The 57,379-nt window shown below is 72.0% G+C and carries 54 protein-coding genes (1 of these 54 cut by a window edge); 42 read left to right on the forward strand and 12 right to left on the reverse strand.

The window, feature by feature from the left end; genetic code table 11:
* Positions 1–121: 121 nt before the first annotated feature.
* The gene (gene aroC, locus AB0A95_RS25805) at positions 122–1,300 is read left to right on the forward strand and encodes a chorismate synthase (RefSeq protein WP_357558334.1); all 1,179 of its coding nucleotides are present in this window, start codon (positions 122–124) and stop codon (positions 1,298–1,300) included.
* The gene (locus AB0A95_RS25810; RefSeq protein ID WP_357558335.1) at positions 1,300–1,803 is read left to right on the forward strand and encodes a shikimate kinase; all 504 of its coding nucleotides are present in this window, start codon (positions 1,300–1,302) and stop codon (positions 1,801–1,803) included. The genes aroC and AB0A95_RS25810 overlap by 1 nt, the downstream gene beginning before the upstream one ends.
* Before the next feature lie 28 nt (positions 1,804–1,831).
* On the opposite strand, the gene AB0A95_RS25815 is transcribed toward AB0A95_RS25810, so the two are convergent.
* On the reverse strand, positions 1,832–2,560 hold the full coding sequence (locus tag AB0A95_RS25815; protein WP_357558336.1) for an alpha/beta hydrolase: 729 nt from the start codon (positions 2,558–2,560) through the stop codon (positions 1,832–1,834).
* A gap of 79 nt (positions 2,561–2,639) precedes the next feature.
* On the opposite strand from AB0A95_RS25815, the gene AB0A95_RS25820 reads away from it, so the two are divergent.
* The 5 genes from AB0A95_RS25820 to nusB all read left to right on the forward strand — a co-directional run bounded on the left by AB0A95_RS25820 (position 2,640) and on the right by nusB (position 6,523).
* Positions 2,640–3,638 (forward strand): YafY family protein, encoded by a 999-nt coding sequence (locus AB0A95_RS25820; protein WP_357558337.1) that lies wholly within the window; start codon positions 2,640–2,642, stop codon positions 3,636–3,638.
* A 10-nt stretch (positions 3,639–3,648) separates the two neighbouring features.
* Positions 3,649–4,728 (forward strand): 3-dehydroquinate synthase, encoded by a 1,080-nt coding sequence (gene aroB / locus AB0A95_RS25825; protein WP_357558338.1) that lies wholly within the window; start codon positions 3,649–3,651, stop codon positions 4,726–4,728.
* Positions 4,725–5,162 carry a type II 3-dehydroquinate dehydratase gene (gene aroQ / locus AB0A95_RS25830; RefSeq protein WP_357558339.1) on the forward strand — a complete coding sequence of 146 codons (438 nt, stop codon included), beginning with the start codon at positions 4,725–4,727 and terminating at the stop codon, positions 5,160–5,162. The genes aroB and aroQ overlap by 4 nt, the downstream gene beginning before the upstream one ends.
* 369 nt (positions 5,163–5,531) lie before the next feature.
* The gene (gene efp, locus AB0A95_RS25835) at positions 5,532–6,089 is read left to right on the forward strand and encodes an elongation factor P (protein ID WP_210793018.1); all 558 of its coding nucleotides are present in this window, start codon (positions 5,532–5,534) and stop codon (positions 6,087–6,089) included.
* Between the two features lie 23 nt (positions 6,090–6,112).
* Complete coding sequence (gene nusB, locus AB0A95_RS25840; RefSeq protein ID WP_184188983.1) at positions 6,113–6,523, forward strand: transcription antitermination factor NusB; 411 nt, start codon at positions 6,113–6,115, stop codon at positions 6,521–6,523.
* Between the two features lie 75 nt (positions 6,524–6,598).
* Here the strand turns inward: nusB and AB0A95_RS25845 are convergent, their stop codons facing one another.
* The gene (locus AB0A95_RS25845) at positions 6,599–7,087 is read right to left on the reverse strand and encodes a transcriptional regulator (protein WP_007458348.1); all 489 of its coding nucleotides are present in this window, start codon (positions 7,085–7,087) and stop codon (positions 6,599–6,601) included.
* Positions 7,088–7,375: 288 nt separating this feature from the next.
* On the opposite strand from AB0A95_RS25845, the gene pyrR reads away from it, so the two are divergent.
* The 15 genes from pyrR (at position 7,376) to AB0A95_RS25920 (ending at position 25,360) form a co-directional block, all read left to right on the forward strand.
* A complete protein-coding gene (pyrR, locus tag AB0A95_RS25850; RefSeq protein WP_357558340.1) occupies positions 7,376–7,960 on the forward strand; it encodes a bifunctional pyr operon transcriptional regulator/uracil phosphoribosyltransferase PyrR in 585 nt (194 codons plus the stop codon).
* On the forward strand, positions 7,957–8,883 hold the full coding sequence (locus AB0A95_RS25855) for an aspartate carbamoyltransferase catalytic subunit (protein WP_357558341.1): 927 nt from the start codon (positions 7,957–7,959) through the stop codon (positions 8,881–8,883). Before pyrR ends, AB0A95_RS25855 begins: the two co-directional genes overlap by 4 nt.
* On the forward strand, positions 8,880–10,157 hold the full coding sequence (locus tag AB0A95_RS25860; protein ID WP_357558342.1) for a dihydroorotase: 1,278 nt from the start codon (positions 8,880–8,882) through the stop codon (positions 10,155–10,157). The genes AB0A95_RS25855 and AB0A95_RS25860 overlap by 4 nt, the downstream gene beginning before the upstream one ends.
* Positions 10,157–11,302: a glutamine-hydrolyzing carbamoyl-phosphate synthase small subunit gene (gene carA, locus AB0A95_RS25865; protein WP_357558343.1), complete on the forward strand. Its 1,146-nt coding sequence runs from the start codon at positions 10,157–10,159 to the stop codon at positions 11,300–11,302. The genes AB0A95_RS25860 and carA overlap by 1 nt, the downstream gene beginning before the upstream one ends.
* Positions 11,295–14,642: a carbamoyl-phosphate synthase large subunit gene (gene carB, locus AB0A95_RS25870; protein ID WP_357558344.1), complete on the forward strand. Its 3,348-nt coding sequence runs from the start codon at positions 11,295–11,297 to the stop codon at positions 14,640–14,642. The genes carA and carB overlap by 8 nt, the downstream gene beginning before the upstream one ends.
* Positions 14,643–14,748: 106 nt before the next feature.
* On the forward strand, positions 14,749–15,792 hold the full coding sequence (locus AB0A95_RS25875) for a quinone-dependent dihydroorotate dehydrogenase (protein ID WP_357558345.1): 1,044 nt from the start codon (positions 14,749–14,751) through the stop codon (positions 15,790–15,792).
* Between the two features lie 294 nt (positions 15,793–16,086).
* On the forward strand, positions 16,087–17,361 hold the full coding sequence (locus tag AB0A95_RS25880; RefSeq protein WP_357558346.1) for an adenosylmethionine--8-amino-7-oxononanoate transaminase: 1,275 nt from the start codon (positions 16,087–16,089) through the stop codon (positions 17,359–17,361).
* 64 nt (positions 17,362–17,425) lie between these two features.
* A complete protein-coding gene (gene pyrF / locus AB0A95_RS25885; protein WP_357558347.1) occupies positions 17,426–18,262 on the forward strand; it encodes an orotidine-5'-phosphate decarboxylase in 837 nt (278 codons plus the stop codon).
* A gap of 178 nt (positions 18,263–18,440) precedes the next feature.
* On the forward strand, positions 18,441–18,758 hold the full coding sequence (gene mihF, locus AB0A95_RS25890) for an integration host factor, actinobacterial type (protein WP_030335662.1): 318 nt from the start codon (positions 18,441–18,443) through the stop codon (positions 18,756–18,758).
* Positions 18,759–18,783: 25 nt separating this feature from the next.
* Entirely contained in the window at positions 18,784–19,320 is a 537-nt protein-coding gene (locus tag AB0A95_RS25895) for a guanylate kinase (RefSeq protein WP_357558348.1), read from the forward strand.
* Positions 19,321–19,381: 61 nt separating this feature from the next.
* Positions 19,382–19,645 carry a DNA-directed RNA polymerase subunit omega gene (gene rpoZ, locus AB0A95_RS25900; RefSeq protein ID WP_007075826.1) on the forward strand — a complete coding sequence of 88 codons (264 nt, stop codon included), beginning with the start codon at positions 19,382–19,384 and terminating at the stop codon, positions 19,643–19,645.
* 14 nt (positions 19,646–19,659) lie between these two features.
* Entirely contained in the window at positions 19,660–20,871 is a 1,212-nt protein-coding gene (gene coaBC / locus AB0A95_RS25905; protein WP_357558349.1) for a bifunctional phosphopantothenoylcysteine decarboxylase/phosphopantothenate--cysteine ligase CoaBC, read from the forward strand.
* An 87-nt stretch (positions 20,872–20,958) separates the two neighbouring features.
* Complete coding sequence (gene metK / locus AB0A95_RS25910; RefSeq protein ID WP_357558350.1) at positions 20,959–22,152, forward strand: methionine adenosyltransferase; 1,194 nt, start codon at positions 20,959–20,961, stop codon at positions 22,150–22,152.
* Positions 22,149–24,122 carry a primosomal protein N' gene (locus AB0A95_RS25915; RefSeq protein WP_357558398.1) on the forward strand — a complete coding sequence of 658 codons (1,974 nt, stop codon included), beginning with the start codon at positions 22,149–22,151 and terminating at the stop codon, positions 24,120–24,122. Before metK ends, AB0A95_RS25915 begins: the two co-directional genes overlap by 4 nt.
* Positions 24,123–24,376: 254 nt before the next feature.
* Entirely contained in the window at positions 24,377–25,360 is a 984-nt protein-coding gene (locus tag AB0A95_RS25920; RefSeq protein ID WP_357558351.1) for an AAA family ATPase, read from the forward strand.
* 94 nt (positions 25,361–25,454) lie between these two features.
* Here the strand turns inward: AB0A95_RS25920 and AB0A95_RS25925 are convergent, their stop codons facing one another.
* Complete coding sequence (locus AB0A95_RS25925; RefSeq protein ID WP_357558352.1) at positions 25,455–26,735, reverse strand: hypothetical protein; 1,281 nt, start codon at positions 26,733–26,735, stop codon at positions 25,455–25,457.
* Positions 26,736–26,977: 242 nt separating this feature from the next.
* Here AB0A95_RS25925 and AB0A95_RS25930 point away from each other — a divergent pair, with 242 nt between their 5' ends.
* The 4 genes from AB0A95_RS25930 to AB0A95_RS25945 all read left to right on the forward strand — a co-directional run bounded on the left by AB0A95_RS25930 (position 26,978) and on the right by AB0A95_RS25945 (position 32,551).
* Complete coding sequence (locus AB0A95_RS25930; protein WP_357558353.1) at positions 26,978–29,452, forward strand: tetratricopeptide repeat protein; 2,475 nt, start codon at positions 26,978–26,980, stop codon at positions 29,450–29,452.
* Positions 29,453–29,628: 176 nt separating this feature from the next.
* On the forward strand, positions 29,629–30,186 hold the full coding sequence (def, locus tag AB0A95_RS25935; RefSeq protein ID WP_357558354.1) for a peptide deformylase: 558 nt from the start codon (positions 29,629–29,631) through the stop codon (positions 30,184–30,186).
* A gap of 5 nt (positions 30,187–30,191) precedes the next feature.
* Entirely contained in the window at positions 30,192–31,118 is a 927-nt protein-coding gene (gene fmt / locus AB0A95_RS25940; protein ID WP_357558355.1) for a methionyl-tRNA formyltransferase, read from the forward strand.
* Positions 31,115–32,551 carry a transcription antitermination factor NusB gene (locus tag AB0A95_RS25945; RefSeq protein WP_357558356.1) on the forward strand — a complete coding sequence of 479 codons (1,437 nt, stop codon included), beginning with the start codon at positions 31,115–31,117 and terminating at the stop codon, positions 32,549–32,551. The genes fmt and AB0A95_RS25945 overlap by 4 nt, the downstream gene beginning before the upstream one ends.
* Positions 32,552–32,599: 48 nt before the next feature.
* Here AB0A95_RS25945 and AB0A95_RS25950 read toward each other — a convergent pair whose 3' ends face one another.
* Complete coding sequence (locus AB0A95_RS25950; protein WP_357558357.1) at positions 32,600–33,490, reverse strand: septum formation family protein; 891 nt, start codon at positions 33,488–33,490, stop codon at positions 32,600–32,602.
* 102 nt (positions 33,491–33,592) lie between these two features.
* Complete coding sequence (locus tag AB0A95_RS25955; RefSeq protein WP_357558358.1) at positions 33,593–34,483, reverse strand: septum formation family protein; 891 nt, start codon at positions 34,481–34,483, stop codon at positions 33,593–33,595.
* A 254-nt stretch (positions 34,484–34,737) separates the two neighbouring features.
* On the opposite strand from AB0A95_RS25955, the gene rpe reads away from it, so the two are divergent.
* From rpe to ribH, 7 genes are all read left to right on the forward strand, one after another.
* Positions 34,738–35,418: a ribulose-phosphate 3-epimerase gene (gene rpe / locus AB0A95_RS25960; RefSeq protein WP_357558359.1), complete on the forward strand. Its 681-nt coding sequence runs from the start codon at positions 34,738–34,740 to the stop codon at positions 35,416–35,418.
* A 1-nt stretch (position 35,419) separates the two neighbouring features.
* Entirely contained in the window at positions 35,420–36,376 is a 957-nt protein-coding gene (locus tag AB0A95_RS25965) for a response regulator (RefSeq protein ID WP_357558360.1), read from the forward strand.
* Between the two features lie 441 nt (positions 36,377–36,817).
* Positions 36,818–37,879, forward strand: coding sequence for a bifunctional diaminohydroxyphosphoribosylaminopyrimidine deaminase/5-amino-6-(5-phosphoribosylamino)uracil reductase RibD (gene ribD, locus AB0A95_RS25970; protein ID WP_357558361.1), 1,062 nt, complete (start codon positions 36,818–36,820; stop codon positions 37,877–37,879).
* Between the two features lies 1 nt (position 37,880).
* On the forward strand, positions 37,881–38,525 hold the full coding sequence (locus tag AB0A95_RS25975; RefSeq protein WP_357558362.1) for a riboflavin synthase: 645 nt from the start codon (positions 37,881–37,883) through the stop codon (positions 38,523–38,525).
* Positions 38,525–39,214 (forward strand): nicotinamide riboside transporter PnuC, encoded by a 690-nt coding sequence (gene pnuC, locus AB0A95_RS25980; RefSeq protein ID WP_357558363.1) that lies wholly within the window; start codon positions 38,525–38,527, stop codon positions 39,212–39,214. The genes AB0A95_RS25975 and pnuC overlap by 1 nt, the downstream gene beginning before the upstream one ends.
* Before the next feature lie 156 nt (positions 39,215–39,370).
* Positions 39,371–40,636 carry a bifunctional 3,4-dihydroxy-2-butanone-4-phosphate synthase/GTP cyclohydrolase II gene (locus tag AB0A95_RS25985; protein ID WP_357558364.1) on the forward strand — a complete coding sequence of 422 codons (1,266 nt, stop codon included), beginning with the start codon at positions 39,371–39,373 and terminating at the stop codon, positions 40,634–40,636.
* Between the two features lie 2 nt (positions 40,637–40,638).
* Complete coding sequence (ribH, locus tag AB0A95_RS25990; RefSeq protein WP_357558399.1) at positions 40,639–41,139, forward strand: 6,7-dimethyl-8-ribityllumazine synthase; 501 nt, start codon at positions 40,639–40,641, stop codon at positions 41,137–41,139.
* A 70-nt stretch (positions 41,140–41,209) separates the two neighbouring features.
* Here ribH and AB0A95_RS25995 read toward each other — a convergent pair whose 3' ends face one another.
* From AB0A95_RS25995 to AB0A95_RS26005, 3 genes are read right to left on the reverse strand one after another with little or no spacing between them, the layout of a single operon-like run.
* On the reverse strand, positions 41,210–41,953 hold the full coding sequence (locus tag AB0A95_RS25995; protein ID WP_357558365.1) for an amino acid ABC transporter ATP-binding protein: 744 nt from the start codon (positions 41,951–41,953) through the stop codon (positions 41,210–41,212).
* A gap of 2 nt (positions 41,954–41,955) precedes the next feature.
* The gene (locus AB0A95_RS26000) at positions 41,956–42,801 is read right to left on the reverse strand and encodes an amino acid ABC transporter permease (RefSeq protein WP_357558366.1); all 846 of its coding nucleotides are present in this window, start codon (positions 42,799–42,801) and stop codon (positions 41,956–41,958) included.
* Positions 42,798–43,658, reverse strand: a complete 861-nt coding sequence (locus tag AB0A95_RS26005) for an ABC transporter substrate-binding protein (RefSeq protein ID WP_357558367.1) — start codon at positions 43,656–43,658, stop codon at positions 42,798–42,800. Before AB0A95_RS26005 ends, AB0A95_RS26000 begins: the two co-directional genes overlap by 4 nt.
* Positions 43,659–43,793: 135 nt before the next feature.
* On the opposite strand from AB0A95_RS26005, the gene AB0A95_RS26010 reads away from it, so the two are divergent.
* The 9 genes from AB0A95_RS26010 to pheT all read left to right on the forward strand — a co-directional run bounded on the left by AB0A95_RS26010 (position 43,794) and on the right by pheT (position 52,194).
* Positions 43,794–44,057 (forward strand): phosphoribosyl-ATP diphosphatase, encoded by a 264-nt coding sequence (locus AB0A95_RS26010; protein ID WP_357558368.1) that lies wholly within the window; start codon positions 43,794–43,796, stop codon positions 44,055–44,057.
* A gap of 49 nt (positions 44,058–44,106) precedes the next feature.
* Entirely contained in the window at positions 44,107–44,952 is an 846-nt protein-coding gene (gene hisG / locus AB0A95_RS26015) for an ATP phosphoribosyltransferase (protein ID WP_357558369.1), read from the forward strand.
* A gap of 213 nt (positions 44,953–45,165) precedes the next feature.
* Entirely contained in the window at positions 45,166–45,639 is a 474-nt protein-coding gene (locus tag AB0A95_RS26020) for a PH domain-containing protein (RefSeq protein ID WP_357558370.1), read from the forward strand.
* A gap of 509 nt (positions 45,640–46,148) precedes the next feature.
* Complete coding sequence (infC, locus tag AB0A95_RS26025; RefSeq protein WP_357558371.1) at positions 46,149–46,799, forward strand: translation initiation factor IF-3; 651 nt, start codon at positions 46,149–46,151, stop codon at positions 46,797–46,799.
* 20 nt (positions 46,800–46,819) lie between these two features.
* Positions 46,820–47,014 carry a 50S ribosomal protein L35 gene (gene rpmI / locus AB0A95_RS26030; RefSeq protein ID WP_110566082.1) on the forward strand — a complete coding sequence of 65 codons (195 nt, stop codon included), beginning with the start codon at positions 46,820–46,822 and terminating at the stop codon, positions 47,012–47,014.
* Positions 47,015–47,046: 32 nt separating this feature from the next.
* Entirely contained in the window at positions 47,047–47,439 is a 393-nt protein-coding gene (gene rplT / locus AB0A95_RS26035) for a 50S ribosomal protein L20 (RefSeq protein WP_007458417.1), read from the forward strand.
* Between the two features lie 29 nt (positions 47,440–47,468).
* Positions 47,469–48,320 carry an RNA methyltransferase gene (locus tag AB0A95_RS26040; protein WP_357558372.1) on the forward strand — a complete coding sequence of 284 codons (852 nt, stop codon included), beginning with the start codon at positions 47,469–47,471 and terminating at the stop codon, positions 48,318–48,320.
* A gap of 219 nt (positions 48,321–48,539) precedes the next feature.
* A complete protein-coding gene (gene pheS / locus AB0A95_RS26045; protein ID WP_357558373.1) occupies positions 48,540–49,607 on the forward strand; it encodes a phenylalanine--tRNA ligase subunit alpha in 1,068 nt (355 codons plus the stop codon).
* A 40-nt stretch (positions 49,608–49,647) separates the two neighbouring features.
* Positions 49,648–52,194, forward strand: a complete 2,547-nt coding sequence (gene pheT, locus AB0A95_RS26050; protein ID WP_357558374.1) for a phenylalanine--tRNA ligase subunit beta — start codon at positions 49,648–49,650, stop codon at positions 52,192–52,194.
* Positions 52,195–52,564: 370 nt separating this feature from the next.
* Here the strand turns inward: pheT and AB0A95_RS26055 are convergent, their stop codons facing one another.
* From AB0A95_RS26055 to AB0A95_RS26070, 4 genes are all read right to left on the reverse strand, one after another.
* Positions 52,565–54,556, reverse strand: coding sequence for a hypothetical protein (locus tag AB0A95_RS26055; RefSeq protein ID WP_357558375.1), 1,992 nt, complete (start codon positions 54,554–54,556; stop codon positions 52,565–52,567).
* Entirely contained in the window at positions 54,553–55,716 is a 1,164-nt protein-coding gene (locus AB0A95_RS26060) for a 5'-methylthioadenosine/S-adenosylhomocysteine nucleosidase (RefSeq protein WP_357558376.1), read from the reverse strand. Before AB0A95_RS26060 ends, AB0A95_RS26055 begins: the two co-directional genes overlap by 4 nt.
* Entirely contained in the window at positions 55,713–56,447 is a 735-nt protein-coding gene (locus tag AB0A95_RS26065) for an NUDIX domain-containing protein (RefSeq protein ID WP_357558377.1), read from the reverse strand. Before AB0A95_RS26065 ends, AB0A95_RS26060 begins: the two co-directional genes overlap by 4 nt.
* A 292-nt stretch (positions 56,448–56,739) precedes the next feature.
* On the reverse strand, positions 56,740–57,379 hold the 3' portion of the coding sequence (locus tag AB0A95_RS26070) for a 5-formyltetrahydrofolate cyclo-ligase (RefSeq protein WP_357558378.1). The gene runs 71 nt beyond the window's last position; the window shows 640 of its 711 coding nt (coding positions 72–711); the start codon falls outside the window, past its right edge; the stop codon is at positions 56,740–56,742.

The following is a 57,379-nucleotide window of genomic DNA, read 5'->3' on the forward strand; positions in this document are numbered from 1 at the left end:
GGGGGGGGGGGGGCGACCGCCCCGCCCCGGGGGGCCGGCCCCCCCGCCCCCCGGCGTCCGCAGGGCGGGACACGGCGGGCAGCGTGCCGGGTCGGTGGCGCGCCGTGACAGACTGACCGCTGTGTTGCGCTGGCTGACTGCAGGTGAATCGCACGGTCCCGCCCTCGTCGCGATGATGGAGGGGGTGCCGGCCGGCATCGAGGTGACCACCACCGCGATCGCCGACGAGCTGGCCCGTCGGCGACTGGGCTACGGCCGGGGTGCCCGGATGTCGTTCGAGCGGGACGAGGTCGAGGTGCTCGGCGGCCTGCGGCACGGCGTCACACTGGGCAGCCCGGTGGCGATCCGGGTCGGCAACTCCGAGTGGCCGAAGTGGCAGACCGTCATGGCCGCCGACCCGGTCGACCCCGACGAGCTGGCCCGGCAGGCCCGCAACGCCCCGCTGACCCGCCCCCGGCCGGGTCACGCCGACCTTGCCGGCATGCAGAAGTACGGCCACACCGACGCCCGGCCGATCCTGGAACGCGCCAGCGCCCGGGAGACCGCCGCCCGGGTGGCCGTCGGCGCGGTCGCCAAGGCGCTGCTCCGGCAGGCGCTCGGCATCGAGATCGTCTCGCACGTCATCGAGCTGGGCCCGGTGGCCGCGAAGCCCGGGCTGCGTCCCGTCCCGTCCGACGCCGACCGCATCGACGCCGACCCGCTGCGCTGCCTCGACCCGGAGGCCAGTGCCCTCATGGTCGCCGAGGTCGACGCCGCGAAGAAGGCCGCCGACACGCTCGGGGGTGTGGTCGAGGTGCTGGCGTACGGGGTGCCGCCGGGGTTGGGCAGCCACGTGCAGTGGGACCGCAAGCTCGACGCCCGACTGGCCACCGCGCTGATGTCCATTCAGGCGATCAAGGGCGTGGAGATCGGCGACGGCTGGCAGCAGGCCCGGTCCCGGGGCTCGGAGGCGCACGACGAGATCATCCCGTCGGCGACAGGTGTCCGCCGGGTCACCGACCGGGCCGGCGGGCTGGAGGGTGGCATCACCACGGGTGAGCCGCTGCGGGTCCGTGCCGCGATGAAGCCGATCTCCTCGCTGAACCGGGCGCTGGCGACAGTGGACATCACCACCGGCGAGCCGGCCACCGCGATCAACCAGCGCTCCGACGTCTGCGCGGTGCCCGCCGCTGCGGTGGTCGCCGAGGCGATGGTGGCGCTGGTGCTCGCCGAGGCGGCCACCGAGAAGTTCGGCGGCGACTCGATCGCCGAGATCCGCCGCAACCTCGCCGGCTACCTCGACGCCCTGGTGATCCGCTGATGGCGCCGGTCGTCGTGCTGGTCGGCGCCCCCGGCTGTGGCAAGACCACCGTCGGCCGGGCGCTCGCCGGCACCCTCGGTGTGGAGTTCCGCGACACCGACCTCGACATCGAGCAGTTGGCCGGCAAGCCGATCCCGGAGATCTTCATCGACGAGGGTGAGGCTCACTTCCGTACCCTGGAGCGGGCCGCGGTGGCCGCGGCGCTGGCCTCCGGCACCGGAGTGCTCGCCCTCGGCGGCGGCGCGGTGCTGGCCGAGGAGACCCGGGCCGCCCTGATCGGGCACCGGGTGGTCCATCTCTCGGTCGAGTTGCCGGACGCGGTGAAGCGCGTCGGGCTCGGCGCCGGCCGGCCGCTGCTGGCGCTCAACCCGAGGGCCACGCTCAAGCACCTGTTGGACCAGCGCCGGCCGCTCTACGCCGAGGTGGCGACCGAGACGGTGGTCACCGACGGCAAGGCCCCGGCGCAGGTAGTAGCCGAGGTCGCCGCCGTGCTGACCCGCTGACGTCGCTCTGCCCGCGGTGGGGTGTTTCTCAGCCTCGCGCGATCAGGTCGAGCACGTCGGCCAGGGCCTTCGGCTCGCTGAGCATCGGCCAGTGCCCGGTGGGCAGTTCGAACAGCTGACCGTCGGCCAACCCGGTGAAGAACGGGTGCCCCTCGCCGATCATCTGCCGCACCACGCTGAGCGGGAAGGTGCTGGCGACCAGCGCGGTCGGCACCGGGCGCCCGCCGGTGCGACGTACCGGGTCGGTGGCCGCCGCCAGCGGTTGCGGGGTGGCCCGGGCACGCAGCAGGGCCAGCGTCGGCTCGTCCAGACCGGCGAGGTTGGTGGGGTCGGCGGCCCGGTCCCACGCTGGCGGCGGTAGCAGGTGGCCGGTCCCGATCGCGGCGCGCAGCCGCTGCTGCTCCTCCGGTGGCACGGTGTCGAACTGCGCGACGCCGTCCGGCAACGGCCCACTCTCCACGTAGACCACCCGGGCGATCCGGTCCGGGATGCGGTCCGCCGCCTGGGTGACCGGCATCCCGCCGCCCGAGTGGCCGACCAGCAGCACGTCGCGCAGATCCTCGACCTCGATCAGCCGGACGATGTCGGTGGTGTGCGTCTCCAGGCCGATCTCCGGGCCGGCGAGATGGTGGCGTTCGGCCACTCCGGTCAGTGTCATCGGGTGGGCCTCGTGCCCCTGCGCGCGCAGCGCCGAGGTCACCTCCCGCCACGCCCAGGCGCCCAACCAGAACCCCGGCACCAGCACGAACGTCGCCATCTGTGGCTCCTTCTCTCGGTTACCGGATGACCGTACGATCGCAACCGGACAGAATCCGCCCGGTTTGAAGGAGTGGTCTGTGTCACATCCCGCCGGTCGTGTGCTGGCCCTGCTCGAACTGCTGCAGACCCGGCACCGGTCGACGGCCGTCGAGCTCGCCGGCCTGCTCGGCGTGGACGAGCGGACCGTGCGCCGGTACGCGGCCACCCTTGTCGAGGTGGGCATCCCCGTCATCGCCGACCGGGGCCGCTACGGCGGCTACCGGCTGCGTTCCGGCTACAAGCTGCCGCCACTGATGCTCACCGACGACGAGGCGCTGGCGGTGCTGCTCGGCCTTGTCGTCGCCGAACGGGTCGGCCTGGCCACCGAGCTGCCGGGCACCGCCACCGCCCTGGCCAAGATCCGCCGAGTGTTGCCGGTGCCGCTGGCCGATCGACTGACCGCCGTGCAGGAACACCTCGGTTTCACCCTGCGGCGCACGGAGCCGGAGCGGGGGCCGGCGTCGGGCATCCTGCTCACCCTGGCCGCCGCCGCCCGGCACCGCCAGCGGGTGACACTCGACTACCGCTCCTGGCGGGGCGAGCAGTCGCGCCGTGAGCTCGACCCGTACGGGCTGGTCTTCCACGCCGGCCGCTGGTATGTCACAGGCCACGACCACCGGCGCGGGGAGGTCCGCACCTTCCGGCTGGACCGGATCGGCACGGTGACCCCCACGGCGGCGACGTTCACCGTGCCGGACGGCTTCGACCCGGTGGCCCGGGTGACCAGGTCGCTGGCCGGCGTGCCGTACACGCACGAGGTCGAGGTGCTGCTGGAGAGCGACCTGGTCGCCGCCCAGCGCCGCATCCCGCCCAGCGTGGCCGAGCTGACCGCCACCACCGACGGGGTGCTGCTGCGGGCCCGGGCGGAGAGCCTGCCCGGCATGGCCGCGCTGCTCGCCGGGATGGGGTGTCCGTTCACCGTGCGGCACCCGGAGGCGCTGCGCGCCGCGGTGGCCGAGCACGCCCGCCTGCTCGCCGACTGGGCGACCCGACCAGCAGGTGGGCAGACGCCGTTGCCGCGCCGTCCGCTCGACTAGGCTGCCGGCGATGGACGAGGTGACCCGGATTCCGGTCGGCGGCGAACGGCCGTACGACGTGTTGGTGGGACGTGACCTGCTGGGCGCGTTGCCCGGGCTGCTGCCCGGCGCGACCCGGGCGGCGGTGCTGCACACGCCCCCGCTGAAGGCTCTCGCGGACGCGCTCGGCGAGCGACTGCGCGCCGCCGGCGTCGAGCCGTTGCCGATCGAGGTGCCTGACGCCGAGTCGGGCAAACAGATCGACGTGGCCGCCGCCTGTTGGGACCGGCTCGGGGCGGCCGGCTTCACCCGTACCGACGCGGTCGTCGGGGTGGGCGGCGGCGCGGTCACCGACCTGGCCGGCTTCGTCGCGGCCTGCTGGTTGCGTGGGGTGCGCTGGGTGCCGGTCGCGACCTCGCTGCTGGGCATGGTGGACGCGGCGGTGGGCGGCAAGACCGGCATCAACACGGCCGCCGGCAAGAACCTGGTGGGCGCCTTCCACCCGCCGGTCGGTGTGCTGGCCGACCTGGCCACCCTGGACAGCCTGCCCGCGGTCGACTTGGCGGCCGGGCTCGCCGAGGTGGTCAAGTGTGGGTTCATCGCCGATCCGGCGATCCTGGACCTCGTCGAGCGCGACCCGGTGGCGGCCACCGACGTGCGCGGGCCGGCGACGCGGGAGCTGATCGAGCGGGCGATCCGGGTCAAGGCCGACGTGGTCGCCGGTGACCTGCGCGAGTCGGGCGTACGGGAGGTGCTCAACTACGGGCACACCCTCGCCCACGCGATCGAGCAGAACGAGGGCTACCGCTGGCGTCACGGGCACGCCGTCGCGGTCGGTCTGGTCTACGCCGCCGCGCTGGCCCGGCTCGCCGGCCGGCTGGACGCGCCGACCGCCGACCGGCACCGGGCCACCCTGGACGCGCTGGGCCTGCCGGTGAGCTACCCGGCCGACGCCTGGCCTCGGCTGCTGGCCGCGATGCGGGTGGACAAGAAGGCGCGGGGCAGCCGACTGCGCTTCGTGGTGCTCGACGGGCTGGCCCGCCCGGCGATGCTGGAGGGCCCGGACGACGCGTTGCTGGAGGCCGCCTACCGGGAGGTGTCCGCCCCGTGAGGGTTCACGTCCTCAACGGGCCGAACCTGGGCCGGTTGGGCACCCGGGAGCCGGCGGTGTACGGCTCGACCAGCTACGCCGATCTGGTGGCGCTCTGCGAGACCACCGGCCGGGAGTTGGGGCTGGACGTGACGGTCCGGCAGACCGACGCCGAGCACGAGTTGCTCGGTTGGCTGCACGCCGCCGCCGACGAGGGCGCCGCCGTGGTGCTCAACCCGGCCGCCTGGTCGCACTACTCGTACGCCGTGCGGGACGCGTGCGCCATGCTGCGGGGGCCGCTGGTGGAGGTGCACCTGTCCAACATCCACGCCCGCGAGGAGTTCCGGCACCACTCGGTGGTCTCCGCGGTGGCGACCGGGGTGATCTGCGGCCTCGGCATCGACGGCTACCGTCTCGCCCTGCACCATCTGGCCGCGCTGGGCGACGGCAGCTGACAACGGACCGTCACGGCGGCTTCGCACGTACTCCTGCTTCCCTGATCTCACACTGAGTGGCGACGGCCCCGGTAGATCCCGACTCACCGCCTTCCTTTGCTCTGCTGCCCTATCTGCACCACCCCGACTGATCTGCGCTTTCGTCCGACGATGCCCGCGGCGGTCGAGGCCGGGACCGAACTCATCGTGACCGTCGCCTCGGCGGGTGCAGAGCAAAGGAGGTAAGGCGGTGTGGGTGGGGTCTGCTCGGCGGGTACGGAGGGTGTCGCACCCGGGCGAGGCCGTCGGTGCCGAGACGGCGGCGGCCAACCTCCGGCGCGGAGAGTAGACTTCCCAGGTCTGTCCGCCAATTGATGATCAAGGCAGGAAATGGCCTCCACCAACGACCTCAAAAACGGCCTGGTTCTCAACCTTGACGGCGAGCTCTGGGCCGTCGTCGAGTTCCAGCACGTCAAGCCCGGTAAGGGTGGTGCCTTCGTGCGCACCACGCTGAAGAACGTGCTGTCCGGGAAGGTGGTCGACAAGACCTTCAACGCGGGCACCAAGGTCGAGACCGCGACCGTGGACAAGCGCACGATGCAGTACCTGTACGCCGACGGTGAGGACTTCGTCTTCATGGATCTGGAGACGTTCGACCAGATCACCGTGCTCGGCGGCACCGTCGGCGAGGCAGCCAACTACCTGCTGCCCGAGGCGGAGGCGACAGTCGCCCAGCACGAGGGTGTGCCGCTCTACATCGAGCTGCCCACCAGCGTCGTGCTGGAGGTCACCTACACCGAGCCGGGCCTTCAGGGCGATCGCTCGACCGGCGGCACCAAGCCGGCGACCGTGGAGACCGGCGCCACAGTGCCGGTGCCGCTGTTCATCACCACCGGTGAGAAGATCAAGGTCGACACCCGCGACGGCCGTTACCTCGGCCGCGCCTGATGGCTGAGGGTTCCAAGCAGCAGATGCCGGCGCGCCGCAAGGCACGCAAGCGGGCGCTGGATGTCCTCTACGAGGCCGACCTTCGGGACAAGCCTCCGGTGGAGGTGCTGGCCGGCTACGTGCAGCGGATCGAGCAGCCCCGACCGGAGCACCTGGGCTACGCGGTCGGCCTGGTCGAGGGCGTCGCCGAGCACCTCAACCGGATCGACGAGCTGATCGCCAGCTACGCCGAGGGTTGGACGCTGGAGCGGATGCCTGTCGTCGACCGCAATCTGGCCCGGATCGCCGTCTACGAGTTGCTCTACGTCGACGAGATCGACGACGCGGTGGCGATCAGTGAGGCAGTGGAGCTGGCCCGGCAGATGTCGACAGACGATTCGCCGCGCTTCCTCAACGGGGTGCTCGGCCGGATCGCCGAGTACGCCACCCGCTGAGCATCGCACCACCGTACGCCGTGACACGAAAGGGCCCGTGCCAGTCGGCACGGGCCCTTTCGGTACAGCGACAGCTCAGGAGGCGAAGAACGCCCGCGGGTCGGCCACCAGCACACCGTGCTCGGTGAGCCGCTCGATCAGACCCGACGGCGATGCGTCGTAGACGATCGCGAGCGCCCGCAGGTCGTCGGCGCGGATGGAGAGCACCCGGCCGTTGTAGTCACCACGCTGCTGCTGGATGGCACGCGCGTAGCGGGCAACGTAGGCCAGGTCCTCGGAGGCCTCGTCGTAGAGCCGCTCCAGGTCCAGGACGATCTTGCTGGTGGGCTCGTGCCGGACACCACTGCCGTCAGGCAGCAGCTCCGAGACGGGGACACGGTAGAACTCGGCCAACTCGGCCAGACGGGACACCGTCACGGCCCGGTCGCCGCGCTCGTACGAGCCGACCACCACGGCCTTCCACCGCCCATTCGACTTCTCCTCCACACCCTGCAGGGAAAGACCCTGCTGCTGGCGGATGGAGCGCAGGCGGGCGCCCAGAGACTTGGCGTATTCAGAGGGCATTCGGACACTCCCAGTGCTGCTCGGGGTTCTCCCGTCGATCGCTACGGAGCGTGACGGTACGGGGAATGCGACACCTGGTCAAGTGGTCGAGACCCGACCGTTGGGGAGCGTCCGGGAAGTTATCCCCTTTTCCTGGTCCTGATCCGGTGGTCAGCGGCCGCCGTCCATTGGCCCGGTGACCACTGGTAACGTGGCGTGAAGCCTCGGTCTGGTCCGCTGCGCGGTCCGGCCGGAGGTGCCCGACATCCTTTAACGACCCGTCCCGTGAGGCGGGGAAGGAGGTCCGCCGTGGCATACCCACCGGCTGCCCATCCGTCACCACCGCGACAACCCTCGGTGAAGGTGATCCTCGCCAGCGCCGACGTGCAACGCGTGGTCGACCGCATCGCCCACCAGATCCTGGAAAAGACCCAGGGCGCCGCGAACACTGTGCTGCTCGGGATTCCCACCCGGGGCACCCCTCTCGCCCGGCGGCTCGCCGACCGGATCAGCACCTTCGAGGACGTCGCCGTTCCGGTCGGTGTGCTCGACATCACCCTGTACCGCGACGACCTTCGTCGGCAGGCCACCCGTGCCGTGGGCCCGACCGAGCTACCGTCCGGCGGGATCGACGGCAAACGGGTCATCCTCGTCGACGACGTGCTCTTCTCCGGCCGCACCGTCCGGGCCGCGCTCGACGCGCTCAACGACGTGGGCCGCCCGGCATCGGTGCAGCTCGCCGTGCTGGTCGACCGGGGCCACCGGGAGCTGCCGATCCGCGCCGACTACGTCGGCAAGAACATCCCGACCTCGCTCGCCGAGAGCGTGAAGGTGACATTCGCCGAGACCGACGGGACGGACGAGGTCAAGCTGTACGGGGGGACACCCGCATGATCAAGCATCTGCTCTCCGGCGCGGACCTGGACGCCGACACCGCCACCGAGATCCTGGACACCGCCGCCGAGATGGCCACCGTCGCCGGCCGGGAGATCAAGAAGTTGCCCGCGCTGCGCGGACGGACCGTGGTGAACCTCTTCTACGAGGACTCCACCCGCACCCGGATCTCCTTCGAGGCGGCGGCGAAGCGGCTCAGCGCCGACGTGATCAACTTTTCCGCGAAGGGGTCCAGCGTCACCAAGGGCGAGAGCCTGAAGGACACCGCGTTGACCCTCCAGGCCATGGGCGCGGACGCCGTGGTCGTCCGACACCCCGCCTCGGGTGCGCCGCACCGGCTGGCCAACTGGGTGGACGGGTCGGTGGTCAACGCCGGTGACGGCACCCACGAGCACCCCACCCAGGCGCTGTTGGACGCGTACACCATGCGGGCCCGGCTGGGTCGGCTCGCCGGGCTGTCGGTCGCGGTGGTCGGGGACGTGCTGCACTCCCGGGTCGCCCGCTCCAACGTGCTGCTGCTCTCCACTCTCGGCGCCAAGGTCACCCTGGTCGGCCCGCCGACCCTCATCCCGGTCGACATCGCGGGAGCCCTCGCTCCCGGCACCGACGTCTCCTACGACCTCGACTCCGTGCTGCCCGACGTCGACGTGGTGATGATGTTGCGGGTGCAGCGGGAGCGGATGAACGACTCCTACTTCCCCTCCGCGCGCGAGTACGCCCGCCGCTACGGGCTGGACGGCCCGCGGATGCGCCGGCTGCCCGAGCACGCGATCGTGATGCACCCCGGCCCGATGAACCGGGGGATGGAGATCACCCCCGAGGTCGCCGACTCACCGCGCTCCACAATCGTCGAACAGGTCACCAACGGGGTCTCCGTGCGGATGGCTGTTCTTTACCTGCTGCTCGGAGGGAACAACAGGTGACCGCGTACCTGATCACCAGCGTGAGTGTCGTCGGCGCCGCGCCGACCGACCTGCTGATCCGCGACGGCGTGATCGCCGAGGTCGGCCCCGGCCTGTCCGCGCCGGACGCCACAGTCGTCGACGGCACCGGCCTGGTCGCCCTGCCCGGTCTCGTCGACCTGCACACCCACCTGCGCGAGCCCGGTCGGGAGGACGCCGAGACCGTCGAGTCCGGTTCCCGCGCGGCGGCGCTCGGTGGCTACACGGCGGTCTGCGCGATGGCCAACACCTCCCCGGTCGCCGACACCGCCGGCGTGGTCGAGCAGGTCTGGCGGCTCGGCCGCGAGGCCGGTCTGGTCGACGTGCAGCCGATCGGCGCGGTCACCGTCGGGCTGGCCGGCGAGCGCCTGGCCGAGCTGGGCGCGATGGCCGACTCGGCGGCCCGGGTGCGGATCTTCTCCGACGACGGGCACTGCGTCGCCGACCCGAAGCTGATGCGCCGGGCCCTGGAGTACGTCAAGGCGTTCGACGGGATCATCGCCCAGCACGCCGAGGAGCCCCGGCTCACCGAGGGCGCCCAGATGCACGAGGGCGAGGTCTCCACCCGGCTCGGCCTGATCGGCTGGCCGGCGGTCGCCGAGGAGGCGATCATCGCCCGGGACGTGCTGCTCGCCGAGCACGTGGGCAGCCGACTGCACGTCTGCCACGTCTCCACCGCCGGCAGCGTCGAGGTGCTGCGCCAGGCAAAGGCCCGCGGGGTACGCGTGACCGCCGAGGTGACCCCGCACCATCTGCTGCTCACCGACGAGCGCGCGGAGAGCTACGACCCGGTCTTCAAGGTGAACCCGCCGCTGCGGACGGCCGCGGACGTCACAGCGTTGCGCGCCGCCCTCGCCGACGGGGTGATCGACGTGATCGCCACCGACCACGCCCCGCACGCCGTGGAGGACAAGGAGTGCGAGTGGGCGTACGCCCGGCCGGGGATGCTCGGCCTGGAGACGGCCCTGTCCATCGCGCTGGACGTGCTCGGCCCGCAGTGGGATCTGATCGCCGAGCGGATGTCGCGCACCCCCGCCCGGATCGCCGGGCTCACCGGGCACGGCGTCGACCCGGCGCCGGGTGTGCCGGCGAACCTGACAGTGATCGACCCGGCCGAGCGCCGCACCATCGACCCGGCGGAGCTGGCCAGTCGCAGTCGCAACACCCCGTACGCCCGCATGACGCTGCCGGGTCGCATCGTGGCGACCTTCCTGCGTGGCGAGCCGACGGTCCTGGACGGAAAGGCTGTCAAGTAATGGTCAAGCGCAGACCCGCGATCCTGGTCCTCGAGGACGGGCGCACGTTCCCCGGTGAGGCGTACGGCAGCGTCGGGGAGACCTTCGGCGAGGCGGTCTTCAACACCGGCATGACCGGTTACCAGGAGACCCTGACCGACCCGTCCTACCACCGGCAGGTGGTGGTGCAGACCGCCCCGCACATCGGCAACACCGGCGTCAACGGCGAGGACGACGAGTCCGGCCGGATCTGGGTGGCGGGTTACGTCGTCCGCGACCCGGCCCGGATCGGCTCGAACTGGCGGGCCACCGGCAGCCTGGAGGACCGCCTCGCCACCGAGGGTGTGGTGGGCATCAGCGGGGTGGACACCCGGGCGTTGACCCGGCACCTGCGCGAGCGGGGCGCCATGCGGGTGGGCATCTCCAGCATCGACAACGACCCGCAGAGCCTGCTGACCCGGGTCCGCCAGGCACCGCAGATGGTCGGCGCGGACCTGTCCGCCGAGGTGAGCACCCCCGAGCCGTACGTCGTCGAGGCGCTCGGCGAGCACCGGTTCACAGTGGCGGCACTGGACCTGGGCATCAAGCGCAACGTGCCGCGCCGGCTGGCCACCCGCGGGGTGACCACCCACGTGCTGCCCGCCTCGTCGAGCATCGAGCAGTTGCTCGCCACCGGCGCCGACGCGATCTTCCTGTCGCCCGGTCCCGGCGACCCGGCCACTGCCGACGGCCCGGTGGCGCTGGCCCGGGAGGCGCTGCGGCGGCAGGTGCCGCTGTTCGGCATCTGCTTCGGCAGCCAGATCCTCGGTCGGGCGCTCGGCTTCGGCACCTACAAGTTGGGCTACGGCCACCGGGGCATCAACCAGCCGGTGCTCGACCGGGCCACCGGCAAGGTCGAGGTGACAAGCCACAACCACGGCTTCGCGGTGCGGGTGCCGGGCGCGGGGTCGGGTGCGGTTGTTCCCGACCAGGTGATCGACACCGACTTCGGCGGCGTACGGGTGTCGCACGTCTGCCTCAATGACAACGTGGTCGAGGGGCTGCGGGCCGTGGACGTGCCCGCCTTCACCGTCCAGTACCACCCGGAGGCGGCGGCCGGCCCGCACGACGCGGACTACCTCTTCGACCGTTTCGCCGACTTGATCGAGGGGCGCAGCAATGCCTAAGCGGACCGATCTCAAGCACATCCTCGTGATCGGCTCCGGGCCGATCGTCATCGGGCAGGCCTGCGAGTTCGACTACTCCGGCACCCAGGCGTGCCGGGTGCTGCGCAGTGAGGGGATCCGGGTCAGCCTGGTCAACTCCAACCCGGCAACGATCATGACGGACCCGGAGTTCGCCGACGCGACATACGTCGAGCCGATCACCCCGGAGTTCGTGGAGCTGGTCATCGCCAAGGAACGGCCGGACGCCATCCTGGCGACCCTCGGTGGGCAGACCGCGCTGAACACCGCGGTCGCCCTGCACGAGGGCGGCATCCTGGAGAAGTACAACGTGGAGTTGATCGGCGCGAACATCGACGCCATCAACCGGGGCGAGGACCGGCAGCTGTTCAAGGAGATCGTGGCGAAGGCCGGGGTCCGCCTGGGCGTCGAGGACCCGACCGGGCTGGTGCCCCGCTCCCGGGTCTGCCATTCGATGGACGAGGTCGAGGCGACAGTCGCCGAGCTGGGTCTGCCGGTGGTGATCCGGCCGTCGTTCACCATGGGTGGCCTGGGCTCCGGCATGGCGCACACCCCGGAGGACCTGGCCCGCATCGCCGGCGACGGCCTGGCCGCCAGCCCGGTGCACGAGGTGCTCATCGAGGAGAGCGTGCTCGGCTGGAAGGAGTACGAGCTGGAGCTGATGCGCGACCGGCACGACAACGTGGTGGTCGTCTGCTCGATCGAGAACATCGACCCGATGGGCGTGCACACCGGCGACAGCGTCACAGTGGCCCCGGCCATGACGCTCACCGACCGGGAGTACCAGCGCCTACGGGACCTGGGCATCGCGGTGCTGCGCGAGGTCGGGGTGGACACCGGCGGCTGCAACATCCAGTTCGCGGTCAACCCGGTCGACGGCCGAATCGTCGTGATCGAGATGAACCCGCGGGTGTCGCGCTCCTCGGCGCTGGCCTCCAAGGCGACAGGCTTCCCGATCGCGAAGATCGCCGCGAAGCTGGCCATCGGCTACACCCTCGACGAGATCCCCAACGACATCACGTTGAAGACCCCGGCGGCGTTCGAGCCGACCCTGGACTACGTGGTGGTGAAGATCCCCCGGTTCGCGTTCGAGAAGTTCCCCGGCGCGGACCCGGAGCTGACCACCACGATGAAGTCGGTGGGTGAGGCGATGAGCCTCGGGCGCAACTTCACCGAGGCGCTGAACAAGGCGATGCGCTCGATGGAAACCCGATCATCTGGTTTCTGGACCACTCCAGACCCGGCCGGCGCCACCCGCTCGGACACCCTCGCCGCGCTGCGGATCCCGCACGACGGCCGGCTCTACACCGTCGAGCGGGCGCTGCGTCTCGGCGCGTCGATCGCCGAGGTCGCCGAGGCGTCCGGCGGCATCGACCCGTGGTTCCTGGACCAGATCGCCGCGCTGATCGAGCTGCGCGCCGAGATCGTCGACGCGCCGGTGCTCGACGCCGAGCTGCTGCACCGGGCCAAGCGGGCCGGCCTGTCCGACCGGCAGCTCGCCGCGCTGCGCCCGGAGCTGGCCGCCGAGGACGGCGTACGGACCCTGCGGCACCGCCTCGACGTGCGCCCGGTCTACAAGACGGTGGACACCTGCGCGGCCGAGTTCGAGGCGACAACGCCGTACCACTACTCGTCGTACGACCTGGAAACCGAGGTTGTGCCGTCGGACCGGCCGAAGGTGCTGATCCTGGGCTCCGGCCCGAACCGGATCGGGCAGGGCATCGAGTTCGACTACTCCTGCGTGCACGCGGTGCAGGCGCTGCGGGCGGCCGGCTACGAGACCGTCATGGTCAACTGCAACCCGGAGACGGTCTCCACCGACTACGACACCGCCGACCGGCTCTACTTCGAGCCGCTGACCTTCGAGGACGTGCTGGAGGTCTGGCACGCCGAGGACTCGTCCGGCCGGGCGGCCGGCGGGCCGGGTGTGGTCGGGGTGGTCGTGCAGCTCGGCGGGCAGACCCCGCTGGGGTTGGCGCAGCGGCTCAAGGACGCCGGTGTGCCGGTGGTCGGCACCTCCCCGGAGTCGATCCACCTGGCCGAGGAGCGCGGCGCGTTCGGCGCGGTGCTGGCTCGGGCCGGGCTGCGCGCGCCGGCGCACGGCATGGCGACGTCCTACGACGAGGCCAAGACGATCGCCGACGAGATCGGCTACCCGGTGCTGGTCCGCCCGTCGTACGTGCTGGGCGGGCGGGGCATGGAGATCGTCTACGACGACCCGACGCTGCGCGACTACATCGGTCGGGCCACCGACATCTCCCCGGATCACCCGGTGCTGGTGGACCGGTTCCTCGACGACGCCATCGAGATCGACGTGGACGCGCTGTGCGACGCCGACGGCGAGGTCTACATCGGTGGCGTGATGGAGCACATCGAGGAGGCCGGTATCCACTCCGGCGACTCGTCCTGCGCGTTGCCGCCGATCACCCTGGCGGGCTCGCACCTGGCCGAGGTCCGCCGCTACACCGAGGCCATCGCCCGTGGCGTCGGCGTCCGCGGTCTGCTCAACGTGCAGTACGCCCTCAAGGACGACGTGCTCTACGTGCTGGAGGCCAACCCGCGGGCGTCGCGGACCGTGCCGTTCGTCTCCAAGGCGACGGCGGTGCCGCTGGCCAAGGCGGCGGCCCGGATCGCCCTCGGCGCGCGCATCGCGGAGTTGCGGGCCGAGGGCCTGTTGCCGGCGACCGGGGACGGGGGCACGATGCCCGCCGACGCGCCGGTCGCGGTCAAGGAGGCGGTGCTGCCGTTCAAGCGCTTCCGCACCCGCGCCGGCAAGGGCATCGACTCGCTGCTCGGCCCGGAGATGAAGTCGACGGGCGAGGTGATGGGCATCGACACCAACTTCGGGCACGCCTTCGCCAAGAGTCAGTCGGCCGCGTACGGCTCGCTGCCGACCGAGGGCAAGATCTTCGTGTCGGTGGCGAACCGCGACAAGCGCGGCATGATCTTCCCGATCAAGCGGCTGGCCGATCTGGGCTTCGAGATCGTGGCGACCACCGGCACTGCCGAGGTGCTGCGTCGGCACGGCATCGCCTGCGAGCAGATCCGCAAGCACTACCAGGCTGGCGAGGGCGACGACGCGGTGTCGCTGATCGGTGGCGGCCAGGTGGCGCTGGTGATCAACACGCCGCAGGGTTCGGGTGCCAGCGCCCGCTCCGACGGCTACGAGATCCGCAGCGCGGCCGTCACCGCCGACATCCCCTGCATCACCACGGTCCCCGGCGCCGCCGCGGCGGTGATGGGCATCGAGGCGCGGATCCGCGGCGACATGCGGGTCCGCCCCCTGCAAGACCTGCACGCCACCCTGCGGGCGGCCCAGTGACCCTGCGCCCCTCCTCGTTGATCATGAGGCTATCGCCCACCCGCACGGCATGTCGGCGCAATAACACCATGATCGACGCGGTGGGCAGGGGAGAGGGAGGGGGTTGGTGATGTTTGAGCGGGCGGTGCGGCCTTTGTTGTTTCGGGTTGGGGGTGGGGACGCCGAGGCGGCGCACGAGTGGACTCTGCGGCGGTTGGCGGCTCTGTCGCGGCGGCCGGTCGCGCTCGCCGCGCTGCGGGCCCGGTACGCGGTCAGCGCGCCGCGCACGGTGTTCGGCGTGCGCTTCCCCAACCCGGTCGGATTGGCTGCCGGGATGGACAAGGACGGCGCGGCGCTGCCGGCCTGGCCGGCCCTCGGCTTCGGTTTCGTCGAGGTCGGCACGGTCACGGCGCACGCCCAGCCGGGCAACCCACGGCCACGGCTGTTCCGCCTGCCGGCCAGCGCGGCCGTTGTCAACCGGATGGGCTTCAACAACGCCGGGGCCGCCGCGTTGGCCGCCCGGCTGGCGGCGCTGCCCCGCCCACTCGGGGTGCCGCTGGGCATCTCGTTGGGCAAGTCCAAGGTGACCCCGCTCGACGAGGCGGTCGAGGACTACCTCGCCTCGTACCGGGCGCTTCGTGGCCACGGCGACTACTTCGCGGTCAACGTGTCCTCCCCGAACACGCCGGGGCTGCGCTCGTTGCAGGACCGCGCCCACCTGGACGCCCTGCTCGGCGCGCTGGTGGGGGAGAAGCCGGTGCTGGTCAAGATCGCGCCCGACCTGACCGAGGCGGCGATCGCCGAGTTGCTGGAGGTCTGCCTGGCCCGTGGCGCCGCCGGAGTGATCGCCACCAACACCACGCTGTCCCGGACCGGGCTGGCCACTGTGGACGCCGATCGCGGCGCCCAGGCCGGTGGTCTCTCCGGTCGGCCCCTGACCGCGCGGGCCCGCGACGTGGTCGCCTTCGTGCACTCCGAGACCGGTGGCCGACTTCCCGTCGTCGGCGTCGGCGGGGTGCTGGACCCGGACGACGCGACGCGGATGTTCGACGCCGGCGCCGCCCTGGTGCAGCTCTACACCGGCTTCATCTACCGGGGCCCGGCCCTGGTCCGCGCCGCCGCCCGCGCGGCGGCCACCACCGCGGCGCGGGACCCCGTCGCGGGCCGGTGACCGCCCCCGGCCCGGTGCTGGCCCGGCGCAACCGAGTGCCGAGTCCGCTCCGGGCCGAGGAGCACATGTCCGCTGTTGCCTCCTTTGCTCTGCACCCGTGGATGCACCACCCGGAGCACCACATCCGGCCGCCGGGTGTCGCGTCCGCGGGTGCAGAGCAAAGGGCGGCGGCGGCGGTGGTGGGAGCCGGTGCCGGGGCCGGCGCCGGGGCCGGGGCGGGGGAGGCGGCGGAGAGGTTCGCCCCCGCCGCGGGACGCCCGCCGTCCGGACCGCTTGAGGCGCAGAGGAGTACGTGTGACACCCGAGGAGATCCTGGCCACCGACCGCAAGCACGTCTGGCACCCGTATGCCGCGCTGCCGCCGACGAACCCGCCGTACCTGGTGCAGAGCGCCGCGGGGGTGCGGCTGCGGCTGGCCGACGGGCGGGAGTTGGTGGACGCGATGTCGTCCTGGTGGGCGGCGATCCACGGCTACCGGCACCCGGTGCTGGACGCGGCGGTGACCGACCAGCTCGGCCGGATGAGCCACGTGATGTTCGGCGGGCTCACCCACGAACCCGCCGTGCGGCTCGCCCGGACCCTGGTCGAGCTGACCCCGGAGGACCTGGAGCACGTGTTCCTGGCCGACTCCGGCTCGGTGAGCGTCGAGGTGGCGGTGAAGATGTGCCTGCAGTACCAGCGGGCCGTCGGTCGTCCGCAGCGGCGCCGGTTGGCGACCTGGCGGGGCGGCTACCACGGCGACACGTTCCACCCGATGAGCGTCTGCGACCCGGAGGGCGGCATGCACCACCTCTGGGGCGACGTGCTGCCCCGGCAGGTGTTCGCCCCGGTCCCGCCCGGCGGCTTCGACGACCCACCCGACGACGCGTACGTGGCGGCGTTGGTGCGGACCGTCGAGCGGCACGCCGACGAACTGGCCGCGGTGATCGTCGAGCCCGTCGTCCAGGGCGCCGGGGGGATGCGTTTCCACCACCCGGGTTACCTGCGGGTGCTGCGCGAGGTGACCCGCGCGCACGGGATCCTGCTGATCTTCGACGAGATCGCCACCGGATTCGGCCGTACCGGCGAGATGTTCGCCGCCGAGCACGCCGGGGTGACACCTGACGTGCTGTGCCTGGGTAAGGCCCTCACCGGCGGCTACCTGACGCTGGCGGCCACCCTGTGCACCCCGGAGGTCGCCCGGGGCATCTCCGCCGCCGGCGTGCTGGCGCACGGGCCGACGTTCATGGGCAACCCGTTGGCCTGCGCGGTGGCGAACGCCTCCATCGGCCTGCTGCGGGCCGGAGACTGGGCCGGCCAGGTCGCGAGGGTCGGCGCCGGCCTGCGCGCCGGCCTGGAGCCCCTGCGCGGTACGCCGGGCGTGGCCGACGTGCGGGTGCTCGGCGCGATCGGCGTGGTCCAGCTCGATCACGAGGTCGACATCGGCGCGGCCACCGCGGCGGCGGTGGACCACGGGGTGTGGCTGCGCCCGTTCCGCGACCTGGTCTACACGATGCCGCCGTACGTCACCGACGACGCCGACCTGGCCCGGATCACGGCCGGGGTGGCGGCGGCGGTGGCGGCGGGCTGAGCCGCCGTCGTCAACGGACACCCGGGAGGCGGTGCGCCGCCCGGCAGGAGAGAGGGAGTACCGGATGGAGAGCTTCGGAACCCGGCTGCACCGGGCGATCAGCGAGCGGGGGCCACTCTGTGTGGGCATCGACCCGCATCCCGGTCTGCTGGCCCGCTGGGGCCTCACGGACGACGTTCAGGGGTTGGACAGCTTCACGCGGACCGTCGTGGAGGCGCTCGGTGACCGGGTTGCGGTGGTGAAGCCTCAGTCGGCCTTTTTCGAGCGGTTCGGATCCCGCGGAGTGGAGATTCTTGAGTCAACTATCCGACAGTTACGGGATGCCGGTTCGCTCGTTCTCCTCGACGTCAAGCGCGGCGACATCGGTTCGACGGTGAGCGCGTACGCCTCCGCGTACCTTGATCCATCCAGCCCCATGTATGTCGACGCGGTGACCGCGAGCCCCTACCTGGGAGTAGGTTCGCTGGCGCCGATGTTCGAACTCGCCGCCGAGCACGGCGGCGGTGTGTTCGTGCTGGCCCTCACCTCCAACCCCGAGGGCGCTGCCGTACAGCGGGCCCGCACGGCCGACGGCCGCACCGTGGCGCAAACCGTGATCGACGAGATTACGCAGCTCAACAGGGGTGCGAGCCCGCTCGGGAGCTTCGGGCTGGTGGTCGGGGCGACCATCGGCGACACCGGTCACGACCTCTCCGGCGTGGGGGGTCCACTGCTCGCCCCGGGGCTCGGCGCACAGGGTGCGGGGGCGGCCGATCTGCGTACCGTCTTCGGTTCGAGCCTCGCCTCGGTGCTCCCGTCGTACTCCCGGGAGGTGCTCTCGGTCGGCCCCGATGTCGCCGCCCTGCGCGCCGCCGCGGACCGCGTCCTGGCCGACTGCCGGGCCGTTCTGCCTGCCCGGTGACTGACTGACGGGTCGGTCACCCTACGGTGATCATGCGGCCCCCACGTTGCCGAAAGCTCCGTTGGCCGCTAGTTTTCCCCGCGCTGGGAACCATGGACCCCTTGGTTCACAGCGACACCACGTTTCACAGATGCGGCGGTGCGCCCCGCCCGCCGCGATAGGGACCTGAGGAGAACTGGTGCCGCTCCCGTCACTGACCCCCGAACAACGCGCTGCCGCGCTCGAGAAGGCCGCGGAGATCCGCAAGGCCCGTGCTCAGCTGAAGGAGCAGCTCAAGCAGGGCAAGACCACTCTCGGTGCCGTCCTCGAGCGCGCCGAGAGCGACGACGTCGTCGGTAAGCTCAAGGTTTCGGCCGTCCTGCAGGCCATGCCGGGTATCGGCAAGATCCGGGCGACCCAGATCATGGAGAAGCTCAAGATCGCCGACAGCCGTCGCCTGCGTGGCCTCGGCGAGCAGCAGCGCAAGGCACTGCTTGGAGAGTTCGCCGCCAACTGAACCTGGCAGCGTGTAGAAACAAGCAGTGAGCACGGATGACGAGGCGCGCCCGGCTGCTCGGCTCACTGTCCTGGCTGGACCTTCGGGTTCCGGCAGGGAGAGTGTCGTCGAGTTGGTCCGGGCGCGTTCTCCGTCCGTGTGGATCCCGGTGCCGGCAACCACCCGGCCGCGCCGGGCTTCGGAGATCGACGGGGCCGACCGTGTTTTCCTGGCCCCCGCCGAGTTCGATCGCCGGCTCGCCGTCGGCGAGCTGTTGGAGTGGTCCCGGATCGGTGGCTACCGCCGGGGGACTCCGTACCCACCGCTGCGCGCCCGGCTCGACGCCGGGCAGCCGGTGTTGCTCCCGCTCGACCTGCGCGGCGCCGCGCAGGTGGGTGTGCGCCTGCCCGACGCGCGGCTGGTGCTGCTGAGCCCACCCGGGTACGAACCCGACACCACGGTGACAGTCGCCGTCGAGCACACGCTGACCCACGACCGCACCGAGCGGGTGGTCGACGAGCTGGTAGGCTTACTCGGTTCTTCTTATCCGGACCCGGCCTGGTCGCGCGTGCTGCGCGGCTGAGCGCCGGCCGTTGAGACTCAGCACCGCGTCCGCGCGGCTCGAAAGACGCAGAGGTTAATTCGTGGGATCCATCGCCAACCCCGAAGGCATCACCAACCCGCCGATCGACGAGCTCCTCGAGAAGACGACGTCGAAGTACGCGCTGGTCATCTTCGCCGCCAAGCGCGCGCGCCAGGTCAACGCCTACTACAGCCAGCTCGGCGAGGGCCTGCTGGAGTACGTCGGCCCGCTCGTCGAGACCACCCCGCAGGAGAAGCCCCTCTCCATCGCCATGCGCGAGATCAACGCGGGTCTGCTCACCGCCGAGCCGACCGACCAGCCGTAACCGCTCGCCGGCCGATGTCCGCCTCGATCGTCCTCGGGGTCGGCGGCGGCATCGCCGCCTACAAGGCGTGTGAGCTGCTGCGACTCTTCACCGAATCGGGTCACCAGGTCCGGGTCGTGCCCACCGCGTCGGCGCTCCGGTTCGTCGGGGCGCCGACCTGGGCGGCGCTCTCCGGGCAGCCGGTCGCCGACGACGTCTGGACCGACGTCCACGAGGTGCCGCACGTCCGACTCGGTAAGCGGGCGGACCTGGTGGTGGTCGCGCCGACCACCACCGACCTGCTCGCCAAGGCCGCGCACGGGCTCGCCGACGACCTGCTGACCAACACGCTGCTGACCGCCCGCTGCCCGGTGCTGCTGGCGCCGGCCATGCACACCGAGATGTGGGAGCACCCGGCCACCGTGGCCAACGTCGCCACGCTGCGCTCGCGGGGCGTGTGGGTCATCGAGCCCGCCGTCGGACGACTCACCGGCGCCGACACCGGCAAGGGGCGGCTGCCCGACCCGGCGGAGATCTTCGCTGTCGCCCGTCGGCTCCTGGCCCGGGGTGACTTCGCCCCCGCCGACCTGGCCGGTCGCCGGCTGGTCGTCACCGCCGGTGGCACCCGGGAACCACTGGACCCGGTCCGCTTCCTGGGCAACCGCTCCTCGGGCAAACAGGGGTACGCGTTCGCCCGCGCCGCGGTCGCCAGGGGTGCCCGGGTCACACTGGTCGCGGCAAACGTCTCCCTCGCCGACCCCGCCGGCGTCGACCTGATCCGGGTCGGCACCACCGCCGAGTTGCGGGAGGCGACGCTGAAGGCCGCCGTCGAGGCCGACGCGGTGGTGATGGCGGCGGCTCCGGCCGATTTCCGACCGGCGTCGTACGCGCCTGGCAAAATCAAGAAGTCGGACGACGGCGTCGCACCCACCATCGAGCTTGTCACGAACCCGGACATCGCGGCGGAGCTCGGTCGGCGCAAGCGACCGGAGCAACTGCTCGTGGTGTTCGCCGCCGAGACCGGCGACGCCGAGGCCAACGGCCGAGCGAAACTCGCCCGGAAACGGGCCGACCTGATCGTTGTCAACGAGGTCGGTCCCGATCTGGTCTTCGGTGCCGACACCAACACGGTGACGGTCATCGGCGCTGACGGCTCAGTCAGCCGGCTGCCTGAGCAGGCCAAAGACGCCGTGGCCGACGCCGTCTGGGATCTCGTCGTGGCGCGACTGCCGGGCCGTCGCTCCTGACGGGTGGAACGGAGCGCGACCGGGACCTACACCGGCCGCAGTGTTGACTAGACTGCCGCGGAACGACCTCACACGCTTAGGAGTGCCGTGACACGCCGCCTCTTCACGTCCGAATCGGTCACGGAAGGCCACCCGGACAAGATCGCCGACCAGATCAGCGATGGCATCCTCGACGCGTTGCTGACCGAGGATCCGCACAGCCGGGTCGCGGTGGAGACCCTGATCACCACCGGCCAGGTGCACATCGCCGGTGAGGTGACCACCAAGGCGTACGCCGACATCCCCACCATCGTCCGGCGGACCATCCTCGACATCGGCTACGACTCGTCGAAAAAGGGCTTCGACGGCGCGTCCTGCGGGGTCAGCGTCTCCATCGGCGCCCAGTCCGAGGACATCGCGCAGGGCGTGGACAACGCCTTCGAGCTGCGTACCGGGGCGTCGGAGAGCGCGCTGGACGCGCAGGGCGCCGGCGACCAGGGCATGATGTTCGGCTTCGCCTGCTCGGAGACGCCCGAGTTGATGCCGCTGCCGATCGCCCTCGCCCACCGGCTCGCGCGCCGCCTGGCCGCCGTGCGCAAGGACGGCACGATTCCCTACCTGCGGCCCGACGGCAAGACCCAGGTGACGATCGAGTACGAGGGGCTGCGCCCGATCCGGCTGAACACCGTTGTCGTGTCCAGCCAGCACGCCGCGGACATCTCGCTGGACTCGCTGCTCACCCCCGACGTGCGCGACCACGTGATCGCTCCGGAGTTGGAGAGCCTGGGTCTGGACACCGACGGCTACCGGCTGCTGGTCAACCCGACCGGCCGGTTCGAGATCGGTGGTCCGATGGGTGATGCCGGGCTGACCGGCCGCAAGATCATCGTCGACACCTACGGCGGGTACGCCCGCCACGGCGGCGGCGCGTTCTCCGGCAAGGATCCGTCCAAGGTGGACCGGTCGGCCGCGTACGCGATGCGTTGGGTCGCCAAGAACGTTGTCGCCGCCGGTCTGGCCGAACGGTGCGAGGCGCAGGTCGCCTACGCCATCGGCAAGGCCCACCCGGTGAGCCTGTTCATCGAGACGTTCGGCACCGAGACCGTGCCGGTGGCCTCGATCGAGAAGGCCGTCTCCGAGGTGTTCGACCTGCGACCGGCCGCGATCATCCGGGACCTCAACCTGCTCCGCCCGATCTACCAGCAGACGGCCGCGTACGGCCACTTCGGCCGCGAGCTGCCGGACCTGTCCTGGGAGAGCACCGACCGGGCCGCCGACCTCAAGTCGGCCGCGGCAGCCTGACCGCCACCACGCGTAGCGACCGGCGACCCGCGGATGGGTCGCCGGTCGCGCGCGTCTGCGTGGACGTCCCGCTGGCGCATCTGGACCGCCCGTTCGACTATCTGGTGCCGGCCGAGCTGGACGAGGCGGCGGTGCCCGGCACGCGGGTGAAGGTGCGCTTCGCGGGGCAGCTCGTCGACGGGTGGCTGCTGTCGCGCGCCGACGACTCCGGGCACACCGGGCGGCTCGCGTACCTGGAGAAGGTGGTCTCTCCGGAGCCGGTGCTGGCGCCCGAGATCGCCCGGCTGGCCCGCGCGGTCGCCGACCGGTACGCGGGCAGCCTCGCCGACGTGCTCCGGCTCGCCGTCCCACCCCGGCACGCCCGGGTCGAGAAGGAGCCGCGCGGCGACCAGCCCACCCCGGCGGTCCCCACCGACCCGGTCGACCCGCGCGGGTGGCGGGACTACCCGACGGGCCCGGCGTTGCTGCGGGCGCTCACCGACGGCCGGGCACCTCGCGCGGTCTGGTCGGCGCTGCCCGGCGAGGACTGGGCGGCCCGCTACGCCGACGCGGTGGCCGCCACCGTCGCCGGCGGGCGCGGAGCGGTGGTGGTGGTGCCGGACGCCCGCGACCTCGACCGACTGGACGCCGCGCTCACCGGCGTGCTCGGCCCGGGGCGGCACGTCAGCCTCTCCGCCGCCCTCGGGCCGGCCCGGCGCTACCGGGCGTTCCTCGCCGCCCGCCGTGGGCAGGTGAAGGTGGTGATCGGCACCCGGGCGGCGATGTTCGCCCCGGTGGACCGGCTCGGCCTCGTCGCCATCTGGGACGACGGCGACGACCTGCACTCCGAGCCCCGGTCGCCGTACCCGCACGCCCGCGATGTGCTGCTCACCCGCGTCCAGTTGGCCGAGGCCGGTGCGTTGGTCGGCGGGTACGCCCGCACCGCCGAGGCGCAGCTGCTGCTGGAGACCAGCTGGGCTCGGGAGGTGGTCGCCGACCGGGCCACCGTGCGGGCCCGGATTCCGGCCATCGCGCCGACCGGCGACGACCCACAACTGGCCCGGGACCCCGGGGCCGCCACCGCCCGGCTGCCCAGCCTGGCCTGGACGGCCGCCCGCGACGCCCTCCGGCAGGACCTGCCGGTGCTGGTGCAGGTGCCCCGCCGCGGCTACCTGCCGTCGATCTCCTGCGCCGAGTGCCGCACGCCGGCCCGCTGCGTGCACTGTTCGGGGCCGCTCGCGCTGCCCTCGGCCGGTGGCACCCCGGCCTGCCGGTGGTGCGCCCGGGTGGCGGCCGCGTACGCCTGCCCTGAGTGCGGTGGGCGGCGGCTGCGGGCGGCGGTGACAGGTGCCCGGCGGACCGCCGAGGAGTTGGGGCGGGCGTTCCCCGGGGTGCCGGTACGCACCTCGGGGCGCGAGGAGGTGCTGACCGACGTGCCCGGCGGCGCGGCCCTGGTGGTGACCACACCCGGCGCCGAGCCGGTCGCCGCGGGGGGCTACGGCGCGGTGCTGCTGCTCGACTCGTGGGCCCTGCTGACCCGGGCCGACCTGCGTGCCGGCGAGGAGGCGCTGCGCCGCTGGCTGGCGGCTGCGGCGCTGGCCCGTCCGGCACCGGCCGGGCGGGTGGTGGTGGTCGCCGACGGTGCGCTCGCCCCGGTGCAGGCGCTGCTGCGCTGGGACGCCGCCTGGTTCGCCGGCCGGGAGTTGGCCGAGCGCCGGGAGTTGGGTTTCCCACCGGCCGTCCGGATGGCGAGCGTCACCGGCCCGGCCGAGGCGGTGGCCGACCTGCTCGCCGCGGCCCGGCTGCCGACCGACGCCGAGGTGCTCGGCCCGGTGCCGGCCGAGGAGGGCCGGGAGCGGATGCTGGTGCGGGTGCCCCGGTCCAGGGCTGCCGCGCTGGCCGAGGCGCTGCACTCGGCCGCCGGTGCCCGCGCCGCCCGCAAGGCCGCCGACCCGGTTCGTCTCCAGGTCGATCCGCTGAGCCTGTTCTGAGGTGTTTCGGCCGGTGCCGACGTCGGCGGCCCCGGCCCGCCGAGGATGGCTCTCGCACACCGCGTCCGGCAAAGCGGTGGCGCTCAAGTGGTAGCATCGCCCGTCATGTCAGGCGTACGACGGCTCCGGGTCGCAACGGAGCGTCACAGGCGCCGAGCTGGGGCCGCGCAGGATGGCGCGACGAGGGCGGGAACGCGTCGGTCGGACGCGATGTCGATGATGTCTTTGAGCCGGTGATCAGGGGTGGACCAGTCGTGACCGTTGGACAATCGATCGTCTTCAACGGCGACCTCGGCAGCGGCAAGAGCACCGTGTCGGTCGAGATCGCCAAGCGGCTCGGTATGCGCCGGGTCAGTGTGGGTGACCTTTATCGGGAGATGGCGCAGCAGCGGCAGATGACCGCTTTGCAGCTCAACCTGCACGCCGAGCTCGACCAGGCCGTCGACGGCTACGTCGACCAGCTCCAGCGGGACATCGCCGCCTCCGGTGAGCGCCTCGTCATGGACTCCCGGCTGGCCTGGCACTTCTTCACCGACGCGCTGAAGGTTCACATGATCACCGAGCCGGGTGAGGCGGCCCGCCGGGTGCTCGCCCGCCCGTCCGGGCCGGCGGAGAGCTACGCCTCCCTGGAGGAGGCCAAGGCCAAGCTCCGGGAACGCAGCGCGAGCGAGCGCAGCCGGTTCATCGTCCGGTACGGGGTGGACAAGGCCCGCCTGCGCAACTATGACCTGATCTGCGACACCACCCGCGCCTCGGCGGCCGAGGTGATCGAGCACATCGTCGCCGCGTACGAGGGCACGCTCGGTGCCGAGGTGCTGCGCGACGGGCCGCCGCTGCTGCTGCTGGACCCGGCCCGCGTCTACCCGACCGAGGACATCGCCACCCTGCGGGGTCTGTGGGACACCGACTTCGTCGGCGACGTGGCCGAGGCCGGTGACGAGGCCCTCGAACCGTTGAAGATCGGGTTCACCGGCGAGTACTTCTTCGTCGTCGACGGTCACCGCCGCCTCAGCGCCGCCCTACAGAACGGCTTCTCGCTGGTCCCCGCCCAACTGGTCGCCGAGGTCGACGAGCCGGTGGTGGGTGGCATGACGGCGATCGACTACTTCGCCGCCCAGGTCCGCCCCGGCCTGATCTACGACTGGGAGGCGGCCCACAAGATCCAGCTGCCGCTGCCCGAGCCCGCCCTGCTACGCGGTGACGCGGTGCTCGCCGGGGACCCGGCCGTCGGCGCCTGAGCCCAACGGTGGGCCGGGCCGGCACGCGGGATGCGCGCCGGCCCGGCCACCTGTTCACTCGGCGGGGCGATGCCTCAGCTTCCGAGGCGATGCCTCAGCCGAGGACCACGCCGGATGCGCCGACGCCGGCCATGCCCGAGAGGATGTCCTCGTAGTAGAACCGCCAGGCGCAGACCCGCCCGGTGGTGACGTAGCCGGTGCAGGGCACCGAGGTGTTGGTGTCGTCGATGGCGGTGTTGGTTCCGGTCGCCCAGACCTGGAGGGTGTTCGCCGCGTTCACGATCTCCACCGGGCCGCCGCTGTCACCCTGACCGACGGCGTTGGTGCCGGTGGTGTTCTCGGCCTGCACCTGACCACAGACCGTGCCGAAGTTGCGCACGTTGATGCACAGGTTGCGGGCCCTCACCTGGATCGAGCAGCGGGTCCCGGAGTACGCGCCGGAGGTGCACACCCAGTTGCCGACCTGGCTGGCCGACGCGCCGATCACCTGGTTGTTGAACTCACTGACCACCGCGCCGGCCGCGTCGGTGCTGTTGTTGAAGACCCGGCCACCCCCGCTGCCGTTGAGCAGCAGGGTGTCGGTGCTGACGTTGCGGGTGCCGACGGTGCCGATCGTCTGCCCGGTCGGGTCGGTCGCCAGGACGTTCAGGTTGGCGCAGTGCGCGGCGGAGAGCACCCGCGTCACCCCGCCCTGGTAGACACCGAAGCCGGTCGAGCAGCCACCGCCGGTGGCGGTGTTGCGCCACGCGGCGCCACCCCACCACGGCGGCGAGTCGTCCCACCGGGTCGCGGGCGCGGCGGCGACGCCGGTCTGCACCGTCACCGGGACGCCGGCGAGTGCCGTCGCGCCGAGCAGACCGTCCTGGGTGCCGACGAGCAGGCCGGCGCCGTCGGCACGCGGCCCGACCGTGGTGATCTGGTTGCCGACCTTGGCCCGCAGCCGCTCGGCCGCGCTGAGGAGTTCCCGCTGTGAGTACGGGGCGGACAGCACCTTGGTCGCGACGGTGGCCCGGGCGGTGGCCACCAGCTGGGCCGGCGGCTCGCCCTTCCAGTAGACCTGGAGTTGCCGGGTGGTGGGATCGGCGACGATTCCGGCGAAGCCGGAGTTCGCGCTGCGCTCGGCGGCCTTCGTGATCCGCGCGGCGGCGGTGTTCATGCGCTCCTGTAGCCGGAGCAGCTCCGACCAGGAGGCGAAGCCGCCGGGCACCGGTGTGCTGTCGACGAACGAACCGGTGGTGGCGGCTTTGCCCGCGGGTGCGGCGGTGGCCGGTGCGGCGGTCACGCCCGCGGCGAGCAGCGTGAGGCCGAACGCGGCGACGGCGGCACGCCGCAGCAGCGACGGGGACCGCCGAACGGTCAGATGTGGACGGATCATCAGGTACCTCTTCCCCCAGGGGTAGTGGAGCGGGTCGAACCCGCACCAGGACGGTGGCATGTGACCTCGGCGTCGCGAGGCGGATCCTGGACGGCGCTGGACACCACCGGACAACGCCGGACGGTCCACGCTCCACCGTGGAACTGTCAGACATCGGCGCTCGGCTATCGAATGGCGCGCGGGCGGAATTAGCCTGCCCCTGCGCATCCGGGGCGGCCGGGTGCACGGGGGGTGGGAGCCGCATGTCCGACCAACGGGTACCTCCCGTTCGACAGGCGGCGCAGGGATCGCCCGCGGCGTTCGAGGTGGCTCGCGGCGGCGCCGAGGCGCAGACATTGCAGGAGCTGGCCGGTTTGCTGCGCCAGTTGCGCCGTCGGGAGGCACGGCAGCAGGGCGAGACCCAGTTGACGTACCGGCAGTTGGCCGCGAAGACCGGCTGGTCGCGCGGGATCATGGGGGAGTATTTCGCCGGCAACATCCTGCCGCCGCCGGAGCGGTTCGACGTCCTCATCCGGCTGCTCGGGGCAACTCCCGCCGAGCAGGGAGTGCTGGCCACGGCACGGGACCGGATCGAGGAGCGCCGGCGGAGCCCGAACCGGGACCACGCGAGCACCGGCCGGGCGGGTGCCGGGGCCGCGCGCGCCAGGGCCGGCGGCCCGCGCCCCGCCGCGGCGTCGGCCCGCTTCCCGGTGCCCCGGCAGCTGCCGCCGGCGCTGCCGGGATTCGTCGGTCGTGCCGTCCAGCTCGCCCAACTCGATGCCGCCTGCGCCGACTCCGGCGAATCCGGGGACGGCGACATGGCGCCGGGCACCGTCCTGACGTTGTCCGGCACGGCCGGGGTCGGCAAGACGACGCTGGCGGTGCACTGGGCGCACCGGGTCGCCGACCGCTTCCCGGACGGGCAGCTCTACGTCGACCTGCGCGGGTTCGACGCCTCCGGAGCGGTGGTGACGGCCGTCGAGGCGGTACGAGGCTTCCTCGAGGCCCTCGAGGTGCCGCCGGAACGGATCCCCACCCACCTGCCCGCGCAGGTGGGTCTCTATCGCAGCCTGCTCGCCGGCCGCCGGATGCTGGTGCTGCTCGACAACGCCCGCGACATCGACCAGGTCCGTCCCCTGCTGGTCGGCAGCCCGACCTGCCTGGTCCTGGTCACCAGCCGCAACCGGCTCGCCGGCCTGATCGCCACCGAGGGCGCCCGGCCGATCGGCGTCGGCCTGCTCAGCGCCGACGAGGCCTGGCAACTGCTGGCCCGGCGGCTCGGCGGGGACCGGTTGGCGGCCGAACCGCAGGCGGTGGACGAGATGATCGAGCGGTGTGCGCGGCTGCCGCTGGCGCTGGCCGTGCTCGCCGCGCGAGGCGCGGGCAATCCCACCTTCCCCCTGGCCACCCTCGCCGACGAGCTGCGCGAGGCGCCCCACCCGCTGGACTCGTTCGACGGCGGTGACACCGGCACCGACGTGCAGGCGGTCTTCTCCTGGTCGTACCGGAGCCTGACGCCCGCGGCGGCGCGCTTGTTCCGGCTGTTCGGCTGCCATCCGGGGCCGGAGATCGGGGTGGCGGCGGCGGCCAGCCTGGCCGGGCTGCCCCGGGGGCAGGTGCCTCGTCTGCTGGCGGAGCTGGCGCACGCCCACCTGGTCACCGAGCACGCCCCCGGCCGGTTCGGCGCGCACGACCTGCTCCGGGCGTACGCGGCGGAGCTGGCGGAACGTCTGGAGCCGCCGGAGGCCCGCCGGGCCGCGATCCGGCGTGGGCTGGATCACTACCTGCACACCGCGCACGCGGCGGCGCTGCTGCTGCAACCGGGCCGCGACCCGGTCGACCTGACCGCCGCCCCGCCCGGTGTGCTGCCCGAGGAGATCGCCAACCACGGTCAGGCACTCACCTGGTTCACCGTCGAGTATCCGGTGCTGCTGGCGGCGGTCACCCACGCCAGACGTGCCGGGTTCGACGGGCATGCCTGGCAGTTGGCCTGGACACTCGTGGACTTCCTGCAACGCCGGGGGCGGTGGACGGATCTGGCCGTCGCCCAGCGGGCCGCCCTGGCCGGGGCGCGGCGGGCGGGTGACCGGCTCGGGCAGGCGAACGCCCACCGCGACCTGGCCCGGGTGCTCTCCCGGCTGGGCCGGGTGGACGAGGCGGCGAAGAACTACCGCCAGTCCCTGCTGATCTTCGAGGCGTTGGGTGACCACACCGGGCAGGCGCGGACCCACCGGGCGTTCGGCGCGATGCTCGACGGGCTCGGCCGCTACGCCGAGGCGCTGGAGCACGGTCAGCGGGCTCTCGCGCTGTACCGGGACGCCGGCCACGCGGCCGGAGAGGCCAGCGCCCGCAACGCGGTGGGCTGGGCGCACGCCCAGCTCGGCCAGTACGGTCCCGCGCTGGCGCACTGCCGGCAGGCGTTGGCGCTGCTGCGCCCGACCGGGGACCGGCACGGTGAGGCGAACACCTGGGACAGTCTCGGCTTCATCCACGCCCAGCTCGGTGAGCACCGCCAGGCGATTCGCTGCTACCAGCGGGCGCTGGGGTTGTACCGGCGGATCAGCGACCGCTACGACGAGGCGGACACCCTGTCCCGGCTCGGCGAGAGCCGGCACGCGGCGGGGGACACGGCCGGCGCCGTACGAAGCTGGCGAAGGGCCCTCGGCATCCTCGACGACCTCGGCCACCCCGACGTCGAACGGGTCCGGGACCTGCTGAGCCGGGCGGCGGACGGGTGAGACCCGGAGGGTCATGCTGTCGGACGTCGGCGGCGCGTCGCCGCCGCCCGGAGGCCGGTCGGTGACGCTCGGCACACCGGCGGTGGCCGATCGAGGTACGCCGGCCAGCGCGCGGCCGGGCACTCCGTAGACTGGTACGGCACGGCCCGTCCCACCTGTCGAAGGAGCCTTCCCGCGTGACCGTCCAGCCCATCCGTCTTTTTGGGGATCCGGTGCTGCGCACGCCGGCCGATCCGGTGGTCGACTTCGACGCCGAGCTGCGTCGGCTCGTCGCCGACCTCACCGACACGATGCGTGAGCAGAACGGCGCCGGCCTGGCCGCGCCGCAGCTCGGCGTGAGTTTGCGGGTGTTCACCTTCGACGTCGACGACGTGCTCGGGCACCTGATCAACCCGGTGCTCGAATTTCCCGACGAGGAGGAGCAGGAGGGCCCGGAGGGCTGCCTGTCGATCCCCGGGCTCTACTTCGACACCAAGCGTCGGCAGAACGTCATCGCCAAGGGTTTCAGCTCGTTCGGCGACCCGATGCAGATCGTCGGCACCGGCCTGATGGCGCGATGCGTCCAGCACGAGACCGACCACCTCGACGGGGTGCTCTTCCTCGACCGGCTGGACGCCCAGGGGCGCAAGGACGCCATGAAGGCGATCCGCCAGGCCGACTGGTACGACGCGGCGGCCCCACCGACGGTCAAGCTGAGCCCGCACCTCAGCGACCCCTTCGGGCTGGGTCGGTGACCCCGATGCGAGTGATCTTCGCCGGTACGCCGGCCGTCGCCGTTCCCGCTCTGGCCGCCGTCGCCGCCTCCGGGCACGACCTGCTCGCCGTGGTCACCCGGCCCGACGCGCCCGCCGGGCGCGGGCGTGGCCTGTCCCGTTCCCCGGTCGGCGAGTGGGCCGACGCGCAGGGCGTCGAGGTGCTCACGCCGGCCCGCCCCCGCGACCCCGAGTTCCTCGACCGGCTGCGGGCGCTCGCACCGGACTGCGTGCCGGTTGTCGCCTACGGCGCGCTGGTGCCGCCGGCGGCCCTGGAGATCCCCCGGTACGGCTGGATCAATCTGCACTTCTCGCTGCTGCCCGCGTGGCGTGGCGCCGCGCCCGTGCAGCACGCCGTGCTGCACGGTGACGAGCTGACCGGGGCCAGCGTCTTCCAGTTGGAGGAGGGCCTGGACACCGGCCCGGTCTACGGCACCCTCACCGACGAGATCCGGGCCACCGACACTTCCGGTGACCTGCTGGAACGGCTCGCCGACTCCGGTGCCGGGCTGCTGGTGGCGGTGCTCGACGCGATCGCCGACGGCACCGCCCGGGCCGAGCCGCAGCCCGCCGACGGGGTGTCGCTGGCGCCGAAGTTGACGGTGGACGACGCCCGGGTGCGCTGGGGTGACCCGGCCTTCGCCGTCGACCGGCGGATCCGGGCCTGCACGCCCGCACCGGGTGCGTGGACCACGTTGCGGGGCGAGCGGGTGAAGCTCGGCCCGGTGGTGCCGGTGCCCGACGGCCCCGAGTTGAAGCCGGGGGAGTTGCTTGTGGAGAAGTCGCGGGTGTTGGCCGGCACGGCGACGGTGCCGGTGCGCCTCGGTGAGGTGCGCGCCGCCGGCAAGCGGGCCATGGGCGCGACCGACTGGGCGCGCGGCGTCCGGGTCGGCACCGGCGAGGACTTCGCGTGACGGCCCCGGAGGGGACGCGCCCGACACGCTCCGGCCCGCCGTCCGGTCGTGGCGGAGACCGTCGTCCGGTCCGGCCACCACTGGATCGGCCACGCCGCGCCGCGTACGAGGCGGTGGCCGCCGTGCACCGCGACGACGCGTTCGCCAACCTGGTACTGCCCACCATCCTGCGCGACGAGGGGCTGTTCGGCCGGGACGCGGCCTTCGCCACCGAGCTGACCTACGGCACCCTGCGCAACCTGGGCACGTTGGACGCGATCCTGACCGACGCCGCCGGCCGGGACGTGGCCCGGATCGACCCGCCGGTCCGCGACGCGCTGCGGCTCGGGGCGTACCAACTGCTGCACACCCGGGTGCCGGCACACGCCGCGGTGTCGTCGACCGTCGACCTGGTCCGTTCGGTCGCGCCCGGCGCCACCGGTTTCGCCAACGCCGTGCTGCGCGAGGTGTCCAGCCGAGACGCGGACGCCTGGGTGGCGAAGCTCGCCCCACCGATGGAGACCGACCCCGTCGGGCACCTGGCGTTGGCGTACAGCCACCCGCAGTGGATCGTGCGGGCCTTCTCCGAGGCGCTCGGCGGCGACCTGGGTGAGACCGCCCGCCTGCTGATCGAGGACAACGAGCGCCCGCCGGTGCACCTGTGCGCGCGGCCGGGGCTGATCGACCCGATCGAGCTGGCCGACCAGGTCGGCGGGGCGCCCGGCGCCTTCTCGCCGTACGCCGTCTATCTGCCCGGCGGCGCGCCGGGTGACATCCCGGCGGTGGTCGACGGCCGTGCCCACGTCCAGGACGAGGGCTCCCAGTTGGTCGCCGCGGCACTCACCAACGCGCCACTTAACGGCCCGGACGGGCGTTGGCTGGACCTGTGCGCGGGCCCGGGCGGCAAGGCCGGCCTGCTCGGCGCGCTGGCCGCGCAGCGTGGGGCGCGGGTGACAGCTGTGGAGGTGGCCGAGCACCGCGCCCGGCTGGTCTCCCTGGCGACCCGCGACCTGCCGGTGGCGGTGCTCGCGATGGACGGCCGCGACGTGGGCGCCGACCCGAAGCTGCCGGAGCAGCACTTCGACCGGGTGCTTGTGGACGCCCCGTGCACCGGGCTGGGGTCGCTGCGGCGTCGGCCGGAGTCGCGGTGGCGGCGTCAACCGTCCGACCTGCCGCCGCTGACCCGGCTGCAACGTGAGTTGCTGGGTGCGGCGTTGCGGGCGGTCCGCCCGGGTGGTCTGGTCGCCTACGTGACCTGCTCGCCGCACACCGTCGAGACGCACGTGACGGTGACCGAGGCGGCCCGCCGCAGTGGTGTCGCTGTGGACTTCGTGGACGCCCGGCCGCTGCTGCCGGCCGGCATGCCCGGTCTGGGCGACGGGCCGACGGTGCAGCTCTGGCCGCACCGCCACGGCACCGACGCGATGTTCCTCGCCGTCCTGCGGCGAGGCTGACGAGCCCGTGTCCGGCCGGTCACCCGACCGGCCGGACGCGCGGGACGCTCAGGTGACCGGGAGCCCCTTGGTGCCGGCGTTGCGCATCGAACGGGTCAGGTTCCGGTCGGAGATCCAGAGGAAGCACTGCACGCCGCGGTTGCCGTTGCGCCACTCCTCCTCGTACGGCTGGTAGAAGATCGTGCCGGCGCGGAACTCGAGCTGGGAGTTGTCCGGCACCTTGGCGTACTTGGCGATCATCGTCTGGCAGGCCCGGTGGGTCTTCTGCACACTGCGGGTGAACGCGCTGTAGCTGGTCTCCGGGGCCTGCCAGACCCCGACGAACTCGGCGTGGTGCCTCGCCGTGCAGGAGATCGGCAGCATCTCGTCGATGTCGTCCTTGACCAGCTTGGGGTTGAAGCAGCGGTACGCCAGCGGCGCCGCGCCCGACAGCGCACCCTTCAGGCTGCCGGTGCGCAGGCCGACAGTGGTGTCGTCGATGCTGGCGATCTCGCTGACGTCGCAGCGGTACCACCGGGCCCCGCCCGCCCAGGCCTGCGGTGACGGCAGCACGACGGTCAGGCCGAGCCGCCCGGAACGCCAGTCGGCGCCCACCGCCTTGTTGACCACTGTGCCGCACGCGGTTTGCGCGGCCCGCATGCCGGCCGAGCCCGGCTGCGGGGGCGTGGCCGGCTCGGCGCTCGCCCCGGTGAGCGTGCCGACGTGCATGGTCTCCACCAGGTGCGACTCGGTGCACGCCGTCGGGTTGTAGCCGGTCAGGAAGCCGACCTGCTGAGCGGTCAGGTGGCAGACGTCGGCGGCGGGCACGAACTGCTGCGCGGCGACCGGCGCCGGCCAGTCGTCGACGAGGTCGGTGTCGATTCCGGCGGGCGCGCTGCACCCGGCCAGCACCAGGGCCAGGGCCGCACCCCCGGCGTACGCCGCCAACCACCGTCGCATCCCTGACCTCCCGCCACTGTGGCCTCCGGCCGGACCCAGCCGGTCGGTAGCGCCACGGCGCAGCAGCATACGGCACCGATGTCCGAGGCCCGTGTCAAAGCCCTAGGTGGCGGGCAGCCCCTCGGGGCCGGCGCCGCGAATCGAGCGGGTGAGTTTGCGGTCGTCGCTCCACAGGAAGCAGCGCACCCCACGGTCACCCTCCTCCCACTCCCGTTGCGACGGCGGGTAGTAGATGGACCCGGCCCGGTACGGCAGGTCCTTGTCGTTCGGCACGGCGGCGTACTCGGCGATCAACGCCATGCAGCGTTGGTGTGACCGCGCGGCGTTGCGGGCGAACGTCGCCCAGTCGGTGTCCTGTTCCTGGTAGACGCCCACGAACTCGGCGCGGTGCGGCTCGGTGCAGAGCACCGGCGCCATGTAGTTGAGGTTGTCGCCGATCAGCTTGGGGTCGAAGCACCCGTGGGTCAGCGGGTTGTCGCCGATCAGCGCCCCGCGCAGGCTGCCGGTGCGGTTCACCGGGCGGGTGTTGTCGATGCTGCCGGTCTCGCTGAGGTCGCAGCGGAACCACCGCGCACCGCCGGCCCAGGCGGGCGCCGACGGCAGCGCGAGGGACAGCGTGAGCCGGGCCGTGTGCCAGTCGCCGCCGAGCACCTCCCGGGCCCGCTGGTCGCACTCGGCGCGGGCCGTGCGCAGCGCCGACGACCCCGGTTCCGGTCGGGTCTCGGTCAGCGCGTCGGGCCCGACGAAGGCGCCGACGTGGATGGCCTCGGCCAGGTGGTTGCGGGCGCAGTCCACTGTCTCGTAGGTGCTGGCCTGCACGACCGCGGTGATCCGGGGCAGGCAGGTGTCGGTGGCGGGGGCGAACGGCGTCGGGTCCCGCAGCGCCGGCCAGTCGTCGGTGAGATCACCGTCCGCGCCGCGGGCCGGCGCGCAGCCGGCCAGCAGCATCATCGTGACGCCGGCCAGCGCCAGCGCTGGGAGCCACCGTCGCATCGTCCGCCCCTCCGGGAACTGACGGCCGGTCACCGCGTCGCGCGGCGAGACCCCGCCGGGCGTGCCCCGTTCGGCACCGTCCCGCTTGGAGTGTCGTCGCGTTTCCGTCGATCGGCCAGCCACTCATGTCTGTTCGTCCGGATTCGGCAGTCCGGAGCGACCAATTCTGCACCACCGGTCACTGTCGCATCACAGCGCGTCGGAGTTGGTGCCGCGATGCGGATGGTGGGTGGCCACGTTCGTACACTGGCCCCGTGACCGTACCGCCGCCGATCGTCGCGCCGAGCATCCTGGCCGCCGATTTCGCCCGCCTCGCCGAAGAGGTCCGTGCCGTCGAGGACGCCGCGGACTGGTTGCACGTCGACGTGATGGACAACCATTTCGTGCCGAACCTGACCATCGGTCTGCCGGTGGTCCAGAGCCTGCGTGCGGTCACCGCGATGCCGTTCGACGTGCACCTGATGATCGAGGATCCGCGCCGGTGGGCCCCCGGTTACGCCGACGCGGGGGCGTACAACGTCACCTTCCACGCGGAGGCGTCCGACGACCCGGTGGCGCTGGCCAAGGACCTGCGCTCGGCCGGCGCGAAGGCTGGCCTGGCCATCGACCGGGACACCCCGATCGAGCCGTACCTGGACCTGCTGCCCAGCTTCGACACGCTGCTGATCATGACGATCAAGGCCGGCTTCGGTGGGCAGCGGTTCATTCCCCAACTGCTGGACAAGGTGCGTGCCGCCCGCCGGCACGTCTCGGCCGGGCACCTGGAGCTGCGCATCGAGGTGGACGGCGGGATCGCCGCGGACACCATCGAGCAGGCGGCCGCCGCCGGCGCCGACGCGTTCGTGGCCGGCACCGCCGTGTACGGCGCGGCCGACCCGGCGGAGGCGGTACGGCACCTGCGGGCACTGGCGGAACGCGCGGCTCGCGAGGTCTGAGGTGGACCCCGAGGGCGACCACAAGGACGTCATCCTCGTCGTCGACGACGACGAGGACATCGCTCGTTTCGTCGCGTTCAACCTGCGGCTGCACGGCTTCGAGGTGATCCACGCCAGCGACGGGCAGGAGGCCCTCGAGGTCATCGAGCGGCAGCGACCGGACCTGGCCGTGGTCGATCTCATGATGCCCCGCATCGACGGGCTGGAGCTGACCCGGCGGCTGCGCGCGGACCCGATGACCTCCGCCCTGCCGGTGATCATGCTGACGGCCAAGGGGATGACAGTCGACAAGGTGCACGGGCTCAGCGCCGGCGCCGACGACTACCTGGTCAAGCCGTTCGACACCGCCGAGCTGGTGGCCCGGGTCTCGTCGACGTTGCGCCGCAACAAGGAGTTCCGGGAGGTCTCCCCGCTGACCGGGCTGCCCGGCAACAGCCGGATCCGGCGGGAGATCAGCGACCGGGTCCGCAACGGCGTGGACTACGCGGTCGGCTACATCGACATCGACCGGTTCAAGAGCGTCAACGACCGCTACGGTTTCGTCCGCGGTGACGACTTCATCTCCGCGCTGGCCCGCAGCCTGCACCGGGCGGTGGTGGCGGTGGGGCTGCCGCCGGCCTTCCTCGGTCACGTCGGCGGTGACGACTTCGTCATCGTCTGCGCACCGGACCAGGTCCGCCCCCTGACGTCCCGTGCGGTAGTCGACTTCGAGAAGTCCGCCGACACGCTCTACGACGCGACCGACCGTGAGCGCGGCTTCGTCGAGCTGAAGGACCGGCGCGGCACCATCCGGCGTGCCGCCCTGGTCACGCTCTCCATCGGGGTGTCCCTCTCCGACGCCGGCAAGCGGTTCACCGACCCTCTGGAGGCGATCGCGGTGGCCTCGGAGATGAAGACGGTGGCCAAGAGCCAACCGGGTTCGTACGTCGCCGTGGACCGGCGCCGTGGTGTCACGTGAGCATGACGACGCTGTGAAGTAGCTCGCCGGGGTGGCGACGGACCCCCGTCGGCGTGTAAGACTGCCCTGTACCCACCACGCGCTGGCGGGACTCGGTGAAATTCCGAACCGGCGGTGATCCACGGTCCAACCGTGGTCAGCCCGCGACCCGGACGGCTCACGCCGCCCGGTGGACCTGGTGAAAATCCGGGGCCGACGGTTGGGAGCGGTTCGTCCGCCCCCAGACAGTCCGGATGGGAGACAGCGCGCGGGACGGACGGGTCCGAGCCGGCCGCTGGCTTCAGCGTGCCGTGCCGACCCTCCGGGGGCGGCTGTGCCGTTCCCGGAATCCGCGGGCGGCTCGCGCCGTTCCCGGATCCGCCACCGCCTGCCCGTGGCCCCATGGCCACCGCCTCCCTGACCGCCCGCGCGGACCGGCGAGTGAGAGGGCAGGGCAGGGCGATGGCCAGCGTCTCCGTCGACGAGGCGATGCGGCGTGCGATCGAGTTGGCGGCACGCGGGCTCGGCACCACCAGTCCCAACCCGGTGGTCGGCTGTGTGCTGCTCGATGAGGACGGCCAGGTCGTGGGCGAGGGCTTCCACGCGTACGCCGGCGGGCCGCACGCCGAGATCGTCGCCCTGGCGCAGGCCGGGCGCCGGGCCAAGGGCGGCACCGCCGTCGTCACTCTGGAACCGTGCGACCACACCGGCCGCACCGGCCCCTGTAGTTCCGCGCTCGTCCAGGCCGGGGTCGCCCGGGTGGTCATCGCCGTGCCCGACCCCAACCCGGTCGCGTCCGGCGGCGCCGCCACCCTGCGGGCCGCCGGGGTCCGGGTTGACCTGGGGGTACGCGGCGAGGAGGCCGAGGCTGGCAACGTCGCCTGGCTGACCTCGATGCGCCGCGGCCGGCCGTACGTGATCTGGAAGTACGCCGCCACGCTCGACGGGCGCTCCGCGGCGGCGGACGGCACCAGCATGTGGATCACCTCGGAGGCGGCCCGGATCGACGTGCACGCGCTGCGCGGCACCGTCGACGCGGTACTCGCCGGGGTGGGCACCGTGCTCGCCGACGACCCTCGGCTGACCGCCCGCAACCTGCGCGACGGCAGCCTGGCCATCCGGCAGCCGCTGCGGGTGGTCGTGGACAGCTCGGGGCGTACCCCGGCTGACGCCCGGGTCCGCGACGGCGCCGCGCGGACGTGGATCGCGACGGCCGACGAGGTCGGCGCCGACCCGGACGGCCGGGTCGATTTGTCGGCGCTGCTCGCGGCGCTGCACCAGCGCGGGATCCGCGCGGTGCTGCTGGAGGGCGGCCCCCGGCTGGCCGGCGCGTTCCTCGCCGCCGGCCTGGTCGACAAGATCGTCTCCTACGTCGCGCCCCGGCTGCTCGGCGCCGGCCCGACCGCACTTGTCGACGCGGGAGTGAGCACCATCGCTGAGGCCATCGATCTGGAGTTCGTCGACGTTACGCAGATCGGTCCGGATCTTCGGATCACCGCTTTGCCCCGCAAAAGGGAGGGCTGACATGTTCACCGGCATTATCGAGGAGTTGGGCGAGATCGTCCGGGTGACGGCGACCGCGGGCGATTCCGCACTTGTCGCCGTACGCGGTCCGCTCGTCACATCCGACGCCCGGCACGGCGACTCCATCGCTGTCAACGGCGTCTGCCTGACCGTCGTGGAGGCCACCGACGGGGTCTTCACCGCCGACGTGATGGGGGAGACGCTGCGCCGCTCCGCGCTGGGCGCGCTGCGCCCCGGCGACCCGGTCAACCTGGAGCGGGCCGCCGCCCTCGGCAGCCGACTCGGCGGGCACCTGGTGCAGGGCCACGTCGACGGCGTCGGCGAGCTGCTCTCCCGGGAGCCGGCCGAGCAGTGGGAGACCGTCCGGTTCCGGCTGCCCGCCGCGCTGTCGCGGTACGTGGTGGAGAAGGGCTCGATCACCATCGACGGCGTCTCGCTGACAGTGGCCGAGGTGGGTGCGGACGAGTTCGCCGTCGGGTTGATCCCGACCACGCTCAAGCTGACCACGCTCGGCGCCAAGGGCGTCGGCGACCCGGTCAACCTGGAGGTCGACGTGGTGGCCAAGTACGTCGAGCGGTTGCTCGGCGACCGGCTCACCGGCACCGACGGCACCGGGGTGGCCTCGATCACGGGCGGGGTGGCCTGATGGGCCCGCTCGGTTGGCTGCTGGACGCCCAGGTGCAGGTGGCCGGCTCGCCGGTGCTGGCCCGGGAGATCGTCGGCAACGCGTTCGGGTTGTTCTCCGCGCTGCTCGGGTTGCGCCGGCTGGTCTGGGCGTGGCCGGTCGGGATGGTCGGCAACGCGCTGCTGCTCACCGTGTTCCTCGGCGGGGTGTTCGCCACCCCGCAGGAGCACGACCTGTACGGGCAGGCCGGCCGGCAGGTGTTCTTCTTCGCGGTCAGCGTCTACGGCTGGTGGCGGTGGCGGTCCAACCGTCGCGCCGACGCCGGTCGGGCGGCCGTCGTCCCGCGCTGGGCCACCGGGCGGGAGCGGCTGGTCATGCTGCTGGCCGCCGTGGTCGGCACCGCCGCCGCGTACCCGGTGCTCAAGGCACTGGGCTCGTGGGGCCCGCTGCCCGACGCCTGGATCCTCACCGGCAGCCTGCTGGCCACGTACGGCATGGCCCGCGGCTGGGTGGAGTTCTGGCTGCTCTGGGTCGCGGTGGACGCGGTCGGCGTGCCGCTGTTGCTGCGCGGCGGCTTCTATCCGTCGGCGGCCATGTACCTGGTCTACGGCGCCATCTGCGTCTGGGGCTTCGCCGCCTGGTGGCGCAGCTCGCGCGCCACCCGACCGGCCCCCGCCCGTACGCCCATCTACACGGAGGCGGTGGCATGAGCGAGCGGAGCGAGCGAATCAGTGGGTTCAGCGCTTTGGTGCCTCATGACGCCTCGGAGCGAAGCGGAGTGGTGGCATGAGCGAGCGGAGCGGGCGAATCAGCGGGTTCAGCGCCGTGGTGGGTCAGGACGCCATGGAACGAAGTGGAGTGGCGGCATGACCAGCTTTGGGGATATCGAGCAGGCGATCGCGGAGATCGCGGCCGGGCGGCCGGTCGTCGTGGTCGACGACGCGGACCGGGAGAACGAGGGCGACCTGATCTTCGCGGCCGAGCTGGCCACGCCGGAGCTGATGGCGTTCATGGTGCGCTACACCTCCGGGTACGTCTGCGTGGCGGTGACCGAGAGCGAGGCCGACCGCCTCGATCTGCCGCCGATGCACCACACCAACCAGGATCGGCGCGGCACCGCGTACACGGTGACAGTGGACGCCCGGGAGGGGATCGGCACCGGCATCTCGGCGGCCGACCGGGCCCATACCAGCCGGCTGCTCGCCGGCGCGGCGACCGACTCGACCGACCTGGCCCGGCCCGGCCACGTGGTGCCGTTGCGCGCCCGCGAGGGCGGGGTGTTGCGGCGACCCGGGCACACCGAGGCGGGGATCGACCTGACCCGGCTGGCCGGGTTGCGTCCGGCGGGTGTGCTCTGCGAGCTGATCAACGACGACGGCACCATGATGCGGCTACCGGACCTGGAGAAGTTCTCCGCCGAGCACGGCCTCATGCTGATCACCATCGCCGATCTGATCGCCTACCGGCGGCGTACCGAGAAGCAGGTCGAGCTGGTCGCGGACGCCCGGATGCCCACCCGGCACGGGGTGTTCCGGGCGCTCGGCTACCGCGCCGCGCACGACCCGGCCGAACACGTCGCCATGGTGCTGGGTGACCTCGGCGACGGCCAGGACGTGCTGGTCCGGGTGCACTCGGAGTGCCTGACCGGGGACGTGTTCGGCTCGCTGCGCTGCGACTGCGGGCCGCAGTTGGACGCCGCGCTGGCCCGGGTCGCCCGCGAGGGCCGGGGCGTGGTCCTCTACATCCGCGGCCACGAGGGGCGCGGCATCGGGCTGCTGCACAAGTTGCAGGCGTACCAGTTGCAGGACTCCGGCCGCGACACCGTCGACGCCAACCTCGACCTGGGCCTGCCGGCCGACGCCCGGGACTACGGCACCGGCGCCCAGATCCTCTACGACCTGGGCGTGCGCTCGATGCGACTGTTGACCAACAACCCGGCGAAGCGGGCCGGGCTGGAGGGGTACGGGTTGACCATCACGGGCCGGGAGGGGCTGCCGGCCGGCGCGCACCCGGAGAACCTGCGCTACCTGCGCACCAAGCGGGACCGGATGGGTCACCTGCTGGGCGAGTTGGACGAGGTGTCCGAGGCGCCGCTGGGGCGCCCGGTCGCCAACGACGAGATCGGAGCATGACGATGGCGGGTTTCGGTGAGCCGGGAGTCGACGCGGTGGACGCCGCGGGGCTGACCGTCGGGATCGTGGCGGCCCGCTGGCACGGTGATCTGACCGACCACATGCTGGAGCGGGCGATGGCTGCCGCCGAGGCGTGCGGGGCGCGTTCCGTCGTGGCCCGGGTCGCCGGCTCGGTCGAGTTGCCGGTGGTGGCCCAGGCCCTCGCCCGCCGCTGTGACGTGGTGGTGGCGCTCGGCGTGGTGGTTCGCGGCTCGACAGCCCACTTCGACTACGTGTGCCGCTCGGTCACCGACGGGCTGACCCGGGTGGCGTTGGACGAGGGCAAGCCGGTGGCGCACGGGGTGCTGACGGTGGAGACGATCGAGCAGGCCCGCGACCGGGCCGGTCTGCCCGGCTCGGCCGAGGACAAGGGCTGGGCGGCCACCGTCGCCGCGCTCGACGCCGCGCTTGCCGTGCGAGCGGTGGCGGCCGGCAACGCCCAGCGGGTCGGATTCGGCGGCTGACGCCTCGGCCGCCGCTGCCGCCCCGGTCGGCTTCGACAGTTGCCGGCCCGGCTGGCTCTGCGGGGGGCCCTCAGAGCCGGCCGGCCTCGATGATCCGGTGCAGGAACTGCCGGGTACGGGGCTGGGTCGGCTCGCCGAGCACCTGCTCCGGCGGCCCGCTCTCGACGACCCGCCCGGCGTCGAGGAAGCACACCTGGTCGGCGACCTCCCGGGCGAAGCCCATCTCGTGGGTGGCCAGCACCATGGTCATGCCGTCGGCCTTCAGGTCCCGGATCATCGCCAGCACCTCACCGACGAGTTCCGGGTCCAGCGCGGAGGTGACCTCGTCGAGCAGCATCAGTCGAGGTGAGTTGGCCAGCGCCCGGACGATCGCCACCCGCTGCTGTTGTCCGCCGGAGAGCCGGTCCGGGTAGGCGTCCGCCCGGGCGCCGAGCCCCACCCGGTCGAGCAGCTCCCGGGCCTGGGCCTCCGCCTCCGCCCGACCCCGACGGTGTACGCGGCGCGGCGCCAGGGTGATGTTGTCCAGGACGCTCAGGTGCGGAAAGAGGTTGTACGCCTGGAAGACCATGCCGATCCGTCGCCGGACCCGGTCCGGGTCCACCCGGGGGTCGGAGATGTCCTCCCCGTCCAACTCGATGGTGCCGTCGTCGAGGTCGTCCAGCAGGTTCACGCAGCGCAGCAGCGTCGACTTGCCCGACCCGGACGCGCCGATCAGGGCCACCACCTGGTGCTCGGCGACCGTCAGGTCGAGTTGGTCGAGCACGACGGTGCCCGCGAACTCCTTGCGCAGGCCCCGGCAGCGCAGCAGAGCCATGGTCAGCCTCCCGACTGTCGGCGTGCCGCGCGCAGCGTCACCCAGTCGGTCACCGCGATCAGCGGGATCGCGAGCAGCACGAAGAGCACGCCCGCCACGACGTACGGCGTGTAGTTGAACGACTGGGCGGTGGCGATCTGCGCGGCGCGGACCGCGTCGATCGGCCCCGCGAGGGAGACCAGCCCGACGTCCTTCTGCAACGCCACCACGTCGTTGAGCAGCGGTGGCGCCACCCGGCGCACTGCCTGCGGCAAAACCACGTGCCGCATCGTCTGCCGGTAGGTCAGGCCCAACGAGCGGGCCGCCGCGAGCTGACTGGGGTGCACCGACTCGATGCCGGCCCGGAACACCTCGGCGAGGTAACCGCCGTAGGTGAGGACCAACGCGATCCCACCCAGCACCAGCACCGGCGGCATGCCCTGCAACCGCAACCCCGGCACGCCGAGGGTGAGCAGGTACAGCACGATGATCAGCGGCAGGCCGCGGAAGGTGTAGGTGTAGCCGGCGGCCAGCGCCCGGACCGGGAAGAAGACCGGGCCGCGCAGCGTCCGCAGCACCGCGATCACCAGCCCGAGCAGCAGCGCGCCGACCGCACAGCAGACCAGCAGCCGTACGTTGAGCCAGAGCCCGCTCAGCACCGCGGGCAGCGCGTCGGAGGCGACCCCCGGATCCAGGAACGACCGCCGGACCCGCTCCCAGCCGGGCGCACCGGTCACCGCGACGACGAGCAGCGTGCCGAGGGCCGCCGTGGAGCAGGCCGCGACGAGCACGCTGTGGACGGTCTGCCGGTTCCGGTACGCGGACCGTCGCCGCTGCGCCTCGGACGGGACGTGTTCGAGCAGGGTCACCGCAGCTCGGCCGCCCCCGCCACCTGCGCGAGCCACTTCTGCTCCAACTGCTTCAGCGTGCCCGCCTCGGTGAGCTGGCCGACCGCGCCGGTGACGCAGGAGGTCAGCGGGGAGTTCTTGTCCAGCAGCAGCCCGAAGGCCTCCGGTGAGCCGACCTGCGGCACCTGCCCGACGATCGTCGCGTCGCTGATCTCCGCGCCGGTGATGTAGAAGGCGGTCGGCAGGTCCACCACCAGACCGTCGATCTGCCCGTTCTGGAGGGCCTTCTTGGCGTCGTCGTTGCTGTTGTAGACCTGTGGCTCCCTGGTCGGCTTGAGCACGTCGGTGATCGCCTGGTAGCTGGTGGTGCCGACCTGGGCGCCGAGCTTGGCGTCGCGCAGCTCCGCCAACGACTTCCGGCCGGCGATCTTCGAGGACTTCAGCGCGATCACGGTCTGCCGGACCAGGTAGTACGGTGCGGAGAAGTCGACAGCCCGCTTGCGTTCCTCGGTGATGGAGAACTGGTTGATGTCGAAGTCGAAGTTCTTCGGCCCCGGTGCGATCGCGGTGTCGAACTTGACCCGGGTCCACGTGACGTCGGCACGGGCGTAGCCGAGCTTCTCAGCCACCGCGTACGCGACGGCGGATTCGAAGCCCTCGCCGCTGTCCGGCTTGTCCTTGGCGAACCACGGCTCGTACGCCGGCTGGTCGGTGGCGATGGTGAGCTTGCCCGGCGTACGGGTGGGCAGGCTGTCCTTGGCGCAGGACGGCGCCGTGACTGTGGGGTTCGGTTTATCCTCCTGTGGCGCGCACCCACCGGCGGCGGCGACGACCGCACCGGCGAGGGCGAGCGCGAGGAGGCGTGAGCTGCTGGCCATGGCCGACAGCGTAGAGGTATCGACAGGTCTGCTTGGTCGTTTGTCCCACCATGTTGCTAGGGAATTGTCCGCTTGCTGGATTTCGGCGGACCCGGACGCGGGGTGCCGGCCCGGCGGCTGGAAGAATCGGCTCCCGTGAAGACGTTCGAGGAGTTGTTCGCCGAGTTGCAGGCCAAGGCCGCCGCCGGCACCCCGGGCTCGGGCACCGTCGCCGCCCTGGAAAAGGGCGTGCACTTCATCGGCAAGAAGGTCGTCGAGGAGGCGGCCGAGTCGTGGATGGCCGCCGAGTACGAGGGGCCGGAGCGCACCGCCGAGGAGATCTCCCAACTGCTCTACCAGGTCCAGGTGCTCATGCTCGCCAGTGGGCTCGACCTCAAGGACGTCTACCGACATCTGTGAGTGCAATCCCACCCGTTGATCGCCATTCGGATCGAAGGAGCACTCGGTCATGCTGCGTGTCGCCATCCCCAACAAGGGCACCCTGGCCGAACCGGCCGCCCAGATGCTGCGCGAGGCGGGCTACCGCCAGCGCACCGACCCCAAGGACCTCGTCTGCCGCGACGAGGCCAACGACGTCGAGTTCTTCTACCTGCGCCCCAAGGACATCGCCACCTACGTCGGGTCCGGTGACCTCGACCTCGGGATCACCGGCCGGGACCTGCTGATCGACTCGGCCGCGCCCGCCGAGGAGGTCGTCGACCTCACCTTCGGGCAGGCCACCTTCCGCTTCGCCGCCCGCCCCGACGACATCGCCTCCGTGCAGCAGTTGGGTGGGCACCGGATCGCCACCGCGTACCCCGGGCTGGTCGAGCGGCACCTCGGCGAGGCGGGCCTCAAGGCCGACGTGATCCGCCTCGACGGCGCTGTGGAGAACGCCGTACGCCTCGGCGTCGCCGACGTGATCGCGGACGTGGTGGAGACCGGTGCCACCCTGCGCCAGGCGGGCCTCGTGGTCTTCGGCGAGCCGCTGCTGCGCTCGTCGGCGGTGCTGGTCCGCCGCGTCGGCGCGCCGCCGCACGCGCAGGCCGAGCAGTTGCTGCGCCGCCTGCACGGTGTGCTGGTCGCCCGCCGCTACGTGATGCTCGCCTACGACGTGCCCGCCGGTCTGCTGGAACGGGCCAGCGGGCTCACTCCGGGCATCGAGTCGCCCACCGTGTCGCCGCTGCACCGCGAGGGGTGGGTGGCGGTGCAGGCGATGGTGCTCCGCGACGACGTCCACCGCATCATGGACGAACTGTACGAGCTGGGCGCCCGCGCCATCCTCGTCACCAACATCCACGCCTGCCGCCTCTGACCGACAACCCGCTTGATCAACTCGTTTTCGGGAAATCGGGGGTGTCCGCCCGCCAGGGACACCCCCGATTCCTGAAGCCCGAGTGGATCTGTCGTGCTGGCCCGGGGCGGAAGCGCGGAACCTGCGACGGCCGTGCCGGCCTGGGGTCAGCTCGGGGTGGTGGCTCGGCGGGTGGTGCGTTTGCTGGGTGGGTGTGGGTGGCAGACTGGTGGGGTGAGTGAAACCGAGCTGGTCCGCCTGAAGCCCCGCCGCATCCGCGTGGTCTGCTGGTCGGCAGCGGCTGTCCTGGTGGTGGTGTTCGCTCTGGTCGCCACGTCGCTGAGTGGCCCGACCGGCGATGGTTACGGCAGCTTCCAGCGCGGCGACCAGATCGCCATGATCGGCCTCGGCGTCTTCGGTGCTCTCGGCTTCCTGCTGTTCACCCGTCCTCGGGTGGAGGCGGATGTGCGCGGCATCCGGGTCCGTAACGTCATCAGCTCCTACGAGCTGCCCTGGGAGGTCGTCCGGGGTGTCCGCTTCGACCGGGGTGCGCCGTGGGCCAGCCTGGAGTTACACGACGACGACCTGCTGCCGATGATCGCCCTACAGGCCGCCGACAAGGAGTTCGCCGTCGACGGGGTCCGCGCGCTGCGCCGACTGCACCAGGCACACCAGGCCCGCCTCGCCGAGCGCGCCACGCGTCACTGAGCCCAACCATCGCGCCCTCTGCCCGGCCCGCGCGGTCACCGCACGTCCCAGCGCTCCAAGATCCGAGCAACATCACCGAAACTGCTGCCTCAGCCCGCCCCGAGGCAGCAGTTTCGGGGGAAATGCGTGGATCTTGACCCCGTGCCGGGCCGCCGACTCGTCGACCCCGTCGACCCCCAGCGTGGTTGGGTGTGCCCGGTTTGGGGGCGGTCGGGGCGCGGGTGTAGTGTTATCGAGTCGACCAGGCTGTCTCCGCATGCGAGCAGGCAGCCTTGAAAGCGGAGCGCCTGCTCCCACCCGAGTCGCCGCTACGGTGGCCGGGTCCGGTCACCGGTTCCGGGCACGTCCCGGCGTCGGATGAGCGATCCTGTGATCGTGCTGACCGGTCGAGCGGGCCCTGGCATGCGCCGGGGCCTTCTGCTTTCCAGGTCGGTTCCCACCTGGGAGCCGCGGGGGTCGGCACCTGAGCAGAAACGACTCGAGGAGGCCCCATCAGCGTCGAACCACGCGTGAACGAGCAGATCCGGGCACGTGAGGTCCGACTGGTCGGCCCCGAGGGTGAGCAGGTGGGCATCGTCCCGCTGGAGCGCGCCCTTCAGCTGGCCGCGGACGTCGATCTGGACCTGGTCGAGGTTGCGCCGATGGCGCGCCCGCCGGTGTGCAAGCTCATGGACTTCGGCAAGTTCAAGTATGAGAGCGCACTCAAGGCGCGCGAAGCGCGGCGTAACCAGCAGCAGACCGTCATCAAGGAAATGAAGCTTCGACCGAAGATCGACCCGCACGACTACGAGACCAAGAAGGGTCACGTGGTGCGGTTCCTCAAGGCGGGCGACAAGGTCAAGGTGACGATCATGTTCCGCGGTCGCGAGCAGAGTCGTCCGGAGCTGGGTTACCGGCTCCTGCGCCGGCTCGAATCCGAGATCACGGACCTGGGATACGTCGAGGCCGCTCCCAAGCAGGACGGCCGAAACATGATCATGGTTCTCGCTCCGCACCGGGCCGTCAAGGCCTCCGCGGTTGCCGCTACGGCGTCCCGCGGTGGGCCTCGGGACCGGGCAGCGGACGAGTCCGCCGCTCCGGCAGCCGATGAGACCGCGGCGGTCGGCGAGACCGCAGCAGCCGGTAACACCGGCCTCGCCGCCGACACCAGCGGCGAGTAACAGGGGAGAAGACGTTCCACATGCCGAAGATGAAGAGCCACACGGGTATGGGCAAGCGGGTCAAGGTGACCGGCCGTGGCAAGATCGTGGCCGAGCAGGCCGGCAAGCGCCACCTGTTGGAAGGTAAGTCTTCCACCCGTACCCGCCGGTTGACCGGCACGGTCGAGGTGGCCAAGGCCGACGTCAAGCGCATCAAGAAGCTGCTCGGCCGCTGACGCGCGCCACCTTTACGTTTTAAGGAGTTGAGATGGCACGCGTCAAGCGGGCTGTGAACGCCCAGAAGAAGCGTCGTACCCTGCTGGAGACCGCGAGCGGTTACCGCGGTCAGCGCTCCCGGCTGTACCGCAAGGCCAAGGAGCAGGTGCTGCACTCGATGCAGTACGCCTACCGGGACCGTCGCGACCGCAAGGGCGACTTCCGGCAGCTGTGGATTCAGCGGATCAACGCGGGCGCCCGGGCGAACGGGATGACCTACAACCGCCTGATCCAGGGCCTGCGTCTGGCTGGCATCGAGGTCGACCGCAAGATCCTGGCCGACATGGCCGTCAACGACGCCGCTTCCTTCGCGGCGATCGTCGAGCTGGCCCGGGCCGCGGTCACGGCCGAGGGCACCGGCGGCGCGGCGGCTCAGGCCGCCTGATCCCCACGCACCAGAGCGAGGCGTCTCCCGTGTCGGCACCGCCGTCCGGGGGGCGCCTCGATCGTGCCGGAGGAACGCACACCATGGCCTTCACCCCGCGTACCCCCAGGGTTGTCGCCGCCCGGCGGTTGCAGCGCCGACGCGACCGCGACGCGACCGGCCGATTCCTGGCCGAGGGACCACAGGCGGTCCGCGAGGCCCTCGCGCGGCCGGGGGTGGTCACCGAGCTGTTCGGTACGCCCGCCGCGCTCGACAGGTATCCGGAGCTGGCCGCCACGGCGGCCCGCGCCGACGTGCCCGTCTCCGAGGTGACCGACGAGGCCCTCGCCGCGTTGGCCGAGACCGTCGCCCCGCAGGGGCTGGTCGCGGTCTGCCGGCACCTCGACGTGTCACTCCAGCAGGCCCTCGCGAACACGCCCCGGCTGGTGGCGGTGCTCGCCGAGATCCGCGACCCGGGTAACGCCGGCACGGTGCTGCGCACCGCCGACGCGGCCGGGGCGGGTGCGGTGGTCTTCGCCGGCGACGCCGTCGACCCGTACAACGGCAAGTGTGTGCGGGCCTCGGCCGGCAGCCTGTTCCACGTCGACGTGGTCCGCGCCACCGACCCGGTCGCTGTGGTCGACGCGCTGCGCGCCGCCGGGCTGTCGATCTTCGCCACCACGGGGTACGGCGACAGCGACCTGGACGACCTGACCGACTACGGTCGGCTCGTCGGGCCCACCGCCTGGTTGTTCGGCTCGGAGGCGCACGGGCTGCCCGATGAGTTGACCGCCGCCGCCGACGCCCGGGTGCGGGTGCCGCTGTACGGGCGCGCGGAGAGCCTTAACCTGGCTGCCGCGGCGGCGGTGTGCCTGTACGCTTCAGCGAGAGCACAGCGCTGACGGTGATCGTGCCCGGCGCGACTGACAGCAGGGGAGAGCGTCCGTCCATGAACGCGCAACGGCGTTCGTTTAGCCAGCCCGCCGGTGTCGGCGGGCGGCGGGCCTGACCTGCTCCCTGCACTACTCCTACCGGCGGGCTGCGGCACAGCCGCGCGTCCGTAGACTCGCTTAGCCGCCCCGCTGAGGGCTGGCGCCGCCGTGAGGGAGTGCCCGTACGCCATGAGTTATCGCAACGATCCGTACGACCCGAAGCAGGTCGCCCTGCTCGACCCCGCCGCCCTGGCCGAGGCCGTCGCGGACGCCACGAAGGCGTTCGAGGCCGCCGCCGACCCGGACGCGCTGACCGCGCTGCGTTCGGTGCACCTGGGGGACCGGTCCCCGGTCTCCCTCGCGCGCCGGGAGATCGGCGCGTTGCCGCCGGCCGCGAAGTCCGACGCGGGTAAGCGGGTCAACGAGGCCCGCCGGGCGATCGAGACCGCGTACGCCGACCGCGCCGAGGTGCTGGAACGCGAACAGGCCCAGCGGGTGCTGGTGGAGGAGCGGGTGGACGTCACCCTGCCCTACGACAGGCGTCCGCGGGGGGCCCGGCACCCGCTGAGCACCCTGATGGAGTCGATCAGTGATCTCTTCGTCGGGATGGGCTACGAGGTGGCCGAGGGGCCCGAGGTCGACCTGGAGTGGGTCAACTTCGACGCGTTGAACATCCCCGCCGACCATCCGGCGCGCGGGTTGATGGACACCTTCCACATCGCACCGGAGGGCTCCGGCCTGGTGCTGCGTACGCACACCTCGACGGTGCAGACCCGCACGATGCTCAGCCGCAAGCCGCCGATCTACGTGATCGTGCCCGGCCGCGTCTACCGCACCGACGAGATCGACGCCACCCACAGCCCGGTGTTCCACCAGGCCGAGGGCCTGGTGGTCGACAAGGGCATCACGATGGCGCACCTGCGGGGCACCCTGGACCACTTCGCCCGCGCCATGTTCGGCCCGGAGGCGAAGACCCGGTGGCGGCCGCACTACTTCCCGTTCACCGAGCCGTCGGCGGAGTTCGACGTGTGGTTCCCGGAGCACCGCGACGGCCCGCAGTGGGTCGAGTGGGGTGGCTGCGGGATGGTCAACCCGCGGGTGCTGCGCGCCTGCGGCGTCGACCCGGAGGTCTACTCCGGGTTCGCCTTCGGCATGGGTATCGACCGGACCCTGATGGTCCGGCACGGGGTCAGCGACATCCGCCATCTCTTCGAGGGCGACGTGCGGTTCAGCCGGGCGCTCGGGACCGAGGCGTAGGCGATGCGGGTACGAGACATGGGAACGGTGGTCTGACGTCATGCGAGTTTCTGTCAGTTGGCTGCGGGAGTACGTCGATCTCCCCGCCGACCTGCCCACCGGCGACCTGGAGCAGGCCCTTGTCGACCTCGGCATCGAGGTCGAGTCCGTTGTGGACCTGGCCGAGACCGTCACCGGTCAGCTCGTCGTCGGTGAGGTCCGCGAGATCGAGGAGCTCACCGGCTTCAAGAAGCCGATCCGGTTCTGCCGGGTCGACGTGGGTGCCGCCAACGGCACCGGTGAGCCGCAGGAGATCGTCTGCGGTGCGCGTAACTTCGCCGTGGGCGACCGGGTGGTGGTGATCCTGCCCGGCGGTGTGCTGCCCGGCGGCTTCGCCATCGGCGCCCGCAAGACGTACGGGCACAACTCGGCGGGCATGATCTGCTCGGCCAAGGAGCTGGGCCTGGGCGACGACCACTCCGGCATCATCGTGCTCGGACCGGACGTGACGGCCAAGCCGGGCGACGACGCGCGCCCGGTGGTCGGCCTCGACGACGTCGTGCTCGACCTGGAGATCACCCCCGACCGGGGGTACGCGCTGAGCCTGCGCGGCCTGGCCCGGGAGCTGTCGCACGCCTTCGACGTGCCGTTGCGCGACCCGGCCCTGGTGCCCGCCCCGGGCGGCACCGAGACCCCGGCGTACCCGGTGGAGGTCCGCGACACGGTCGGCTGCGACCGGTACGCCGCCCGCGTGGTCCGCGGCGTCGACCCGAACGCGCCCACACCGTCCTGGATGTCCCAGCGGCTCGTCACCGCCGGCATCCGCAGCATCTCGCTGCCGGTCGACATCACCAACTATGTGATGCTGGAGCTGGGCCAGCCGATGCACGCCTTCGACGCCGACCGGATCGCCGGGCCGCTTGTGGTCCGCCGCGCCGAGGCGGGGGAGAAGCTGACCACCCTGGACGGCGTCAACCGGGTGCTGACGGCCGACGACATGGTCATCTGCGACGACACCGGGCCGATCTCGCTGGCGGCGGTGATGGGCGGCGAGACCAGCGAGGTCGTCGCCGACACCACCACCGTGCTGTTCGAGGCGGCGCACTGGGACCCGGCGATGGTCGGGCGCACCGCCCGTCGACACAAGCTGTTCAGCGAGGCCGCGAAGCGCTGGGAGCGGGGCGTCGACCCGGCGGTGGCGCTTGTCGCGTTGGAGCGGGCCGTGCGGCTGCTCACCGAGCACGGCGGGGGCACACCGAGCGCGGAGATCCTGGACATCGACCACGTCCGGCCGCGTACCCCGATCAGCCTTCCGGCGGACCTGCCGACCCGGCGGGTCGGCGTCGAGTACCCGCCGGCGCGGGTGGTCGCCCTGCTGGAACGGGTCGGCTGCACCGTCGCGCAGGGCGCGGACCGGTTGTCCGAGGACCCGGGCGCGGTCGGCGTGGCCAGCGGCGTCGGGATCACGCTGAGCGTCACCCCGCCGACCTGGCGGCCCGACCTGACCGACCCGGCCGACCTGGTCGAGGAGGTGGTTCGGCTCGACGGGTACGACAAGGTGCCCGCGGTGCTGCCGACCGCACCCCCCGGCCGCGGGTTGACCCCGCGGCAGCGTCGCCGCCGGGCCGTGGCCTGGTCGCTGGCCGAGCGGGGGTACGTGGAGGTGCTCGCGCACCCGTTCGTGTCGCCGGAGCTTGCCGACCAGCTCGGCCTGCCGGCCGACGACCCGCGCCGGCCCGCGGTGCGGCTGGCCAACCCGCTGTCCGAGGAGGAGCCGCTGCTGCGCACCACGCTGCTCGGCCCGCTGCTCGGCACCCTCAAGCGCAACCTCGGCCGGGGGCACCGCGATCTCGCCCTCTACGAGATCGGGGCGGTCTTCCACCCGCGCCTCGGCGCCGGCAGCCCGCCGGCGATGGGCGTGGACCGGCGTCCCACCGACGCGGAGTTCGCCGCCGCCGACGCGGTAGTGCCGGCGCAGCCGGTGCACGTCGCGGTGGTGCTCGCCGGCGACCTCGACCCGGCCGGCTGGTGGGGTCCGGGTCGCCCGGCCGGCTGGGCGGACGCGATCGAGGCGGCGCGTGACGTGCTGGCCGCCGCCGGGGTCCCCGACGAGCGGGTGGAGGTGCGCGCGGCCGAGTACGCGCCGTGGCACCCGGGCCGCTGCGCCGAGCTGCGGGTCGACGGCGCTGTCGTCGGGCACGCCGGTGAGCTGCACCCGGTGGTGGTAGCGGCGCTGGAGCTACCCCGGCGCACCTGCGCGATGGAGCTGGACCTGGACGCGCTGCCGGCGACCCCGGTGACGCCCGCGCCGACGGTGTCCGGCTTCCCGCCGGCGCTGATCGACGTGGCCCTTGTGGTGGACGACTCGGTCCCGGCCGAGCAGGTGCGCCGGGCGCTGGAGGCGGGTGCCGGGGAGCTGCTGGAGGACGTGCGGCTGTTCGACGTCTACTCGGGGGCTCAGCTCGGCGATGGTCGCCGGTCGTTGGCGTACAAGCTGACCTTCCGGGCCCCGGACCGGACGCTGACCGTCGAGGAGGCGGTGGCGGCCCGGGACGCGGCGGTCGCGGTAGCGGCGGAACGTCTCGGCGCGACCCTGCGCGGCGCGTAACCGGATCGGCTCGTCCCCGCCCGCGATCCTTCAATCCGGGGATTCGGGGTTCGAGTCCCTGGCGGCGCACCAACGATCAAGGCCCTGACCTGGTGGTTGACACCGGGTCGGGGCCTTTTCGTGTTCCCGGGGCTGACGTCGAGTCCAGCACCAGCGAGAACTGGTTCGACCAGTATTAGCCGATGGATGCCAGCGGGTGCGCGCCGGGCGGCTGAGCGAGCCGATCACGGCGTGATCGTGGCTGGTGTTGCCGGCCGGCGAGACCTGGGCTGGCGGCGGTCCAGGCAAGGTCACCTTCGCCGACCTTGGTCGGGTCCGACTCGGCGAACGAGCGCCAGCGTCCGCCGCAATTCCCGGAGAGGAGTCGTCGTCAATCGCTCACATCCCGAATGGTGCTTGCGAGGCTGGCAAGTTTCTCATCGGCGCGGCGGCGGCGGTGCCTCACCCACTGCTTACCTTCAGCGGCGATCCCTTCCAGGACGTGCAGGGTGTGGCTGAGTCCGGACGCGTCCTGTGACAGCTCGGTGATCTTTGTCGGGTCGTCCTCATGTGGGTCGGTCTCGCCATCTGGCACGCTTACCTGCACCGAAACCGGGTCGCCGTTGAAGAGCGTCAGCTTGAAGGTCTGCTGCTGTCCGGCGGTCCCTTCGATCCGTACGGCGGCGACAGCGTCGAAGCGATAGTTGAGGCGCTGGGTGATCCGGCTCGTGGCCAGCTCGAAGTCCAGTTCGATGTCGACCTGTCGCACACCATCCTGGGTGAGCAGGAAGAGCAGGAGCTGATACCGGGAGTATCGCCAGGGGCCACGGGGATAGCGGGCCCGCTTGCAGGCGCGGCCGGGTGCCTCGATGAATGCGTGCGCGATGACCTGGCTGGGATGCAGTTGGAATTGCCTCATGGCCTGGTCGACGAGGACCTTGCGGTCGTGTTCCAGCCAGGCCGCCATCTCGGCGTCGGAGGGGCTGTCGGCCAGCTTCGCCTGCCACTTGCGGTACGCCGCCCATTGGGCTTGGTCCCGGAGCAGTCGTTCCGCGACATCGTCGGCTACGCGGCGCCGTTCGGCGATGATGCGGAATCCGGCACGTTTGGCCGGCACCGCCGAGGCCACCGCCAGCAGGAGCCACGCGACGGCGTGCAGGGGATCAAGCGTGATGTTGCCCGCCATGGCCAGGACGCCGCCACCGGTGAGCAGTACCAGGCCGCCGAGATGGAGGTTGCGTGTACGGACGGGGAGACGCAGCTCCTGCCGGTGGGCCGTGAGAGTGTCGCGCTCCCACCGGTTTCGGACGTCCCCGACGAGGTGCCGGACCAACCAGGCGACGCGGTCGGCTCCGATGCGCTGTTCCCGGTAGATCTCCACCAGCTCGTCACGCAGCTGCCTCCGTATGCCCGCGGTCTGGTCGAGCCAGTACCCGCGATCGGTGCCGCGCGGCACATACCGGGCGAAGTAGTGGTTGAACATGCGGTCCACCCTGCTCGCGAATCCGCCCGTCGGCGCTTCGGGACGGCGTTGGGTGGGCGGGCGCAACTGTGCCTCCTTGGCGTGCATGCGCGCCAAGCGGTAGTGGCGATCGGCACCCCCGACACCGTAGGCGGCGAGCCCGCCGACGCCGACGAGCGCGCCGGCGATGGGACCGAGTCGTCCCGTCGCGATGGCCAACGCGACCAGGGAGGCGACGGAGAGCGCGGCGAAGGCCGCGGCGATGCCGAACTGGAGCCAGTTGCGCACGGTCACGGCGGCGGGAGCCACCTCCCGGGTACGGGGTTGTGCGGGCACGGGTTGGAAGAACTTCCATACCCGGTCGACCCGGTCGTCGCCGGTGCGCCGCGATACCGCCAGAGCAACGGACCGTTGCCACATCTCGTCCTGGATCGTGCCGTCGAGCAGTGCCTCGAGGTGGCCGTAGACGCTCTCCCGCTGCCGATCACCCAGCGCGTCGATCTCCTTGATGACGAATTCTGCTTCGGCCGGGCTGACCGGCTTCAGCAGCCGAAGTACGGCCTGCACGCCGGCGGCCCACGGTTCGTTGGCATCGAGCGGCGGCAGGCTGCCGCAGATGGCGGTGAGGCGGTCCAGCTCACCGTCCCCGAGCTGACGCAGGGTGCGCCCGCTGAGGAGGGCGATCAACCGGTAGAACTGCACCTCGGTGGTCTGGAGGCCACCGGCGGCGGCGCGTTCGAGCAGCCGCACCGCCTCGTCGCGTACCCGGGCGTCGAGGTACTTCACCCCAGCCTCGAACTGCTGCTCCGGGGTCGGATCGGGGGGCAGGGTGTAGTAGTTGATGCCGCCGTGCACAGTACCGGCCTGCACGCCAACGTACGCGTCTCTGTCCGCGACGTTCGTCGCCGCTTCGGTCGTCACTGGAACGCCTTGACCGCGGCGATAATGCTTGCGAGGTGTGCGGCCAACTCAGCCACCTCGCCGACGAGGCCACGCAGCCGCCGCAGTGCGAGCAGCAGCCTGTTCCTGCTGCCGGCCACCCCCTCCCGGACGCAGTCGACGGCGGTGTCCAGCTCCGCTTCGGCGGCCTCGTAGGTGTCGTTGTCGAGGCCACCGTCCCGGTGCGCCTGCTTTAGGCCACGCCGCAGCTCGCCGAGGCTCGCCGTCAGGTCGGCCGGTCGATCGGCGCCGGCGCCGATGACGACCCCACCCTGAATCTGCCCGGCCTGGATACCCACCCGGGCGTTGCCGGTGGCCACGTTCCGGTTCGTCATTCGCACGGGCGCACTCCTGTCGCTGTCGATGTCACTGGTTGCGGGGGCCGGGGAGTTATTCACTAGTTCCTGGGCCAGTGCAACGGCGAACGCGGCGGCGTGCCGTGCCGCCCGGGGCTGCCAGTTGTGTCCATCGGTGCTCGTCTTGGTGCCGTCGGCGTGGTCACTGATGCCCCGCACCACCACAACCGGCAGGGCGCGGTTGAGGTGCCCGGCCTGGGCGACGCCCGCTGCCTCCATCTCGATCGCCAACGCGTCGTTGTAGTGCTGGCGGATCCACCGCGCCTGCTCCGAGACCGCCGAGTCCTGCACCACCTCACCGGCCGCGATGGCACCGAAGTGGACGGTAGCGGGATGTGGCTCGGCGGTGAGCCCGTCGCGCCACCGCCCGGAGCGTGCTACGTGGTGTGCGATCTGGTCGGCCTCGTGCGGGATCTCCCAGGCCTTGGGCCGGGCCTTGAGCCCGTCGTTTTCGCTGGTGCCGCCGTGGTAGGCATAGACCTTGCTCGCCACCACCACGTCGCCGAGCCGGATGTTTGGCCACAGACCTCCGGCGACGCCCACGAAGAGTACGGCGGCCGGGGAGAACTCGGCCATCGCGCGCTCCGCGAGGACGGCGGCCGGGTGGTTGCCCTTGCCCACCAAGGCCAGCGCGACGCGGCAGCCTCCGCGGCCGAGCCGGCCGATCTCGAAACGGGTCCCGGCAGCGTGCCGGTGCACCGTAAGGTCGGACAACCGCTCGCAAACCGCCTGGTACTCCAGATTGAGCGCCGTGAGGATCACGACGAGTCGATCTTTGGTGCTCATGCCGTCTCCTTGTCCGCCGGGCCGGGTCCCGAAGGCCTGACCATGGGGGGATGCAGTGTGGTGTGAGGGCCCGGCCGGAACAGCTGGGCCGGCCGGCCGCCGTCCGTCCGTCGGGTTGCCTGCACCGGGACGATGAAGCCGTCCACGCTGCGAACCTTGCGGTAGAAATTGCGGGGGTCGAGGGGCGCACCCCATACCGCCTCGTAGACGGTGCGGAGTTCGGCGATCGTGAACGTCGGTCCGCAAAACGCGGTGGCGAGTGCGGTGCGTTCGAGCTTCTCCCGGGCACGCTCGACCCCGTCAGCGAGGATCCGCCGGTGGTCGAAGGCGAGCCGGACGTCCCCAGCGAGGGACTCGTCGACGGGTCTCCAGTAGGCCGAAGAGGCGTCGGTGCCGGCGACGGGCTCCGGCAGGGCCGGCGCGATCGCCAGGTAGGCGACCGAGATCACCCGGCCTCTCGGGTCGCGCCCAGGTGTCCCGTAGACGCCAAGTTGTTCGAGGTGCGGCCGGTCGGCGCCAAAGCCGGTTTCCTCGGCGAGTTCGCGGTGGGCGGCGGCGAGCAGCTCTTCCTCATCGTGGCCGATGAAGCCGCCGGGCAGCGCCAGTGCACCGCGGTGAGGTTCGACGCCGCGCTCGATCAGCAGGACCTGGAGGACGGCTCGGCGCAGCGTGAGAATGACGAGGTCCACCGCGAGAAGAACCCTCGGGGTGACCCAGCGATCGTCGGACATGGATCGACACTAGAGTTAATGTCACTCTGACGTAAAGGTGCTCCAGCTGTCGGATTCCGGCACACCGTGGGTGGGCGGATCCCCGGTTGGCCGCAGCCAGTGCAGGCTGGATCTGAGCCCGCTACCGTCGGGGCCTGCCGGTGACGGCCTGTGCTACTCGACCGGTCTACGTGACAGGCAGGGGCAGTTGAAGGCAAGGAAAAATCTTCCTCGTTGAACCCGCCGGCAGGCCGGGCGCGAGCCTCGTTAGCGAGAAGGCCCCGGGCCTTTTGCTGTCCTGTGGCGACAGTCGCTAGGCGCGCAGTATCGGAATGCTGTCGAGCTGATCTTGGCGAAGGTTTGATCCGATGATTCCGGACGGCCGTCCCCGGTTGGGTCTGCAAGCCACTACCTCGTTCGGCGTGATCGCAAAGTCGACGCTGAAGTCATGGTCCGCGTTGGGCAGTTCGTCATCCAGGAGTTGGGTCTGGTGGATCGTGGTGGCGATGGCGGTCTCGGTGGTGACGAGTCCGGCCTCGGTGAGGAGGGCGATCTCCAGGTCGGAGTAGCCGGCGCCCTTGCCGACCCGCACGCCGCTGTGGCGACTGACAGCGACGCTGCCGCAGACGATGAGGTCCACCGGACGCATCTCGTCGGGTCCCACGGTGGGAGCGACCTGCGGTGCGCCGCCACTGGTAGCTGCGGTCTCGGTCGGTGCGGTGAGGCTGGCGGGGTCGAGCAGGTAGAACGGCTTTGGGGTGGCGAGTTTCGGGACCGCCATGTAGAGCAGTTTGCCTTCCCGCAGGGCTCGTACCCGGACGGGAAGTTGGGCCCGGTCCGGGTTGCACTTGATGACTCGGGCGTTCTTCCAGATGTCCAGTTCCGCGAGGTGGGCTGCGGCCTCCTCCTTGCCGACGAAGTCGGGGATGTGACCGTGCACGCCGGGTGGGGCG

Origin of the sequence: Micromonospora sp. NPDC049230 (genome assembly GCF_040647875.1) — a bacterium.
Taxonomy (GTDB): Bacteria; Actinomycetota; Actinomycetes; order Mycobacteriales; family Micromonosporaceae; genus Micromonospora.

Bases quoted from the DNA above. Each gene is read 5' to 3' on its own strand.
- AB0A95_RS25810 (WP_357558335.1), top strand. From the start codon at position 1,300: ATGGCGCCGGTCGTCGTGCTGGTCGGCGCCCCCGGCTGTGGCAAGACC.
- AB0A95_RS25815 (WP_357558336.1), bottom strand. From the start codon at position 2,560: ATGGCGACGTTCGTGCTGGTGCCGGGGTTCTGGTTGGGCGCCTGGGCG.
- aroB (WP_357558338.1), top strand. From the start codon at position 3,649: ATGGACGAGGTGACCCGGATTCCGGTCGGCGGCGAACGGCCGTACGAC.
- efp (WP_210793018.1), top strand. From the start codon at position 5,532: ATGGCCTCCACCAACGACCTCAAAAACGGCCTGGTTCTCAACCTTGAC.
- nusB (WP_184188983.1), top strand. From the start codon at position 6,113: ATGCCGGCGCGCCGCAAGGCACGCAAGCGGGCGCTGGATGTCCTCTAC.
- AB0A95_RS25845 (WP_007458348.1), bottom strand. From the start codon at position 7,087: ATGCCCTCTGAATACGCCAAGTCTCTGGGCGCCCGCCTGCGCTCCATC.
- AB0A95_RS25855 (WP_357558341.1), top strand. From the start codon at position 7,957: ATGATCAAGCATCTGCTCTCCGGCGCGGACCTGGACGCCGACACCGCC.
- carA (WP_357558343.1), top strand. From the start codon at position 10,157: ATGGTCAAGCGCAGACCCGCGATCCTGGTCCTCGAGGACGGGCGCACG.
- carB (WP_357558344.1), top strand. From the start codon at position 11,295: ATGCCTAAGCGGACCGATCTCAAGCACATCCTCGTGATCGGCTCCGGG.
- pyrF (WP_357558347.1), top strand. From the start codon at position 17,426: ATGGAGAGCTTCGGAACCCGGCTGCACCGGGCGATCAGCGAGCGGGGG.
- coaBC (WP_357558349.1), top strand. From the start codon at position 19,660: ATGTCCGCCTCGATCGTCCTCGGGGTCGGCGGCGGCATCGCCGCCTAC.
- AB0A95_RS25925 (WP_357558352.1), bottom strand. From the start codon at position 26,735: ATGATCCGTCCACATCTGACCGTTCGGCGGTCCCCGTCGCTGCTGCGG.
- AB0A95_RS25930 (WP_357558353.1), top strand. From the start codon at position 26,978: ATGTCCGACCAACGGGTACCTCCCGTTCGACAGGCGGCGCAGGGATCG.
- fmt (WP_357558355.1), top strand. From the start codon at position 30,192: ATGCGAGTGATCTTCGCCGGTACGCCGGCCGTCGCCGTTCCCGCTCTG.
- AB0A95_RS25950 (WP_357558357.1), bottom strand. From the start codon at position 33,490: ATGCGACGGTGGTTGGCGGCGTACGCCGGGGGTGCGGCCCTGGCCCTG.
- AB0A95_RS25955 (WP_357558358.1), bottom strand. From the start codon at position 34,483: ATGCGACGGTGGCTCCCAGCGCTGGCGCTGGCCGGCGTCACGATGATG.
- ribD (WP_357558361.1), top strand. From the start codon at position 36,818: ATGGCCAGCGTCTCCGTCGACGAGGCGATGCGGCGTGCGATCGAGTTG.
- AB0A95_RS25975 (WP_357558362.1), top strand. From the start codon at position 37,881: ATGTTCACCGGCATTATCGAGGAGTTGGGCGAGATCGTCCGGGTGACG.
- pnuC (WP_357558363.1), top strand. From the start codon at position 38,525: ATGGGCCCGCTCGGTTGGCTGCTGGACGCCCAGGTGCAGGTGGCCGGC.
- AB0A95_RS25985 (WP_357558364.1), top strand. From the start codon at position 39,371: ATGACCAGCTTTGGGGATATCGAGCAGGCGATCGCGGAGATCGCGGCC.
- ribH (WP_357558399.1), top strand. From the start codon at position 40,639: ATGGCGGGTTTCGGTGAGCCGGGAGTCGACGCGGTGGACGCCGCGGGG.
- AB0A95_RS25995 (WP_357558365.1), bottom strand. From the start codon at position 41,953: ATGGCTCTGCTGCGCTGCCGGGGCCTGCGCAAGGAGTTCGCGGGCACC.
- AB0A95_RS26005 (WP_357558367.1), bottom strand. From the start codon at position 43,658: ATGGCCAGCAGCTCACGCCTCCTCGCGCTCGCCCTCGCCGGTGCGGTC.
- hisG (WP_357558369.1), top strand. From the start codon at position 44,107: ATGCTGCGTGTCGCCATCCCCAACAAGGGCACCCTGGCCGAACCGGCC.
- rpmI (WP_110566082.1), top strand. From the start codon at position 46,820: ATGCCGAAGATGAAGAGCCACACGGGTATGGGCAAGCGGGTCAAGGTG.
- rplT (WP_007458417.1), top strand. From the start codon at position 47,047: ATGGCACGCGTCAAGCGGGCTGTGAACGCCCAGAAGAAGCGTCGTACC.
- pheS (WP_357558373.1), top strand. From the start codon at position 48,540: ATGAGTTATCGCAACGATCCGTACGACCCGAAGCAGGTCGCCCTGCTC.
- pheT (WP_357558374.1), top strand. From the start codon at position 49,648: ATGCGAGTTTCTGTCAGTTGGCTGCGGGAGTACGTCGATCTCCCCGCC.
- AB0A95_RS26060 (WP_357558376.1), bottom strand. From the start codon at position 55,716: ATGAGCACCAAAGATCGACTCGTCGTGATCCTCACGGCGCTCAATCTG.
- AB0A95_RS26065 (WP_357558377.1), bottom strand. From the start codon at position 56,447: ATGTCCGACGATCGCTGGGTCACCCCGAGGGTTCTTCTCGCGGTGGAC.